This window comes from Agrobacterium sp. B1(2019), assembly GCF_008274755.1.
In the GTDB taxonomy this organism is placed as follows: domain Bacteria; phylum Pseudomonadota; class Alphaproteobacteria; order Rhizobiales; family Rhizobiaceae; genus Agrobacterium; species Agrobacterium salinitolerans.
In genome coordinates, this window is sequence record NZ_VTPB01000001.1 from 283172 (window position 1) to 338657 (window position 55486).

General features: G+C 59.2%; 56 protein-coding genes and 1 tRNA gene (2 of these 57 cut by a window edge). 33 read left to right on the forward strand and 24 right to left on the reverse strand.

Annotation, left to right across the window (positions count from 1 at the left end; all coding sequences use genetic code 11):
* The 4 genes from AGR1_RS01395 to uppO all read right to left on the reverse strand — a co-directional run.
* Nucleotides 1-429, reverse strand: the 5' portion of a protein-coding gene (locus AGR1_RS01395) for a helix-turn-helix transcriptional regulator (RefSeq protein ID WP_210248729.1). It extends 321 nt beyond the left edge of the window; 429 of the gene's 750 nt are visible here — the first part of the coding sequence; its start codon is at nt 427-429; the stop codon falls past the left edge of the window.
* 83 nt (nt 430-512) lie between these two features.
* Nucleotides 513-911 carry a DUF423 domain-containing protein gene (locus AGR1_RS01400; RefSeq protein ID WP_187772016.1) on the reverse strand — a complete coding sequence of 133 codons (399 nt, stop codon included), beginning with the start codon at nt 909-911 and terminating at the stop codon, nt 513-515.
* Nucleotides 908-1309, reverse strand: coding sequence for a group II truncated hemoglobin (locus tag AGR1_RS01405; RefSeq protein ID WP_035220023.1), 402 nt, complete (start codon nt 1307-1309; stop codon nt 908-910). The genes AGR1_RS01400 and AGR1_RS01405 overlap by 4 nt, the downstream gene beginning before the upstream one ends.
* A 132-nt stretch (nt 1310-1441) precedes the next feature.
* Entirely contained in the window at nt 1442-2857 is a 1416-nt protein-coding gene (gene uppO, locus AGR1_RS01410) for a polysaccharide biosynthesis phosphomannomutase UppO (protein ID WP_149145979.1), read from the reverse strand.
* Nucleotides 2858-3114: 257 nt separating this feature from the next.
* On the opposite strand from uppO, the gene uppM reads away from it, so the two are divergent.
* Entirely contained in the window at nt 3115-4737 is a 1623-nt protein-coding gene (gene uppM / locus AGR1_RS01420) for a polysaccharide biosynthesis protein UppM (protein WP_162927307.1), read from the forward strand.
* A gap of 22 nt (nt 4738-4759) precedes the next feature.
* On the opposite strand, the gene AGR1_RS29450 is transcribed toward uppM, so the two are convergent.
* A complete protein-coding gene (locus tag AGR1_RS29450; protein WP_003509414.1) occupies nt 4760-4969 on the reverse strand; it encodes a hypothetical protein in 210 nt (69 codons plus the stop codon).
* 245 nt (nt 4970-5214) lie between these two features.
* Here AGR1_RS29450 and uppL point away from each other — a divergent pair, with 245 nt between their 5' ends.
* Together uppL and AGR1_RS01435 are read left to right on the forward strand one after the other, a co-directional pair.
* Nucleotides 5215-6015 carry a polysaccharide biosynthesis UDP-hexose transferase UppL gene (gene uppL, locus AGR1_RS01430; protein ID WP_080789920.1) on the forward strand — a complete coding sequence of 267 codons (801 nt, stop codon included), beginning with the start codon at nt 5215-5217 and terminating at the stop codon, nt 6013-6015.
* 177 nt (nt 6016-6192) lie between these two features.
* The gene (locus tag AGR1_RS01435) at nt 6193-6441 is read left to right on the forward strand and encodes a hypothetical protein (RefSeq protein ID WP_187772017.1); all 249 of its coding nucleotides are present in this window, start codon (nt 6193-6195) and stop codon (nt 6439-6441) included.
* Between the two features lie 22 nt (nt 6442-6463).
* Here the strand turns inward: AGR1_RS01435 and uppJ are convergent, their stop codons facing one another.
* Together uppJ and uppH are read right to left on the reverse strand one after the other, a co-directional pair.
* A complete protein-coding gene (uppJ, locus tag AGR1_RS01440) occupies nt 6464-7408 on the reverse strand; it encodes a polysaccharide biosynthesis UDP-hexose transferase UppJ (protein ID WP_149145981.1) in 945 nt (314 codons plus the stop codon).
* Between the two features lie 8 nt (nt 7409-7416).
* Nucleotides 7417-8328, reverse strand: coding sequence for a polysaccharide biosynthesis endo-1,4-beta-xylanase UppH (gene uppH, locus AGR1_RS01445; protein ID WP_244555763.1), 912 nt, complete (start codon nt 8326-8328; stop codon nt 7417-7419).
* Between the two features lie 177 nt (nt 8329-8505).
* Between uppH and uppI the strand changes: the two genes are divergently transcribed.
* A complete protein-coding gene (gene uppI / locus AGR1_RS01450; RefSeq protein ID WP_149145982.1) occupies nt 8506-9576 on the forward strand; it encodes a polysaccharide biosynthesis UDP-hexose transferase UppI in 1071 nt (356 codons plus the stop codon).
* A gap of 2 nt (nt 9577-9578) precedes the next feature.
* Nucleotides 9579-10658, forward strand: a complete 1080-nt coding sequence (gene uppG / locus AGR1_RS01455) for a polysaccharide biosynthesis glycosyltransferase UppG (protein ID WP_187772156.1) — start codon at nt 9579-9581, stop codon at nt 10656-10658.
* 42 nt (nt 10659-10700) lie between these two features.
* Here the strand turns inward: uppG and AGR1_RS01460 are convergent, their stop codons facing one another.
* Nucleotides 10701-11768, reverse strand: a complete 1068-nt coding sequence (locus AGR1_RS01460) for a GNAT family N-acetyltransferase (protein WP_187772157.1) — start codon at nt 11766-11768, stop codon at nt 10701-10703.
* Nucleotides 11769-12509: 741 nt separating this feature from the next.
* Here AGR1_RS01460 and AGR1_RS01470 point away from each other — a divergent pair.
* The 7 genes from AGR1_RS01470 (at nt 12510) to AGR1_RS01500 (ending at nt 20142) form a co-directional block, all read left to right on the forward strand.
* The gene (locus AGR1_RS01470) at nt 12510-13289 is read left to right on the forward strand and encodes an ABC transporter ATP-binding protein (RefSeq protein ID WP_149145984.1); all 780 of its coding nucleotides are present in this window, start codon (nt 12510-12512) and stop codon (nt 13287-13289) included.
* Between the two features lie 40 nt (nt 13290-13329).
* Nucleotides 13330-14106 (forward strand): transporter substrate-binding domain-containing protein, encoded by a 777-nt coding sequence (locus tag AGR1_RS01475; RefSeq protein WP_080789927.1) that lies wholly within the window; start codon nt 13330-13332, stop codon nt 14104-14106.
* Nucleotides 14107-14118: 12 nt separating this feature from the next.
* A complete protein-coding gene (locus AGR1_RS01480; protein WP_149145985.1) occupies nt 14119-14841 on the forward strand; it encodes an ABC transporter permease subunit in 723 nt (240 codons plus the stop codon).
* 11 nt (nt 14842-14852) lie between these two features.
* Nucleotides 14853-15542, forward strand: a complete 690-nt coding sequence (locus AGR1_RS01485) for an ABC transporter permease (RefSeq protein WP_149145986.1) — start codon at nt 14853-14855, stop codon at nt 15540-15542.
* 19 nt (nt 15543-15561) lie between these two features.
* Entirely contained in the window at nt 15562-16473 is a 912-nt protein-coding gene (locus AGR1_RS01490; RefSeq protein WP_149145987.1) for a homocysteine S-methyltransferase family protein, read from the forward strand.
* 139 nt (nt 16474-16612) lie between these two features.
* Nucleotides 16613-17815 carry an MFS transporter gene (locus AGR1_RS01495; protein ID WP_149145988.1) on the forward strand — a complete coding sequence of 401 codons (1203 nt, stop codon included), beginning with the start codon at nt 16613-16615 and terminating at the stop codon, nt 17813-17815.
* 380 nt (nt 17816-18195) lie between these two features.
* Nucleotides 18196-20142, forward strand: coding sequence for a methyl-accepting chemotaxis protein (locus AGR1_RS01500; RefSeq protein ID WP_149145989.1), 1947 nt, complete (start codon nt 18196-18198; stop codon nt 20140-20142).
* 231 nt (nt 20143-20373) lie between these two features.
* On the opposite strand, the gene AGR1_RS29455 is transcribed toward AGR1_RS01500, so the two are convergent.
* From AGR1_RS29455 to AGR1_RS01510, 3 genes are all read right to left on the reverse strand, one after another.
* Nucleotides 20374-20514, reverse strand: a complete 141-nt coding sequence (locus AGR1_RS29455) for a hypothetical protein (RefSeq protein ID WP_020808870.1) — start codon at nt 20512-20514, stop codon at nt 20374-20376.
* Between the two features lie 331 nt (nt 20515-20845).
* Nucleotides 20846-21829 carry a polysaccharide biosynthesis acyltransferase UppZ gene (gene uppZ, locus AGR1_RS01505; RefSeq protein ID WP_149145990.1) on the reverse strand — a complete coding sequence of 328 codons (984 nt, stop codon included), beginning with the start codon at nt 21827-21829 and terminating at the stop codon, nt 20846-20848.
* Nucleotides 21830-21973: 144 nt separating this feature from the next.
* A complete protein-coding gene (locus tag AGR1_RS01510) occupies nt 21974-22294 on the reverse strand; it encodes a hypothetical protein (RefSeq protein WP_149145991.1) in 321 nt (106 codons plus the stop codon).
* 327 nt (nt 22295-22621) lie between these two features.
* Here AGR1_RS01510 and uppW point away from each other — a divergent pair, with 327 nt between their 5' ends.
* Nucleotides 22622-23944: a Wzy-type polysaccharide biosynthesis protein UppW gene (gene uppW, locus AGR1_RS01515; RefSeq protein WP_187772158.1), complete on the forward strand. Its 1323-nt coding sequence runs from the start codon at nt 22622-22624 to the stop codon at nt 23942-23944.
* 270 nt (nt 23945-24214) lie between these two features.
* On the opposite strand, the gene AGR1_RS01520 is transcribed toward uppW, so the two are convergent.
* Nucleotides 24215-24291, reverse strand: a tRNA-Arg gene (locus AGR1_RS01520).
* Nucleotides 24292-24810: 519 nt separating this feature from the next.
* On the opposite strand from AGR1_RS01520, the gene AGR1_RS01525 reads away from it, so the two are divergent.
* Together AGR1_RS01525 and AGR1_RS01530 are read left to right on the forward strand one after the other, a co-directional pair.
* Entirely contained in the window at nt 24811-25317 is a 507-nt protein-coding gene (locus tag AGR1_RS01525; protein WP_080789936.1) for a MarR family winged helix-turn-helix transcriptional regulator, read from the forward strand.
* A 261-nt stretch (nt 25318-25578) separates the two neighbouring features.
* On the forward strand, nt 25579-25842 hold the full coding sequence (locus AGR1_RS01530; RefSeq protein ID WP_149147256.1) for a hypothetical protein: 264 nt from the start codon (nt 25579-25581) through the stop codon (nt 25840-25842).
* Between the two features lie 47 nt (nt 25843-25889).
* On the opposite strand, the gene AGR1_RS01535 is transcribed toward AGR1_RS01530, so the two are convergent.
* Together AGR1_RS01535 and AGR1_RS01540 are read right to left on the reverse strand one after the other, a co-directional pair.
* On the reverse strand, nt 25890-26366 hold the full coding sequence (locus tag AGR1_RS01535) for a hypothetical protein (RefSeq protein ID WP_149145993.1): 477 nt from the start codon (nt 26364-26366) through the stop codon (nt 25890-25892).
* A gap of 75 nt (nt 26367-26441) precedes the next feature.
* Nucleotides 26442-27446, reverse strand: coding sequence for a LysR family transcriptional regulator (locus tag AGR1_RS01540; protein ID WP_121459675.1), 1005 nt, complete (start codon nt 27444-27446; stop codon nt 26442-26444).
* A 256-nt stretch (nt 27447-27702) separates the two neighbouring features.
* Between AGR1_RS01540 and chvE the strand changes: the two genes are divergently transcribed.
* The 4 genes from chvE to araD1 all read left to right on the forward strand — a co-directional run bounded on the left by chvE (nt 27703) and on the right by araD1 (nt 32704).
* Nucleotides 27703-28767, forward strand: a complete 1065-nt coding sequence (chvE, locus tag AGR1_RS01550) for a sugar ABC transporter substrate-binding protein ChvE (RefSeq protein WP_077981484.1) — start codon at nt 27703-27705, stop codon at nt 28765-28767.
* A 90-nt stretch (nt 28768-28857) separates the two neighbouring features.
* On the forward strand, nt 28858-30396 hold the full coding sequence (gguA, locus tag AGR1_RS01555) for a sugar ABC transporter ATP-binding protein GguA (RefSeq protein WP_077981485.1): 1539 nt from the start codon (nt 28858-28860) through the stop codon (nt 30394-30396).
* On the forward strand, nt 30393-31589 hold the full coding sequence (gene gguB, locus AGR1_RS01560; protein WP_080789945.1) for a sugar ABC transporter permease GguB: 1197 nt from the start codon (nt 30393-30395) through the stop codon (nt 31587-31589). The genes gguA and gguB overlap by 4 nt, the downstream gene beginning before the upstream one ends.
* Before the next feature lie 119 nt (nt 31590-31708).
* Nucleotides 31709-32704 (forward strand): 2-keto-3-deoxy-L-arabinonate dehydratase AraD1, encoded by a 996-nt coding sequence (gene araD1 / locus AGR1_RS01565; RefSeq protein ID WP_149145994.1) that lies wholly within the window; start codon nt 31709-31711, stop codon nt 32702-32704.
* 97 nt (nt 32705-32801) lie between these two features.
* Here the strand turns inward: araD1 and AGR1_RS01570 are convergent, their stop codons facing one another.
* The 7 genes from AGR1_RS01570 to AGR1_RS01600 all read right to left on the reverse strand — a co-directional run bounded on the left by AGR1_RS01570 (nt 32802) and on the right by AGR1_RS01600 (nt 38292).
* Nucleotides 32802-33437, reverse strand: a complete 636-nt coding sequence (locus AGR1_RS01570; protein WP_149145995.1) for a histidine phosphatase family protein — start codon at nt 33435-33437, stop codon at nt 32802-32804.
* 18 nt (nt 33438-33455) lie between these two features.
* Nucleotides 33456-33872 carry a VOC family protein gene (locus tag AGR1_RS01575; RefSeq protein WP_080789955.1) on the reverse strand — a complete coding sequence of 139 codons (417 nt, stop codon included), beginning with the start codon at nt 33870-33872 and terminating at the stop codon, nt 33456-33458.
* Nucleotides 33873-33917: 45 nt separating this feature from the next.
* Entirely contained in the window at nt 33918-34376 is a 459-nt protein-coding gene (locus tag AGR1_RS01580; protein WP_149145996.1) for a GNAT family N-acetyltransferase, read from the reverse strand.
* Nucleotides 34377-34493: 117 nt separating this feature from the next.
* Nucleotides 34494-35090, reverse strand: coding sequence for a class I SAM-dependent methyltransferase (locus tag AGR1_RS01585; protein WP_149145997.1), 597 nt, complete (start codon nt 35088-35090; stop codon nt 34494-34496).
* A gap of 4 nt (nt 35091-35094) precedes the next feature.
* Nucleotides 35095-35916 (reverse strand): transglutaminase family protein, encoded by an 822-nt coding sequence (locus tag AGR1_RS01590; protein ID WP_149145998.1) that lies wholly within the window; start codon nt 35914-35916, stop codon nt 35095-35097.
* A gap of 21 nt (nt 35917-35937) precedes the next feature.
* Complete coding sequence (locus AGR1_RS01595; protein WP_149145999.1) at nt 35938-36879, reverse strand: alpha-E domain-containing protein; 942 nt, start codon at nt 36877-36879, stop codon at nt 35938-35940.
* A 3-nt stretch (nt 36880-36882) separates the two neighbouring features.
* Nucleotides 36883-38292 carry a circularly permuted type 2 ATP-grasp protein gene (locus tag AGR1_RS01600; RefSeq protein WP_162520313.1) on the reverse strand — a complete coding sequence of 470 codons (1410 nt, stop codon included), beginning with the start codon at nt 38290-38292 and terminating at the stop codon, nt 36883-36885.
* 443 nt (nt 38293-38735) lie between these two features.
* Here AGR1_RS01600 and AGR1_RS01605 point away from each other — a divergent pair, with 443 nt between their 5' ends.
* The 4 genes from AGR1_RS01605 (at nt 38736) to AGR1_RS01620 (ending at nt 42027) form a co-directional block, all read left to right on the forward strand.
* Nucleotides 38736-39632, forward strand: a complete 897-nt coding sequence (locus tag AGR1_RS01605) for a DMT family transporter (RefSeq protein ID WP_149146000.1) — start codon at nt 38736-38738, stop codon at nt 39630-39632.
* A 77-nt stretch (nt 39633-39709) separates the two neighbouring features.
* Nucleotides 39710-40327, forward strand: coding sequence for a L,D-transpeptidase (locus tag AGR1_RS01610; protein WP_077981495.1), 618 nt, complete (start codon nt 39710-39712; stop codon nt 40325-40327).
* A gap of 241 nt (nt 40328-40568) precedes the next feature.
* Nucleotides 40569-40958 (forward strand): DoxX family protein, encoded by a 390-nt coding sequence (locus AGR1_RS01615; protein WP_162927311.1) that lies wholly within the window; start codon nt 40569-40571, stop codon nt 40956-40958.
* A 160-nt stretch (nt 40959-41118) separates the two neighbouring features.
* Complete coding sequence (locus tag AGR1_RS01620) at nt 41119-42027, forward strand: EamA family transporter (RefSeq protein WP_149146001.1); 909 nt, start codon at nt 41119-41121, stop codon at nt 42025-42027.
* Nucleotides 42028-42254: 227 nt separating this feature from the next.
* Here AGR1_RS01620 and AGR1_RS01625 read toward each other — a convergent pair whose 3' ends face one another.
* Complete coding sequence (locus tag AGR1_RS01625; RefSeq protein WP_149146002.1) at nt 42255-43727, reverse strand: DEAD/DEAH box helicase; 1473 nt, start codon at nt 43725-43727, stop codon at nt 42255-42257.
* A gap of 501 nt (nt 43728-44228) precedes the next feature.
* On the opposite strand from AGR1_RS01625, the gene AGR1_RS01630 reads away from it, so the two are divergent.
* The gene (locus AGR1_RS01630) at nt 44229-47903 is read left to right on the forward strand and encodes a response regulator (RefSeq protein ID WP_149146003.1); all 3675 of its coding nucleotides are present in this window, start codon (nt 44229-44231) and stop codon (nt 47901-47903) included.
* 30 nt (nt 47904-47933) lie between these two features.
* On the opposite strand, the gene mnmD is transcribed toward AGR1_RS01630, so the two are convergent.
* Nucleotides 47934-48701 carry a tRNA (5-methylaminomethyl-2-thiouridine)(34)-methyltransferase MnmD gene (gene mnmD / locus AGR1_RS01635; RefSeq protein ID WP_149146004.1) on the reverse strand — a complete coding sequence of 256 codons (768 nt, stop codon included), beginning with the start codon at nt 48699-48701 and terminating at the stop codon, nt 47934-47936.
* On the opposite strand from mnmD, the gene AGR1_RS01640 reads away from it, so the two are divergent.
* The 9 genes from AGR1_RS01640 (at nt 48700) to AGR1_RS01680 (ending at nt 54646) form a co-directional block, all read left to right on the forward strand.
* Nucleotides 48700-49908, forward strand: coding sequence for an FAD-binding oxidoreductase (locus AGR1_RS01640; protein ID WP_149146005.1), 1209 nt, complete (start codon nt 48700-48702; stop codon nt 49906-49908). The two genes, mnmD and AGR1_RS01640, sit on opposite strands and share 2 nt — an antisense overlap.
* Before the next feature lie 96 nt (nt 49909-50004).
* A complete protein-coding gene (locus AGR1_RS01645) occupies nt 50005-50712 on the forward strand; it encodes a DUF1045 domain-containing protein (RefSeq protein WP_077981502.1) in 708 nt (235 codons plus the stop codon).
* A 204-nt stretch (nt 50713-50916) separates the two neighbouring features.
* Nucleotides 50917-51840 (forward strand): allantoinase PuuE, encoded by a 924-nt coding sequence (puuE, locus tag AGR1_RS01650; protein ID WP_149146006.1) that lies wholly within the window; start codon nt 50917-50919, stop codon nt 51838-51840.
* Entirely contained in the window at nt 51840-52337 is a 498-nt protein-coding gene (uraD, locus tag AGR1_RS01655) for a 2-oxo-4-hydroxy-4-carboxy-5-ureidoimidazoline decarboxylase (protein ID WP_149146007.1), read from the forward strand. Before puuE ends, uraD begins: the two co-directional genes overlap by 1 nt.
* Nucleotides 52338-52390: 53 nt before the next feature.
* Nucleotides 52391-52681: a nucleotidyltransferase family protein gene (locus tag AGR1_RS01660; RefSeq protein ID WP_035220685.1), complete on the forward strand. Its 291-nt coding sequence runs from the start codon at nt 52391-52393 to the stop codon at nt 52679-52681.
* On the forward strand, nt 52678-53040 hold the full coding sequence (locus tag AGR1_RS01665) for a DUF86 domain-containing protein (RefSeq protein ID WP_080789986.1): 363 nt from the start codon (nt 52678-52680) through the stop codon (nt 53038-53040). Before AGR1_RS01660 ends, AGR1_RS01665 begins: the two co-directional genes overlap by 4 nt.
* Nucleotides 53041-53043: 3 nt before the next feature.
* Nucleotides 53044-53544 (forward strand): ureidoglycolate lyase, encoded by a 501-nt coding sequence (locus AGR1_RS01670; RefSeq protein WP_149146008.1) that lies wholly within the window; start codon nt 53044-53046, stop codon nt 53542-53544.
* Nucleotides 53541-53897: a hydroxyisourate hydrolase gene (gene uraH / locus AGR1_RS01675; RefSeq protein ID WP_149146009.1), complete on the forward strand. Its 357-nt coding sequence runs from the start codon at nt 53541-53543 to the stop codon at nt 53895-53897. Before AGR1_RS01670 ends, uraH begins: the two co-directional genes overlap by 4 nt.
* A gap of 5 nt (nt 53898-53902) precedes the next feature.
* Entirely contained in the window at nt 53903-54646 is a 744-nt protein-coding gene (locus AGR1_RS01680; RefSeq protein WP_149146010.1) for a metallophosphoesterase family protein, read from the forward strand.
* 3 nt (nt 54647-54649) lie between these two features.
* Here the strand turns inward: AGR1_RS01680 and AGR1_RS01685 are convergent, their stop codons facing one another.
* Nucleotides 54650-55486, reverse strand: partial view of a D-alanyl-D-alanine carboxypeptidase gene (locus AGR1_RS01685; RefSeq protein ID WP_187772159.1) — the 3' portion only. The gene runs 429 nt beyond the window's last position; the window shows 837 of its 1266 coding nt (coding positions 430-1266); its start codon lies off the right edge, out of view — the gene reads right to left on this strand; the stop codon is at nt 54650-54652.

Here is a 55486-nt window from a genome sequence, read left to right on the forward strand (position 1 = left end):
CGATAATATGGTCTGCTGGATGAAAAAATCCTGCCCTATAAGGCGTCTGTTACAGGCAAGAAGGGGCAGCTGACCCGTGTAGGAGGTCTTTATCTGACCGTATGACGGCATCTCTCTTTCACTTTGCCAAACGCCCGGAAAAAGCCGGACATTGACGAAATGAAACTCCCGCCCGAGATCGAGCTCTTCGGAACTGGTGGCAAGCATCGATACGCCTGCTATCTGCGGGTTGTGCTGGTCGAAGATCAGGTAGCAGCATGCATCCGGCAAGGCGTGAAATTTGAGATCGCTCTGGAGCGGGGCATCAGATTTTATGCTGATGTATCGATCGACAATGTTTCGAAGATGTGCAGGGGGTTCGGCCTCGACGCAGGAGGCCGTCCTATACGCTCTGGCTTTACCATGGCCCACTGGCCGATATTCGATCATTTGAAATAAAATTCATCCAGCAATGATCACGATCTTAGCGGTAACAGGGCAACAAACAACCGTCGGGACAATTATACAACGTCTTATGCCTGTCTCGGTCTGATAAACGCTCCCGCGCACAGCACCAGCCATCCCGCGATCATACCGAGGCCGCCCGCTGGCGCGGCGTAGGGAAACAGGCTGTGGCCGGAAAAATGCCTGGTAACGAGATCGCCGACAAAGATGGCCGTGCCTAGACCGAGGATCAGGCCTGCCGGGATGGCGGTTCTGATGCGATCCGCGCCGATATGGAGCGCCACCAGCACCGGCGCATGCGCCAGCGCCATGGCCGAAGCATTGCCGAGCATATAGGTTTCGCCCGTATGCGTGGCGGCGGCTGCGAGCATCACACCGGCCGCGCCCGTGAGGCCGCCCAACAACAGAAGGAAGGCCCGCAATCTTTCGCGCGGCAGGCTTGCGATGGTCGCGCTCTGCGTGGTCATTGGCTGTCCGCCTCCTGGTTCTGCATGTGAAAGGCCAGTCGTTCCACCGGCGTCCAGATGATCTCGCGCAGCTTCGGATTTTCGATGGTCTCGTCCATTGCGCGTCGGAAGCAGAGCAGCCATTCATCCCGCTCGGCGGGGCCGATGGGGGCGACGAAATGGCGTCGCCGCAACATCGGATGGCCGTGTTTCTCGACATAAACGGGCGGTCCGCCAAGATATCCCGTCAGATAATCGTAAAACTTCGCCTCGCTGCCGGAAAGATCGGCGGGATGGATGGCGCGGCAGCGCGCCGCTTCCGGCAGGGTATCCATCAATTCATAGAAGCGCCGGGTCAGCGCCCTGACAGTCGCATCGCCACCTATCGCTTCATAAAGGGTAATGGTCTCGCCGCTCATAATCCGCCTCTCGTGGCCCTCCGGTCCTTATCGCTCCATGGAGCCGGAAGAGCAACAGGGCGCGGGCGGGGTGCGACATTTGGGACAGGTCAAAGAGGAAAGATGCCGGGCAAGCCCGGCATCCTGCGAACATCACCCGAAATTACGGATGAGATCGAGCCCCTTGTTCAGCAGCGTTTCGGCCTCGTCCTGATTGGCGGCTTCGACGTAGCAGCGCATTTCGGGAGCATTGCCGGAAGGACGGAAATGGATGGTGCTGCCATCGGTAAGCGCCACGCGCAGGCCGTCGATGTCGCTCAGCGCCTTTACCGTGCCGACCGGGGCGAGGAAGGTTTCGAGATTGTCGCGGGAGGCGCGCAGATGTGTCATCAGGGCGGCGCTCTTTTCCTGGGCGAAATTTTCCAGGCGGTCGGCGGCGGCGACCGGCAAATTATAGGCGGCGGCGATCTGCGAGAGCGGCTTTTTCTGTTCCGCCGAGAGCAGCAGCACGGCGAGAACCGGCAGGAAGCTGTCACGCGTCGGCAGCGGCGAAAGCGCCCTGCCGTTAAGTGTGAAGGCGGAGGCCGTCAGCAGGCCGCCATTAGCCTCGAAGCCCATGACGCCGTTTTTGCCGGCGGTGAGCGCCTCAGACATGCCCGCGATCACGAAGGGGGAGCCGACCTTGGTGCGGATGACGTCGAACGAACCGTTGGCCTCGATACCCGAATTGGAGGTGACGGGGGTGACGACCACGCCGGCGCCGAGGAAATTTGCGGTGATCAGGCCGATGAGGTCGCCGCGCAGCGGCACGCCGTTTTCATCGGTCAGCAGCGGACGATCACCATCGCCGTCTGCGGAAACAATGGCGTCGAGACCGTGCTCCGGCGACCATTTTTTGAGAAGGGCCAGCGTTTCCGGGGAGACCGCTTCGGTATCGACGGGAATGAAGGTTTCAGAGCGGCCGAGCGGAACGACCTCCGCCCCATAATGGGCAAGCACGTCGACAAAGAGATCGCGCGCCACCGTACTGTGTTGATAAACGCCGATCTTGAGGCCGGAAAGTGCCTTTTCCGGCAGCAGCGCAATGTTGCGCTCATAGAAAAGTTCGGCTGCGGTGGCGGAATGGTCTTCGGCGGTCGTCGCCTCGGCGCTTATGCCCTCCGCCTCGATTTCGGCGGCAAGGGCTGCGATCGCCGTCTCGTCCTGCTTGTCGATTTCGCCGTCCGGGCGGTAGAACTTGATGCCGTTGCGGTCGGCCGGGATATGCGAGCCAGTGATCATCAGCGCGCCGGCCTTCAGCGACAGGCCGTAAAGCGCCAGCGCCGGTGTCGGCACGGCGCCGCAATCGAGCGGGGTGAGGCCGGCCTTTTTCAGCGCGGCGATGCAGGTGGCGGAAACTTCCGGGCTCGAATCGCGGAAATCGCGGCCGACGAGAATGGGGTCGCCCGCCTTTGCCTGGCCCGATATGAGAAGGTGCCTCGCAAATGCCGTGGCATAGACGGCCGAGGCTTTTCCTTTCAGATCGACAGAGAGGCCGCGAAGGCCGCTCGTTCCAAATTTCAGGCTCATGCCAAACTCCGTTTCGATAAAATCTTTGAGGGTCAAATGGATAATGCAAAAATATAACGGTTGAAAGAACCGTATCGATCCATCCAAGTCAATCATCCCTTTCAACGTGGCCGCGAATAGGCGATGATGGCGGGACCGATGCGGGTAACCTAAAATTCACCCGTTATATTTAAACTTGTCCGTCGATGGCGGCTCTGGCGACGGTGGGAACCCTCTGTTGCCGGCCTTTTTTTGGTTCGTTCGAGTTGGATTGGCTGATGTACAGGCTTCAAAAGGCGGGACATAAGCAGGCACGTCCGCTCGATGAAAAAACGGCGCCTGCCGCGAGAACCCATGGTTCCCTGTTGGATGATCTGGTTGATGAGGACGAGGTTTTCGAGCGCACGGTGCTGAAGGAGCATCTTGAGCCGAAACCGCCGAAGACCGCCGCCGAGCCGGCTGTTGCCGAGACGCCGGTAAAGGCTGCTTCGCCGAGCGGCAATCTGGCGGCTGCGCTGCCGGGCCTGAAACATATCGACAGGATCGGAGTGGATGACGTCATCCTCTGGCTCCGGAAAGGCATCGTCTGGATCGTGCTGGCGATCATTCTCTGCGTCGCCGGCGCACTCACCTACGCCTCTATGACGCCGCCGCGCTACAAGGCCTATACGGATATCGTCGTTAATCCCTCCAATCTGAACGTCGTCAATGACGGGGTGTTTTCGCCCAACCAGCAGCGTGACACACAGATACTCGAGGTGGAAAGCAAGCTGCGCACCATCACCTCGCGCAACGTGCTGGCGCGGGTGGTGGACGAGCTGAAGCTCGATCAGGACCCTGAATTCATCAGCCCGCCGCCGCTTGCGCGGCTGAAGGCAATGTTCTCATCGAAGCCGGAAGATGATGACAACCGCGTCGGCGCGCTTCGTTCACTGGGTGATCGGGTGGCGGCGGAACGCGACCCGCGCTCCTTCGTGGTCACGCTTTCGGTTTGGACCAATGATGCCGAAAAATCGGTGACTGTCTCCAAGGCCATCGTCAAGGCCTTTGAAAGCGAGCTGTTCCAGACGACCTCCGACAGCAGCCAGCGTGTCGTCGACGATCTCAGGAAGCGGCTCGAGGAAATGCGCGAAAATGTAACCATCGCTGAAAAGCGCGTGGCCGATTTTCGGCGTGAGAACGGGCTGCAGGAAAATAATGGCCAGCTCGTCAGCAATCTCGCCTCCGGCGAGCTGAATGCGCAGGTTCTTGCCACCCAGCAGCGGCTGATTCAGGAGGAATCCCGCCTGAAGCAGATGGAGGCGGCGATTGCCCAGAACCGCACGCAAAGCGACGCCATCTTTGACAGCCAGACGATGAACACCATCCGCGCGCAATATAGTACCCTGCAGCAGCAGATCGGCGCGATGACGTTGACCTATGGCGCCCGCCATCCGCGTCTGGCGACGGCGGGTGCGGAGCGGGCAATGCTGGAACGCGGCATGGCGGACGAGGCGCGGCGCATCCTGCAAGCGGCGAAGATCAACGTTGCCGAAGCCCGTTCCTCGCTTGATGCCCTGAGATTGAAGGCCGTGGCGGAACGCGCCAATGTCTTTACCGACAACGAGGCGCAGGTGCGGCTGCGCGATCTGGAGCGTGACGCCCGCTCGGCGGCGGCGATCTATGAGACTTACCTCACTCGCTCGCGCCAGCTTGCCGAACAACAGTCGATCGATTCCACCAATGTGCGGGTGATTTCGCAGCCGGTTGCGCCCAATTCCAGAAGCTGGCCGCCGGGCAAGCTGACCTTCCTGATCGCTGGCGGCATGGGCGGACTGTTCCTCGGTCTTGGCATTGCCGTAGCGCTCGGCCTCTGGGGTTATCTGCGTCGGGACGATCACGCGGATGTCGCGGCGCGGTAAGACGAGGCGGCTGCGTGTCGCCTTATTCTTCCGAAATCAGACCATCATAAACTTCGAGCAGGGCGGCGGCGATGGCCGCACCCAGCGCATTGCCGGCATCGCGAATACCGGCCTCGTCTCCATCGCGAACCGAAATGGCAAGGTCGGACGCCTCGTTGGCGACGATTTCTTTCGCCCGTTCTATCGCCCAGAGGCCGAAATCGCCGCGATTGTCGATCGAGATTGTTTCCATGGCCGGAGCCCTTCCGTGGTTTGATTTACGCGTCCCTTAACCCATCGGATGGAAATCCGGAATAGTCAGAAAACGTGGCGTACAACCTTCAGGCGTGTAAAATGCCCCCTGCATACGAGGATTTATAAAAATATTAATGATAGTTCTTCGTAGTGTTTGAAGCCTTACACCCTATGAATAAGCGTGACTATAACAATGAAACGATGCCTATCTTGGACACCGGACAGATCATGACAGGGAGAGAGATGCCGGATGCGGAGGGGACTGGCCAGGTCTGGCCGGTTATTCCGCTTGCGGCATTACCCATCACTGACGCGACCATCGATGAAACGGCGCGGGACTTCATCCTGCGTGCGACGTCGGCGCGCGTCGCCGGTGCACGGCCATTTTATTCGACATCGGCTAACGGCCAGGTCATCGCGCTCTGCCATCACGACCGGGAGTTTGACGCCATGCTGCGGCAGGCGGACCAGATTCATGCCGATGGCATGTCGCTGGTGATTTTCTCCCGCAAATTCTGCCCGAAGGCATTGAGGGAACGGGTTGCGACCACGGATCTCGTTCATGCGGTGGCGAAGCGCGCCGAAGAGACGGGCAGCCGGTTTTATTTCCTCGGCGGTTCCGAAGAGGTGAACCGCGCGGCGGTCGAAGAAATGCAGAGGCTTTATCCGCGTCTCGTCTTTTCCGGGCGGCATAATGGTTATTTCGGTCCTGGTCGCGGGGATGAAATCATTGCCGATATCGTCGCCTCGAAGACCGATATTCTGTGGGTCGGCTTCGGTATACCGCTGGAACAGCGTTTCGTTTCTCGCAATCTGGACAGGCTCTCCGGCGTCGCCGTGATCAAGACCTGCGGCGGCCTTTTCGATTTCCTCGCCGGCAAGAACAGCCGGGCGCCGCAATGGATGCAGGATATGGGGCTGGAATGGCTCTACCGCGCGATGCTTGAGCCGAAGCGTCTTGGAAAACGCTATCTGCTGACCAATCCGATCGCCATATATTCGCTGCTGAAGTATCGTTTTAGGGCTTCGGGTCAGGACCGATAAAGCTGCTGCGGGCCTTTCTTAGCGGCCTGCATATTGCATTGCATCATTACATCAGGCCTCCCTAACCAATTGAGCCCACGGGCTTTGCCGTTGAATTTCGTTGCAACTGCGAAGGACCGCGCTACACTGTCTCGATATTACAAATTTATTCGAATCAGAAATATATTGAGGCCACCAATGGTGATTACGTCCATTTCTCTTTTCATATATGGAATTGGCACCGTTACCTCTCTCGCCATGACCTATATCGAAGGCGCCCGCCGCGACAAGAATTGGGATTTTTATCGGGTAACCGGCATTGTCCTTTGTTTTTTCTGGCCGGTGCTCGTGCCGCTCCTCGTGCTGGCGACAGCCTTTTCGTCGTTCGGTTTGCAGAAGCGGCTCATCAATACAATCTCGCTCGGCAGGGAAAAGACCCTGAACTGATCATGGCTGGAGCGATTCTGCGTCAGGTCTTCTTCGCCGGCGCCTTGTAGGGCGTAAGCGTGATGCCGAGGCTTGCCATGACCCGGCCGATGGACATCAGCGGCGGATGGGTGGCGGGCAACAATGCGCCGGTCTTCAGTCCTGCGGAAACGGCGCGCAGCGGCGACAGGCAGAGGCTAGCGACATTTTTGGCGGCAAGCAGCAGACCGCCGTTCAATCCGGGACGACGGGCGCGGTCGATGCTGTAATTGATGATGCCGGTTCGGAGCGAGCGCTCCATGATCCAGCGCGGCGCCATGCGGTTTTCCGGCACATATTCGATGATGAGGGCCTGCGCATTCCAGGCGAATTTGAAACCTGCCTTGCGACAGCGGGTGAAGAAATCCATGTCGCCGCCGCCGAGGAAGTTGAACTGCACGTCGAATTCCGGTTTCGCAAGCGTCTCGAAAACCCGCCGTGAGATCAGGCAATTGCCCGATCCGTGGATTTGCTCGACGGGGCCGGTCGGCGCTTCGATGGAGCCGAACAGCGGATGCGAGAGAACCGCCTTCGAAGCCGGGGCGTTGAATTCCCGGTTGACCGGTCCGCCAACGATATCGACGCCGAAGGATTTCGCCGCTGAAACCATTTCGGCAAGCCATTGGGGGGAGGCGGCCTCGTCGTCATCGATCATCAGGAACCACTCGGCCGAAGTATAGCTCTGTCGGGCGATGCGGAAGGCCGTGTTGATGGCGTAACAATTGCCCTGTGTCGGTTCGACCAATGCCTCGCCGGCCATGCCGCTCTCGGCGAAAAAGGCGCGTGCGACGGCAAGGCCCTGCTGGCCTGCGCCATCATTATCGACCACGACGACGGCAAAGGGAAAATCGACCTTCTGGGCTGCGAGCGATGCGAGCGTCTTCTTCAAGCCTTCCGGCCGGCGGAAACTCGGGATGCAGACCACCGCTTCCGGCATGATCTCGGACATGGAAACTCCTAAATTCCGGCAAGCGCTGCGGCGGAAAAAACGACGGCCCTGAGGCTCTGGCGCGGGCGGTTGAGGAAGGTGTCGGCCAGTGCCGAAAAAGCCTCGCGGTAACGGCGGGCGCGGAAGGCCTGCGCCACGGTATAGGCGTTCATATGGTTCTCCGACCGGCGGCGAAGCCGTCGCAGTTCCGGCGGCGAAATGGCGGCGACGATGGCCGGGTCGGAAAACACGGCTTCGATGGCCGGTTCGCAATCGCGGAACGTCAAAAGCCGGTTCATCATCACGCTTGTCCTGTGCACGCGGTAATCCAGCACATGGCAGCCGGGCAGGTAAACGAAACGGCCGGCGGCGGCCAGCCTGCACCAGCCATACCAGTCTTCGGCATAACGCAACGTCTCGTCGAAACCGCCGAATTCCTGAAAGATGCGGGTCCTGACCAGCATGATGCCGCCATTGACGATGAAGTTGCCGCCGAGCAGCGGCTGGAGAATGAAACCATCGGGTTTTTCCCGGCGGCGGATGAGGTTGCGCCGACCGGTCTTGACGCCATCTTCATCGATGCGCTCATAATCGCCATAGACGGCGACGACATCGGGTCCGGAGATGCCGGCGCAAAGGGCTGCGATGGCGCCCGGTTTCAAACGGTCGTCGGCATCGAGAAACATCGTCCATTCGCCGCGGGCCTGCGACAGGCCGAAATTGCGCACGGCGGAAACGCCCTGCCTTCCCTGCGGCCGGGCGAGAAGTTTTACGCGCGGATCGGAAAAACCTTCCACCCTTTGCGCAGTGGCGTCGGTGGAGCCGTCATCGACCACCAGAACCTCGCGGATGGTCCCGCCCTGAAGCAACACGCTTTCGATCGCTTCCACGATGTAACGCTCGCCATTGCGAACGGGAATGACAATCGAAACGGAGACCAAGACTTCAAACTCCATGCGGCGTGGGCCAAGCATTCTCACAGTGAAGTTACTACCGCATTAAGCGGCGCTCACCAAATATGACGTGGTATAGCGTCGGTTAACCTTGCAAATCTTTAATATCCTTTTCCTATGATCGGAATGTTATGTTTTGGGAATAAAGGTCGTGGAGGCGGGTGAATGCGGATCGGGCGGCGGAATTTTCTGAGTGGTGCGGCAAGCGCTGGCCTGCTGCATGCTGTGGCCGGCCCGGCCTTTGCCGCGCAGAAGAAAGCCACGATCAAAACCGCCCCCTATGGCGCGGCCGTCTACCTGCCTGACCTTACCGCCGATAGTCGCATCGGCGAAGCGGTGGTGAAATATTGTTCGCGCATCACCCCGGTCACCGAAATGAAATGGGAGGTCCTGCGGCCTTCGGCGGAAGTGTTCGATTTCGCCGCCGCCGATGCACTCGCCAATTTCGCCCGTCAGCACAAGCTTTCCATGCACGGCCATCCGCTGATCTGGTACGCTTCCAACGCGCCCTGGCTTGCGAGCATTGGCGGTGGCATGAAGGTCGAGAAGCTGATGGAAACCCATATCGTCACCGTCATGGAGCGATACAAGGACGTGATCCACAGCTGGGACGTGGTCAACGAACCGATCCCCGACGTGCCCGGCAATGTGCGCGCGCGGCGCGATGCCTGGTATTATGGCGCGGGGCCTGACGCCATCAAGAAAGCTTTCGAGATCGCCCATGCGGTCGATCCGAAGGCGCAGCTCGTGCTCAACGAATATGATGTCGAATTTGCCGCCGAGAAATCGCCGGCCAAACGCGCCGCTTTCCGCAATCTCATCCTCGAACTGCTGGAAAAGGGCGCGCCGATCAACGCCGTCGGCCTGCAGGGGCATTTGCGCGGCGGCTGGCCGATCGCCAAGGACGAGCTTGCCGCCTTCACGACGGAAATGCGCAGCTACGGTCTTGCCGTTCTGGTGACGGAGCTTGACGTGATGGACCAGACGCTGCCCGCGCCGGAGGCCGAACGGGATATGCTGATCAACGGCCAGGTCCGCGAGTTTCTGGAGGCGGCTTCCGCGGGCGGCGCGCTTTCCTCCATCACCACATGGGGCATCTCGGATCAATATACCTGGATCCGCTGGGCCTATCCGCGCCGGGACGGCACCGCCAACCGGCCGCTGCCGCTGGACTGGAGTTTCAACGAAAAACCCATGATGGCCATCATCAATGAATTCCGCAACCGTGGTGCATGACTATGAATGCTGAAATGCCGCTTCCTCCCGTGCAAAAGGCGCTGCAAATCAACCTGCACCCCTTCGATGCCCCGCATGCGGCCCTGACGCTGCCGCATCAGCTCAGGGTCTGGGGCGGGCAGGTGGACCGCATTTTGCTCACGGTCGATACGGGCCAGGTGGGGGCGGGGCGGTACAAGGGCAATGGTTTCGATGCGGCGCGCCAGCGTCTCTTCGACATGCTGGAGGAAATGCAGACCAATTATCCGCATCTCTCTGTGGATATCGTCGATTACAGCGATGCGGCGCGTAGCGCCGTGACCGAAGCCTTTTTTGCCCGCTCGCCGATCCCCTATCCCGCCAAGGCTTTCGATGGCGGGCCTTTCCATGTCTATTTCTACGGTCTGAAACGCGCCAATGCCCGTTACGTGATGCACATGGACAGCGACATGATGTTCGGCGGCGGCAGCCAGAGCTGGTTCGGGGAGGCCATCGCGCTCCAGAAGGCCAATCCGGATGCGCTGTGCATCACGCCCTTTTCCGGGCCGCCGACGGTTCGCGGCGATCTGGATATTTCCCGCCATGTCGGCATGCCGGGCGTGAAGAACATCCCCGAGCCGCGCAAGCTGCCGTCGCGCATTCCCACCTGGCGTTTCGCCACCGTGTCCACCCGGCTTTTCATGATCGACATGGACCGTCTTGCGAAAAGGATCGGCTCGCTGGAACTGCTCAGGCCCGATGTCAAACGGCGCCTCCGCTCCTATGCCTATAACCAGCAGCCGGTCTCCATGCCTGCCGAGGAGGTGCTGAGCACCAACATGATGCGCACCGGCGTTCACCGGCTCGATTTTCTCGGCACGGGCAAGGGCATGTATTCGCTGCATCCGCCCTATCGTTCGCCGGAATTCTATGCGGCTCTACCCTCGATCGTCGAGCGCATTGAGAAGGGCGATATTCCCGAAGGCCAGCTCGGCGATTTCGATATCAACGGGTCGATGGTGGACTGGGGAAGCGCGCTTGCGGCCAAGACGCGATCCAAACGTTATGCGAAAGCGCTGCGCCATCTCATCTCGGCGAATGTCGGGCGGTTCAGCAAGGCTTGAGGGCGTCGCGCCCGTGTTCCGCTCCGGGGTCGGGCAGGGCCCTCAATAGTCCGTGATGAGTTTGCTCCAGCTTTCCGAGCACAACCCGCCAATATAGATATCGCCGGCCAGCGCCTTTTCCCTCAGCGCGTCATCGCGCGTCGCCATGCAGAAATAGCCGTCATGGCGGAAGCTCATGTGGTTCTGGCGGTAAAGCGCGTTGATGAGAAAGGGCTGCGCCATGCCGGTGACATGGGCATAGTTTTCATCATCGAAGTGGCGGAACAGGGTGTTGAGCACATCGTTTTCGCGACCGGCGTCGCAGACGAGGTTTAGCACATAGGCCGTCCGCCCCCGCTGACCGAAAAACAGTGCGGCGCCCATGACATGGCCTTCGGCATTCTCGATCACCACGCTTTTCAGTTCACCGAGGCTTTCATTGGTTTTGCTCATCTCTATCAGCCAGTGAAACTCCTCGTGAGACCATTCCGGACGAATGGAAAACCGCTCGATCTTTGCGAGGGCCTCGCGGCGGAAGGTTTCGTAATCCACGGCTCTCACCCTGGCGCCGGCGACCTCCGGCGGTCTTAAACCCTTCTTCCAGCGTCGCAGAATTCCATCCACGAACCCGAGCGCCGTCAGTGCAAGTGTGGTCTTGGCCAGTTTGGAACGGCGCGGCATACGCAGCGCGATGGTGCAGAAGGGTTTGAGCGCCTTGTGCCATTGCAGGCTTTCAATCGGCAGCATGTTGCCGCCGATTGCCACCCAGTGATCGGCGCTGACGGGCGAGGCCGTATCCGAGAACAACATGTCGTGTTTCGATGCCCGCATGCCGCGTGACAGCCGTGCAGCGCCGAGCGCACCGATTTTTCCATCCGATGCGAAGGCGCACAGCAGCCTTGCGGTGACGGGTTTTCCATGGACGATAAAACCCATGGGTACGGCGAGAATGACGCTGGTGACCCTGTCACCGGCGTCGTAGACAACGCTGCCGTTTTCCGGGCTGAAGGCGGGACTGCCGAAAAACAGTTTTTCTATATAGGAGCGGAAGTCAAAATTGCGCTCCTGCCCGGTCTTCCTGAAAGCGCTGTTGAGGACGGCTTCGACGGCGGGCATGTCATCCCTGCGCATGGGGCGAACGCCGGAGACACCTGGCTGAACCGGGCGTTGTGGCGACTGACCACTATCGCCGTCGTCCATTTTGGTGTGTATCGGAACGTCCACCGTCGGCCCCCAAGCTTTTGCGCATAGATGAAATCAACCATAGGCAGCGTATATTTTAATGTATTAATATAGATATAAAACCTGCGATCCGCTCGGGTGTGAAATATCGAATTGAAGATAAATAATATTTATATCAATAAGTTGGACTTATAATCCTGCGCTATTTGAGGTTAACAAAATATACTCACATAAGCAACCGGTGGATGAAATATGGATCATTTTTTGCGGATGCTTTTTTGGGTTTCGAAGTTTAACTTTTGGAAATGACTGTCTTGATTTTTTCGCCCGCTTTTGATTTCCCGAGGGCAAAGCGTGCGTTCACGATGCTATCTCCTCGTGCATCGCGGATAACCAAAAAATCGCATTGGCGGGCCGGCCATTGTGGAGAAAGACGGAGGAAACCGGACAGGGCAGAAGCGGGCGTCGCTCCGACACCCCCAGGCGCACAGGTTTCCGCTGTTGTTCGTCCAAGGTGATATTTTGAAATGATTTTTCGTTGCAAATATGTAAAAGAGCCGATTGTTGCGCGCGTCTGCGGCTATTTTCGCTAAACATGCGCGGCTCAAGTCTTTGTTATTGTGCACGTCGCACCGCGAAACCCCGGCTATTGGCGAGGCGGCACTAAAAACGGATCGGCAAGGTCAATCGATGACAGATACAGGCGCCTGCGCGCTCGAGGCGGATGATATCCACAAGAGCTTCGGCACGCATGAAGTTTTGAAGGGCGTTTCGCTGCAGGCCCACAAGGGCGATGTGATCTCCATTATCGGGTCCTCCGGTTCCGGCAAAAGCACCTTTCTGCGCTGTATCAACTTCCTCGAAACGCCGGATCGGGGCCGCGTCATCGTCAATGGCGAGGAAATCGCCACAAAAACCGGCCGTGACGGCAAGGCCGTGCCGAAAAACTGGCGACAGGTGGAGAAACTGCGCACCGGGCTTGGCATGGTGTTCCAGAATTTCAATCTCTGGGCCCATCGCACGGTTCTGGAAAACCTCATCGAGGCGCCGGTTCATGTTCTCGGCGTCAGGCGGCAGGAGGCGGTCGAAAAAGCCGAGGCCCTGCTGAACAAGGTCGGGCTCTATGACAAGAAAAACGCCTATCCGGCGTTCCTTTCCGGCGGGCAGCAGCAGCGCGCCGCCATTGCGCGCGCGCTGTGCATGGAACCGGCTGTGATGCTGTTCGACGAACCCACCTCGGCGCTTGACCCGGAACTGGTGGGCGAAGTGCTGAAGGTCATTCGCGATCTGGCCGAGGAAGGCCGCACCATGCTGCTTGTCACCCACGAAATGCGCTTTGCGCGGGATGTTTCCTCGGAAGTGCTGTTTCTGCATCAGGGTAGGGTGGAGGAAGCGGGACCGCCGGCGCAGGTGTTCGGCAACCCCACAAGCGCGCGCTGCCGGGAATTTACCGGCGCGCTGACCAAGTGATCTTTAGCAGACAATCCGTATTTAACAGGAGAGACTTTAAATGAAATTCTTCGCCACGCTGCTTGCCGGAACGGCATTTGCGTTTTCCGCCTTCACGGCCAGCGCCGATGTGCGTTTCGGCATCATGAACGAATCCTACCCACCTTTCTTCGCCAAGGATGCCAGCGGCAAGTGGCAGGGGTGGGAAATCGATCTCATGGACGCCGTCTGCGCCGAAATGAAGGAAAAATGCTCGATCGTGGAACTGTCCTGGGATGGCCTGATCCCGGCGCTGCAGACCAAGAAGTTCGACGTCATCTGGTCGTCCATGTCGAACACGGAAGAGCGCCAGAAGGTGATCGATTTCACTGACAAATATTACAACACGCCGAGCAAGCTGATTGGCGCCAAGGGCGAAAAGCCCGGTGCGGCGGCGGAAGACGTCAAGGGCAAAACCATCGGCATTCAGGTGGCGACCATCCAGTCCGAATATTACAAGAAATATTTCGCTGCTGTTGCTGACGAAAAGACCTACCAGACGCTGGACGAGGCGTTTCAGGATCTGGCCGCCGGCCGTATCGACTACGTCTTCGGTGACTCGCTGGTTCTCGATGCCTTCGTGAAGAGCGATGCCGGCAAGGATTGCTGCGCCGACATGGGCAATGTGGCCGATGACAAGCAAATCCTTGGTCTTGGCGTTTCCGGCGGCCTGCGCAAGGACGATACGGAACTGAAGACCAGGCTGAACGCCGCTCTCGCCGCCGTCCGCGCCAGCGGGAAATACGACGAGATCACCAAGAAGTACTTCAGCTTCGACATCTACGGCAGCAAGCCCTGATCGGTCACATCGATGGCAAGCCTTGAAACCACGCTGCAGCTACTGTCACCCTATCCTCCGGGATGGGGCGGCACCCTTTTGAAGGGGGCGGCGTCGACTCTTGCCATTTCCTCCGGTGCTTACCTCATCGGTATCGTCATCGGGCTTGCCGGCGCACTCGGCAAGCTCTCGGGCAACAGGCCGCTCGGCCTGCTGCTCAATCTCTACACCACGGCCATCCGCGCTGTTCCTGAACTCATTCTCATCGTCGGGCTTTATTATGCCGGGACGGATGGGCTCAACCGGCTGCTGTTGCTCGCCGGCCTGCCGCCGCTGGAAGTCAATGGTTTTGTTGCCGCCGTTGCGGTTCTCGGTTTCGTGCAGGGCGCCTATATGACCGAGGTGCTGCGCGGCGCGATCCTTGCCGTGCCGAACGGCCAGATCGAGGCGGCACGCGCCTTCGGCATGTCGCCGTTCCTGCGTTTTCGTCGTGTGGTCCTGCCGGCATTGCTGCCGAACGCGCTGCCGGGCCTTGCCAATCTCTGGCTTGCGGTGACGAAGGACAGCGCGCTGGTAGCTGTTGTCGGTTACCAGGAACTGGCGCTCGCGACGCGGTTGGCAGGGGCCAGCACCAAGCAATATTTCCTGTTCTTCCTTGCGGCGGCGTTTCTTTATCTCGCCATCACGCTTGTCTCCAATGTCGTCTTTTCGCTGCTGGAACGCCGGGTGCGGCGCGGCCAGCCGGCTTTGGCGTAAGGGGGAACGGCATGGATTTTTCATGGGTCGCCAAATATTGGCCGCTGCTTCTCTCCGGTGCCTGGCAGACGCTGGCGCTGCTCGTCATTTCCGTCAGCATCGGTTTCGTGCTGGCCATCGGACTTGCCTTTGCGCAGGTCAGCGGCGGGCGGGTGACGAAAATTCTGGCGCAGGGCTATTGCACCTTCTTTCGCGGAACGCCGCTGCTCATCCAGCTCTGGCTGCTTTATTACGGCGTCGGCTCGCTTCTGCCGATGGTCCCCGGCCTCCGGCAAAGTTTCATGTGGCCGGTGCTGCGCGAAGGATTCTTCTTTGCGGCCGTCAGCTTCACGCTGAATTATGCGGCCTATGAAGCGGAAGTTCTGCGCGGCGCGCTGCTGGCGGTGCCGAAAGGCGAGCTGGAGGCGGGCAGGGCTTTCGGCATGGGCCGTTTCACCCTCATTCGACGCATCTGGCTGCCGCGTGCGATCCGCATTGCGCTGCCGACCATCGCTGGCGAGGTGGTGATGCAGTTGAAAGCCACGCCGCTTGCTTTCACCGTGACGGTCATGGACCTTTACGCCGTCGCCTACAAGGTGCGGCAGGATACGCTTCTGGTCTATGAGCCGCTGATTGTCGTCACCGTCTTTTATCTCATTCTCACCGCCATCATCGCCCGCTGTTTCGGCCTTGTCGAACGGCAGGTGCCGGTCCGTCGGTAAACATTCAAGGAGTATCACCATGGGCACTATCCGTATCCTCGACGGCGGCATGAGCCGCGAATTGCAGCGGCTCGGCGCCGAGCTGAAACAGCCGGAATGGTCGGCGCTGGCGCTTATCGACGCGCCCGAGATCGTGCGGCAGGTGCATCAGGAATTCATTGAGGCCGGTGCCGATGTCGTCACCACCAATTCCTATGCGCTGGTGCCCTTCCACATCGGCGAAGAGCGTTTCCAGAAGGATGGCGCATCGCTGATCGCCCTTTCTGGCAAGCTGGCCCGCGAGGCGGCGGATGCTTCCGGTCGCAAGGTGCTGGTGGCGGGTTCGCTGCCGCCGATCTTCGGCTCCTATGAGCCGCAGAATTTCGATGCCACGCGGGTGCAGGACTATCTGAAGGTACTGGTCGACAATCTCGCGCCTCATATCGATGTCTGGCTCGGCGAGACGCTCAGCCTGATCGCCGAGGGCGAGGCGGTGCGCGAAGCCGTTGCCGCGACCGGCAAACCGTTCTGGATTTCCTTCACGCTGAACGACGACGCGGCTGCGGCCGGCGGGGAGCCTGCGCTTCGCTCCGGCGAAACGGTCAAGGCGGCCGCCGAATGGGCGGCGCAATCGGGCGCCGCCGCGCTGCTGTTCAATTGCAGCAAGCCCGAGGTCATGAAGGCCGCCGTCGAAACGGCCTCCGCCGTCTTTGCGGAAAGAGGCGTTTCGCTCGAAATCGGCGTTTATGCCAACGCTTTCGAAGGCGAACAGGGCGATTCCGCCGCCAATGAAGGCCTGCATGGCACCCGCGCCGACCTGACCGACGATGTTTACTCCCGTTTTGCCTGCTCCTGGGCGGATGCGGGCGCGACCATGATCGGCGGCTGCTGCGGCATTGGTGCGGCCCATATCCACAAGGTTGCGACAGCGCTGCGGCGCGCGGCCGCCTGACGCGGTCGGCGGCTTTTAACGCACTATCGGGAATGAATGCGGCGGGCTGAAAGGCCTGCCGCTTTTTTGTCCGCGGCTATTGACCTCAACCATAGTTGAGGAACTATCAGAGCATGGAACACTATAATAAGGACGTTCCATGATCGAGAATTCCAAGGCGTTGAAGCTCACGCTGCTATTCGTTGCCACACTCACCATCATGGCCGGAACCACGGTTGCGCCCTCGTTGCCCGCCATCGAACAGAGCTTTCTGTCGACGCCTGATGTTGAGATCATGAGCCGCATGGTGCTGACATTGCCATCGGCGTTTGTCGCGCTCTGCGCGCCCGTGGCCGGCGTGTTGGCGGATCGCTTCGGCCGCAAGCGACTGCTGCTCGGCGCGATCCTGCTTTACAGCCTTTCCGGCATGTCCGGCCTTTTTGCCGAAAGTCTTGTCGGCCTGCTCGTCGGGCGCGCTTTTCTGGGGCTGGCGATCGGCGCCATCATGACGATCGGCACGGCGCTGGTGGGCGATTATTTCGAAGGTTCGGCGCGGGAGCGCTATCTTGGCCTGCAACAGGCCTTTACCCAGATCGGCGGCGTGGTTTTTGTGGTGGCGGGCGGTTTGCTGGCGGATCTGCATTGGCGCGCGCCCTTCGCGGTCTATGCCGTCGCCCTGCTCATTCTGCCGGCAGCCCTGTTCTTTCTGACGGAGCCGGTGAGGAACGATGGCGCTATCAAAGCCGGAGGCGAACGGGATTTTGCGGTCAACTGGCTGCTGGTGGGCGTGCTGGCGCTGGCGGTGTTTCTCGTCAATGCCTTGTTCTACACCATTCCCTCGCAGCTGCCGTTTTTCCTGCGGGAGCTTGGGGTGTTTTCCGGCAGCATTGCGGGATACGCCATCGGCATCTTCAATTTGGCCGGGGCGCTGGCGGCGCTCAATTTCGGGCGATTGCGGGCAAGGGTCAGCGTCACCGCCATCATTGCCGTCGGGCTGGTGTCGATGGCGGCGGGTTTTGCGCTGCTTGCCATGGCCGAAGGGCTGGTTGCCTTGCTTTCATCGCTTGCGGTGGTGGGGTTTGGCCTCGGCCTGGTGATGCCGGGCATCATGTCCACCACCATATTGCTGGCACCGCTCAGACTGCGCGGGCGCATTGCCGGCATCGTTACCGCCTCGATGTTTCTCGGGCATTTCATCTCGCCGCTGGCAAGCCAGCCATGGATTGCCCGCTTCGGTTTTGCCGCCGCCTATCGCGACATCGCTTCGATATTCGCCGCCATGGCAGGACTTGCCGTCATGGCCGCCATTTTGCAACGATGGACGCCCATGCGAAGGGCGCGACCCTTCCCGCCGGGCGACTGACGACCGGTCTTCAACGGGCAAAAAACACGCGGGTTTTGCCCGCCACGGCATGAAGGAATTGTAAAGTTTTTGATTATAATCATTTTACTGGAAAATAAATCGATGGCGACGGCTGAAAACTCGCATGCTTTCGCTTTTTCCCGGAAATTCGGCCCGGCGTTTCCGCCTGCTGGCGGGTCGCCGTGCCAACGCGGGAAGCGGCCTCCCCGCATTTGAGGGGACGGGCTGCTTTCTGCGGCGCATGCATGATGCAGATGCGGCCAGAGCCTATGATGCGGCTAGCGAAGCCTCGATGATCGGGGCGCTTGACGTGCAATGTCAGTCTTGCCGAACACCTCCGGCACGGGGAAGGAGCGGTTTTTAATGACGTGAGGCTTTCCGTGTCTTTTCTTCAAAACGCCAGTATCCGCACCAAAATCCTGTCACTCATTCTCCCGCTCTGCATCGTCGGCCTTGGCGCCACGGCTTACATGTCCACCCATTACAAGCAAGCGGACACGGCTTATTCGTTTTTTATCGCCAATGACAATGCCGCGCTGGTGGAGCTTTCCCGCGCAAATCGCAATCTGGAGGCGATGGCCTATGGCGCCTATCAGGTCATGGCCTACGATGCGAAGACTCCCGACTTCAAGATCGTCATGCGGGAATATCAGAGAGACAAGGGAGATTTGATATCGCGCCTGAACAATGTCAAAGCCATTTTCCCGGAAGAGGCCGCGGCGGTGGACAGGCTGTTGAGTCAGATCCAGGGCATCATTGCGATGACCGACAAGGCGACGGAATTTGGCTCCGCCAACCGCAATCAGGAATCGACCGCGGAACTTCTAAAGGCGGATGTTGCAATTCGCTCGGTCGGAAGTGACATCGCCGCCCTCTTGGACAAGCTTGCCAAGGGTGTCGTCAAGGGAAGCGGCGAACTGACCGATAAGACCAATTCGACCATCATGACCTCGCTGGTGGTTGTCGGCATCGCTTTTGCGGTCGGTATCATTCTGGCGCTGTTCGTGGCGTCCCGTGGCATCACCACCCCGATCGCCCGCCTGCGCGAGCGCATGGTATCGCTTGCCGGCGGCGAGACGGCCACGGAGATCGAGGGCATGGCGCGTCGGGATGAAGTGGGCCAGATGGCGAAAGCCGTGCAGGTCTTCCGGGAAAACGCTATTGAGCGCATTCGTCTCGAACAGGAAACAGATGCCAATCGCACCCTCTCGGAGAAAGACCGTATCGAACGCGAACAGCAGAAGGCAAGGGAAGCCGCCGACGTCAAATTCGCCGTCGACAATCTTGCAGCTGGACTCTCGAAGCTTTCGGAAGGCGATGTTTCCTATCGCATCGGCCAGCCGTTCACCGCGACGCTTGACGCCGTTCGTAACGATTTCAACATGTCCGCCGAAAAGCTGCAGGCGGCGCTGACCAAGGTAGCTCAGAACGCCAGCGGCATCGGCGCTGGTGCGGACGAGATCAAGTCTGCCGCCGACGATCTGGCCAAGCGCACCGAGCAGCAGGCCGCGGCCGTGGAGGAAACCGCCGCCGCTCTGGAGGAAATCACCACGACGGTCAGGGATTCCACCAAGCGCGCGCAGGAGGCGGGCCTGATCGTCAGTCGCGCCAAGACGGGCGCCGAACAATCCGGTGAGGTGGTGCGCCGCGCCGTGGTCGCCATGGAGCAGATTGCGAAATCCGCCAATGAGATCAGCAATATCATCGGCGTTATCGATGAGATCGCCTTCCAGACCAACCTTCTGGCGCTGAATGCCGGCGTGGAAGCAGCCCGCGCGGGTGAGGCCGGCAAGGGTTTCGCCGTCGTCGCACAGGAAGTGCGCGAGCTTGCCCAGCGCTCCGCCAACGCGGCGAAAGAGATCAAGGCGCTGATCACCACCTCGAACGATCAGGTACAGCAGGGTGTTCAACTGGTGGGCGACACCGGCAAGGCGCTGGAAACCATCGTTTCGGAAGTGCAGGAAATCAACCGGCACGTCGTCTCCATTGTGGAGGCCGCGCAGGAACAGTCTTCCGGCCTGCAGCAGATCAATACGGCCGTCAACCAGATGGATCAGGACACGCAGAAAAATGCTGCCATGGTGGAAGAAACCAATGCCGCAAGCCACAGCCTCGCCAAGGAAGTGGCGTCGCTCAACCAGCTGCTCTCCCAGTTCCGGCTCGCCGACGGCGCCCAGCAACCAAAAAACCAGCCTGCGCCGGTTCGCAGCGCAGGCGATAACGACAGATATGTGGCATCCCCGGTCCGCGCGCTGGGTCGCAAGATCGCCTCGGCGTTTTCGGGCAATGCCGCCGTCGATACAAAAGGTGACTGGCAGGAGTTCTGAGCGGCGGTCCGTTTCCAGCATGCGTTTCGGCGGGGAGACATCCCCGCCGGCGTTCAACGACGATGCGGTGCAAGGGAAAGCCGTTCTGGCGAAATCGATGTCCACCGTGTGGAACGCAACATTTTCGCGACGGCCAGATCATCCGCATCCGCAACTATCGCCATGGGGGGCCGCGCCGGCTCACGCGGGAAAACATTCAATTGGTGAAGTCCGAACCCGACCGGCGGACACTCACGGTCCGCTGGGGCCTTTTTCCTTCTTCGCCTGATCGTGATGCCACTTGATGGCGAAGAACATGCCCGTGCCCAACACGATAATCTTGAACGGAAAGAAGACTAAGGGAAACAAATCTACCCAATCCCAATCCATCATTTGCGTATTCCAGTCTGTTACTTGACACAATCTATCAAGGATAGGGCTACCTTAAAACGGCGGCTTCAACAACGCCAATTCAGGCACTCGGGCAGGGGCCTTTTGACGCAGCCCCAGCCGGATTGTTTCATCCGGAGCTCTCCAATCTTACCCGCGAAACCGCAGGGTCTCGACAAACAGGCTGAAGGCGGCGGATGGATGCCCTCGGCAGGGATAATAGAGGTCAAATGATTTGTCATGCACTCTTGATGGATTGCGGCATAGTGGCTGAGGGAGCCTCGCAAAACATCATATTTGCGAGGCTCCAAAAGTCCGGAGGCCAATCCTCGCGTCAGCGCACCGGTACGGCTTGGTCTTGCCGGCGCGGTCCGCCGCCATACCTGCGTCTGAAAAGCTTGATCAGCGGCCGTTCGAACAGGAAATGCGCAAAGACCGACACCGTCAGCGCAACGACGATGATGACGACCCCAGCGAGAAGTCCGGGCGCCAGTATCTTATGGACGATTGAAATCACCAGACCATGCAGAAGATAAAGGGCGTAGGACGAATCCCCGACAATCTCGATGGGTTTAAACAGGCGTTTTGGCCACAATCCGGCATTCTCAAGCCACACGCATCCGGCCACAAGGAAAAAGGCAGGCACGCCCCACGTCATCAGGCGCAGCATTCCGGATTGCTCGCTTATCAGGGCTGCGGCAACAAAACCCGTCAATGATACGACAAGCGCAGCGATACCCGCTTGTATTCCCTGGAACATGAAGCGCGACAGCAGGAGGCCGCCAAGAAATTCCAGCAAAAGCGGCGATGTCCAGGTCTGCATGAAGGGGGATTGCCAGTTGAAAACCTGTCCTGCCAAAGCCATGATGGACAGGATGCCGACCGTCACAGCCAGCGGCGCGCGCAAAGCAAGTCCAAGCGCAAAGACAATATAGAAGAACATTTCCAGATTGAGGGTCCACCCCACGACCAACAGGGGAACCACCTCGCCGTTGTCGCCTGCATATGGAACAAAAAACAGCGATTTCCATAGATGTTCGAGCGTGAAGGTGAAGGTTGAGAAAACGCCCGCCATCGCACCGACGCACATTACCAGGGTCACGGCCCAGTATAGGGGCACAATACGGACCAGCCTGTGATATAAAAACGCTCCCGGCCCCGCTGTCGCCGCGAAAGATCCCATGATGAGGCCGGAGATGACAAAAAAGACATCCACACCTGCCGCTCCAATCGTAAACGGTTCGCCGATTATATGAAACAGCAAGACCGAAAACGCCGCGAGCGCCCTCAGAGACTGGATGGAATAAACCTTTTGCATTGCCACTCCTGAAGTACTCAACCGTTCACGTCCTTCGCCTCAAATGCAGACAGAGGCAACGCGGCGCATCATGTCGAAAAAGTCACCGGATTATCGTAGTTACGATGCTCACAAGAATTTATGATGTATACGTTCAAAAAATACCTAAAAAGCGCAGGCATCGTTCGCAACGACGACATCATCAATATAAACTGTTGTATTGGTTACCGGCGAAACCGGCTCGGCGGTAATGCCAATGAGCGTCTCATTGGTGATCATGACGGGAATCGAAATCCTTGTCCAAGTCGCCCCCACAACGGTCAGTCCGGCGTTGACCGAATCGTAGAGGACAGCGTCGGTCACCTGATCAACGAGCTTTGTATAAATACGAGCGCCACCCGTTTGGGTGCGCACCCAATAATTCACATAAGCGATGCCGAGTGGGCATTCGGTGGCAAGCAGCCAGGCTAATAATGAGCCCTTCACGATACCCCCGAATAAAAACATCCTCTAGTTGAAACCCAATAAGCCCGAACTGATATCTTCCAGTCAAGTGATGAGTTGGGAGTTCAAAGGCGCCACTTTTTATTTAGAGGCCAAAAAGGGCTAACTCGACTCCTGATCTGCGCACTGTTTGATTGCAAAAAAGCGCCTGCTTCTCCGCTTACGCTCCTTTTTTTCATGAAGGAATTGCTATTTATAAGTGAATTCGGAATAACTAAAAAATAGGATTTTGGCGGGATATTCATGTTACCGGAATGAAGCATCGGGTGCGATGTGGCACGCATGAAAAAAAACAGAGAAGCCCCCCTTATGGTTGCAGCGCACGAAGAACAGGCGCGTGGATATTGGCGGAATACACTGTTTTATGTGACGTTCCTTTATTTCACGGTCGGCTTCTCGCCCTATATCTCGCTTTCCTCGACCTATCAGGGCTCCGCCATGGCCGCTGGGTCCAACCTGCTGAACCAGCTCACCGCGATCATTCTGCTTTTCAGTTTCATGGTATTCATGGCGAGGGAACGTTCGCTTTCCCTCGTCTTCACACCGCGTCTGCTGATGGCGGCGATTTTCTGCTGGTTTGTCTTCACCTCGCTGGTGGGCGAGGCGCCGGCGTTTTCGCTGCGGCGGCTTGCCATGTGCGCCATCATCTGTGTGCTTGCCGGCGGCTTTCTGCAATTGCCACGCACGGAGCGGCATTTCACCACGCTGCTTGCGGGGTGCGTGATGATTATCCTGTTTCTGTGTTACTTCGGCGTCATCGTCCTGCCATCGCGATCTATCCATCAGGCAAGCGACGCGCTGGAGCCGCTTCTGGCAGGTAACTGGCGCGGAGTCTTCCAGCACAAGAACGAGGCTGCCTCGGTCATGGCGGTGCTGATCATCGCGGCGATTTATCTCTGCCGGCGCTGGTCCTTCGTCGGCGGCCTGCTGGTGCTGCTGTTGTCGCTGTTCTTCCTGATCAAGTCAGGCGGCAAGACGGTGCTCGGCCTGATGCCGATCGTCGCCGCGGCAGGCTGGTTCATCGTGCACTGGCCCCAGTGGCGTTATGTTGTCTTGGCCCTGCTTCTGTTGGTCTTCACCGTCGTGACCGTCGGCACCACGGTCGACCCGGTGTTTTCGCAGATGCTGACGAGGATGGGTGTCGATGCCAGCTTTACGGGCAGAACCGATATCTGGGTCGTCGCCATCGAGTACATCCGCAAAAGTCCGATCCTCGGATATGGCTATCAGGCCTTTTGGCGCAGCGACGCCCTGATGTCGAGCTTCACCGAAAACAATACCTGGGCGACGACCGCGCCGGCTTCCCACAGTGGCTATTTCGACCTGCTGCTTGCAGGCGGCATCCCAGGCCTTGGGCTGGTGCTGATGTGGATTTGCCTGCTGCCGCTTCACTATCTCGGCAAAATGGATGACACCACGCGCAACAGCCCGCTGACGCGGCTTTATGTCGGCGTCTGGCTTTATGTCCTGCTCTACGGCTTTCTGGAAACGCTGTTCTTGCTCAGTTCGGGCTTCGTCTGGTTTTTTCTCCTCGTGGCGGTCATGGGACTGCATCTGCAGGCGAACGCCAGCCTTGCCGAAGACGAGGTGGAGGCAAAACCTGTCCTGACCGGCAGCGACGCGATTATGTAATTAAAAACCTGATCCCCACAAAAGCGAAGAATGTTCTCAATGTCGCCTGGAGCACGCGGCGGGCTTCGGGCAGATGCGACCCATCGGCTGTTTCGAGCGCGAGCGCGTACAGTAAATGTGCGATCAGCGATGTTGCCTGAAGCCATATGACGATGTCTGAAATTGCTTGTGCCATGGTCTCAGAAGCGTTGGCTTCCAAGCGTATTGACGAGCAAGCTGCTCAAGGCTTCGCGCTTGGTTACTCGAAAATCAATAAATAGTTGATTTTAATGGCGCACCCGACAGGATTCGAACCTGTGACCTTTGGAATCGGAATCCAACACTCTATCCAGCTGAGCTACGGGTGCAGCGGTCACGCTTGAATCGCGTGCAGCGGTTGGTTCATACCCCAGCTTTGTTTGCGCATCAATGTCTAAAAATCAGAGTTTCGCGAAACGTTGTCTGTTTTTGGGCGGAACCCGTTGTGGGGCGTGTTTCGCGGCGGCCGCCGGCCTTTGCGCGGTGGCGGGCGATGCGTCGTTTGACGTATTGTTTTTTTGTTGGAACGGGAGTTCTCTTATAAGTAGTATGTTATTGCCGGGTCGAAACGCTGTTTTGCCGCCTTCATGAAGAGGTGCTCGGATGAGGGCAACGCCTTTCAAAAGCGGCTCGGGAAGCGATTTTATCCCCTCAAAATTGGCGGGTAAATAGTCATACTTATTTTTCTCGCCGGGGAGCGATCCGGCGTCAGGGTTTGCGTTGTCGGCGATTAACTGTCAAATTATTATACAATATTAGTATCATCTACATTTATTTGGGATACAGTTTCGTGACGTTGTCGGTTATGATTTCGGCAAGGTAAAGGAACGAATCAGGCGGGGGATCGGATGGCTTTGCGATTGGCACACAGCAACGGGCCGCGGACGGAAAAGGCCGAAAGCGGAAGCGCGGAAGCGGCGCATATCACGGCTATCGACTATGGGTTGCTGACGACTGCGATCAGCTATCATTTGCGGCACTCGCAACTTGCCGTGGCAAACGGTTTTGCAGATGTGCTGGCGGAGCAGGGATTGCGGCCGGCCGATTTTTCCGTTCTCGTCATCGTCGGCGGCAATCCGGGTCTCAAGCAGAGCGATGTGGCCGAAGCGCTCGGCATACAGCGCGCCAATTTCGTCGCCATCGTCGACAGCATGGAAGAGAAGGGGCTGCTCGTCCGCCGCAAATCGGAAGAGGACAGGCGCGTTCATTTCCTCGACATGACGGAGGAGGGCAGCAACCTTCTCGACCGGCTTTCCAACACCTGGCGGGATCGTGAGGACAAGCTGATCGACAGGATCGGCGGCAAGAAGGCCCGCGATCAGCTTCTGGCGCTGCTCGGACGCCTGCGCGACTGACCTTCGAGGAGAGCGCTGGGCAACAATGGCGCAGGCAGCCGCAAGGTACGGCCTGGTTTGCAGATATTCCTGTCTTCCCATTGCCTGCGGCGCCGGTGACGATCTTGCTGCGCTGGTCTTTCACACGAGCCTGATCGGCAGCGGGGCTGAATTGCGTTGCAATTTTCCTATGAAACCGCCAAGACGCGTCAGCATCTTCACGTCGCTGGGCGTGGAACCGCAATCATGCGATCGACTGGAAAGGCCCGGGACGGGAACGCCATGCTGAATATCGATACGAGTCATCCGCTTTATCGTCCCCTGTGGGTCCGGTTGCTCATTGTCGGCTTTTGCGCCGCATGGGCCGTCATCGAATTCGTCAATCGCGAGTTTTTCTGGGGAACCATCGTTGCCGGCATCGGGGCTTATGCAGCTTATGAATTGCTGCTGAAGTTCAAACCCGCAAGCGCCGCCGCCAAAAGCGGGAGCACCCCGGATGAGCCTGCCGTCGAAAGCGCACCCGCCGACAAGAACGATGCGCGCTGACGCGCCCCCTCTCTTCGGTTTTGCCTGAATAGGCCGGCGCGGCACTTTTACCGGAAATGCTCCCGCGCCCGCAGCATCCGTATCGCCTGGTCAATCAGGAGATTGGCAGCCGTCATGCGCAGCGTCGCATTGTGCCGGAACTGCGGTTTCACCCGGTCGGGATGATTGAGGCGGGCAAAGGCGCGACGCTTCTCCGCAAGCGTTGCGGCCGTGTCCGCGTCGTGGATCGCCAGTTCCACCGAAACATCGGCAAGCGACGTCTTTTCGAGATGAGCCGGCATCGGTTCCGGTTCGGGTTCCTGCTCCTGTTCCGGCGGTGGCGCGGGGTCGGCGAGGAAGGCGAGATAGGCATCGAGATTGCCGTTCGCGGGCGGCGGCGCTTCTATATGGGTATCGACAACGAAACCCGAGCTGAAACCGGCAATACGGTGGCCGGCGGGTGGTGAAGGCTCCGCGCCTTCTTCTTCTTCCTCCTGTTTCAGTCTTTCGATGACCGATTGGAAGACGGATTGTCCGAAGAGCATGCGGCTGTTCCCTGCGCCGGCCTCAATGATCCGGCCTTCATAGAGGATGAAGGTGGAGTCGGGCTTGCCATCCCGTCATGTGGTGGTCAGTTTGCGGCTTTCATCCAGAACCAGATCGTAAAGCAGGCGGGCGCTGGGCGGCAAAACACGGCCCTTGGTGGTGATGATGCTGTAGGGCTTTACAACGAGCTCGAAATCCGTCGGCAATATCCGGGTTCGGCCGATATCCGCCTGCTGGCCGGTAACGAATTCGGCCATGTCCTGGGCGATCGGGGCGATGGCGTCCGTGTTGCAGACAAGCGCAAGGGTGAGCACCACGGATGGCGTGTTGATGACGTTGCGCGGCATGGCGACGCCGTGGGTGAGGAATACATCTTCCATGGTTCTGCGCAAAAGCGCGCCGGGCGGCTGGAAGACCCAGTCGTAGCCGGAAAGGTCTTGCAAGGTCACGGGCGCGCCCTGAAGCAGCGGGTGACCTTCACGCACCACCAGACAGGCGCGTTCTATGCCGATTTCATGGATGGAAAAGAGGCCGGGATCGAAATCATCGGGAATGCGGCCGATGATGAAATCGTGGCGGGCCGCCAGCAGTTCGCGGGCCAGCACGTTGCTGCTTTCCACCTGCACGTTGATTTCGATGCCGGGATAGGTGTCCATGGCGCGTTTTATGGCAGGAACCACGAGGCTGATGGCTGGCGCGGTGACGGCGCCGATATAGACCGAACCGCCGCTGCCGGATTTCATCTGGTTCAGTTCGCGGCTCGCCTCGCGCAGCTCCAGCAATATGGTGCGCGCCCGGCGCGCCAGCGCCTCGCCGAATTTCGTCAACACCACGCCGCGCGAGGCCCGCTGACAAAGGGGTGATTTGACGATCGCCTCCATTTCCGAAAGCATGCGCGAGGCTGCGGGCTGCGTCATGTTCATGGCCGCGGCGGCCGCGCTCACCTGTCCGTGTTCCTCGATCATGACCAGCATGCGCAGGTGGCTCATCTTCAATCCGGCCCGCAGCAATGGGTTGTCTTCAAAGACGAAAAGGGCCTCTGTTGTTTGCGCCTGCTCATACACTTTTAGGTTGTTCATTCGTCGTTTTATACCCCTCATCGGTTTTTTGTATCGATTTAATATATCATAATTGATATATGGAAACTGATTTATTCTATTTGACAGTTATATGGATTCAGAACAATTTGCGGAATGCCGGGGAGGAGCGGCAGCTGTTCCATTTCGCAATTGCGAAATCGGAGTGAGCGCTATGCGGCTTCTTCCTCTGACGGCATGAATTTCATGGTGCACCGCAGCATGCGGGCTCCAGAGAAGGGCTCAAGGGAGAGAGTTTATGAAGTCCATTATTTCGCTGATGGCGGCTTGTGCCATCGGTGCTGCTTCTTTCGCAGCGCCGGCTTTCGCGCAGGACAAGGGTTCCGTTGGTATCGCCATGCCGACCAAGTCGTCCGCACGCTGGATCGACGACGGCAACAACATCGTAAAGCAGCTGCAGGAAGCCGGTTACACGACCGATCTGCAATATGCCGATGACGATATTCCGAACCAGCTTTCCCAGATCGAAAACATGGTTACCAAGGGCGTCAAGGTCCTCGTGATCGCATCGATCGACGGCACGACGCTGTCGGACGTCCTCAAGCAGGCCGGCGAGCAGGGTATCAAGGTCATCGCTTATGACCGCCTTATCCGCAACAGCGGCGACGTCAGCTACTACGCGACCTTCGACAACTTCCAGGTCGGCGTTCTGCAGGCGACTTCGATCGTCGACAAGCTCGGTCTGAAGGACGGCAAGGGTCCGTTCAACATCGAACTCTTCGGCGGCTCTCCGGACGACAACAACGCCTTCTTCTTCTATGACGGCGCGATGTCGGTTCTCCAGCCGTATATCGACAGCGGCAAGCTTGTCGTGAAGTCCGGCCAGATGGGCATGGACAAGGTCGGTACGTTGCGTTGGGACCCGGCGACGGCCCAGGCCCGCATGGACAACCTGCTTTCCGCTTATTACACCGACGCCAAGGTTGACGCCGTCCTGTCGCCTTACGACGGTCTTTCCATCGGCATCATCTCCTCGCTGAAGGGCGTTGGTTATGGCACGAAGGACCAGCCGCTGCCGGTCGTTTCCGGTCAGGACGCTGAAGTTCCTTCCGTCAAGTCGATCATCGCCGGCGAACAGTATTCCACTATCTTCAAGGACACCCGCGAACTCGCCAAGGTGACCGTGAACATGGTCAACGCTGTCATGGAAGGCAAGGAACCTGAGGTAAACGACACCAAGACCTATGAAAATGGCGTCAAGGTTGTTCCGTCCTACCTGCTGAAGCCGGTTGCCGTGACCAAGGAGAACTACAAGCAGGTTCTCGTCGATGGTGGTTATTACACCGAAGATCAGCTGAAATAAGCTCGACACACATGCGGGGATGGCTTGGCGTCATCCCCGTTTTTCCATAAAAATAAAAACGCCTGAATTAATCGGGCGCTGGATTGCGATATGGCCAATACCATTCTCGAAATGCGGAACATCACCAAGACGTTTCCGGGCGTGAAAGCGCTTGAGAACGTCAACCTCAAGGTTAAAGAGGGTGAGATCCACGCACTCGTCGGTGAGAACGGCGCAGGGAAGTCGACCTTGATGAAGGTCCTTTCCGGTGTTTACCCCGCCGGTACCTATGAGGGCGAAATTCACTATGAAGGCGCAGTGCGAAACTTTCGCGCCATCAACGACAGCGAAGATATTGGTATCATCATCATTCACCAGGAGCTGGCGCTCGTACCGCTCCTGTCGATTGCAGAAAACATCTTCCTCGGCAACGAAGTCGCCACGAATGGCGTCATCAGCTGGCAGCAGACCTTCAACCGCACCCGCGAACTTTTAAAGAAGGTGGGCCTGAAGGAATCGCCGGAGACGCTGATCACCGATATCGGCGTCGGCAAGCAACAGCTGGTCGAAATCGCCAAGGCGCTGTCGAAGAGCGTGAAGCTGCTTATCTTAGACGAGCCGACGGCGTCGCTTAACGAAAGCGATTCCGAGGCGCTGCTGAACCTGCTGATGGAATTCCGCAAGCAGGGCATGACCTCGATCATCATCACCCACAAGCTCAACGAAGTGCGCAAGGTGGCCGACCAGATCACCGTGCTGCGCGACGGCATGACGGTGAAGACGCTTGACTGCCATCAGGAAGAAATCAGCGAGGATGTCATCATCCGCAACATGGTGGGGCGCGATCTCGAAGATCGTTATCCGCCGCGCGACGTGCCGATCGGCGAGACCATTTTCGAAGTGAAGAACTGGAACGCCTATCACCAGCAGCACCGCGACCGTCAGGTTCTGCATGATATCAACGTGACCGTGCGCAAGGGCGAAGTCGTCGGCATAGCCGGTCTGATGGGTGCCGGGCGCACCGAATTCGCCATGAGCGTGTTCGGCAAGTCCTATGGTCACAAGATCAGCGGCGAGGTGCTGATCGACGGCAAGCCCGTTGACGTCAGCACCGTGCGCAAGGCGATCGATGCCGGTCTTGCCTATGTGACGGAAGACCGCAAGCATCTCGGTCTCGTGCTCAACGACAACATCCTGCACAATACCACGCTTGCCAATCTGGCCGGTGTGTCGAATGCCAGCATCATCGACGACATCAAGGAAATGAAGGTGGCGAGCGATTTTCGCACGCGTCTTCGCATCCGGTCTTCAGGCATTTTCCAGGAAACGGTCAACCTTTCGGGCGGCAACCAGCAGAAGGTCGTGCTCTCCAAGTGGCTGTTCTCCGATCCCGATGTCCTGATCCTCGATGAACCGACCCGCGGTATCGATGTCGGCGCGAAATACGAAATTTACACCATCATCAACCAGCTCGCTGCCGACGGCAAAGGCGTTCTGATGATCTCATCGGAAATGCCCGAACTGCTCGGCAATTGCGACCGCATCTACGTCATGAACGAAGGCCGCATCGTCGCTGAATTGCCGAAGGGAGAGGCGAGCCAGGAAAGCATCATGCGCGCTATCATGCGCTCAGGGGAGAAGAACTCATGAGTTCGGCAAACACAACAAACGAAGAAAGTAACGTCATCTCGGTCACGTCCTATATTCGCTCCAATATCCGCGAATACGGCATGCTGATCGCGCTCGTCGCCATCATGGTTTTCTTCCAGTTCTACACCGGCGGCATCCTGTTCCGCCCTGTGAACCTGACCAACCTCATCCTGCAGAATTCGTTCATCGTCATCATGGCGCTGGGCATGCTGCTCGTCATCGTGGCGGGGCATATCGACCTTTCGGTCGGCTCCATCGTCGCCTTTGTCGGCGCGATAGCCGCCATATTGACCGTGCAATGGGGCATGAACCCGTTTCTGGCGGCGCTGATTTGTCTTGTCATCGGCGGCATCATCGGTGCTGCCCAAGGTTACTGGATCGCCTATCACCGTATTCCGTCGTTCATCGTGACGCTGGCGGGCATGCTGGTGTTTCGCGGCCTGACACTGTTCGTGCTTGGCGGCAAGAATATCGGCCCGTTCCCTGCCGATTTCCAGATCATCAGCACCGGCTTCCTGCCTGACATCGGCGGCATTGAAGGTCTCAACACCACCTCGATGATCCTGACGATACTGATTACGGTCGTCATGTTCTATCTCGCATGGCGTCGCCGCGTTGTGAACGTGAAGCACGGCATCAATGTCGAGCCTTTCGGTTTCTTCATCGCCGAAAACCTTTTGATTGCGGCCGCCATCCTGTTCCTCGGCTACCAGCTTTCCACCTATCGCGGCCTGCCCAACGTGCTGATCGTGATGCTGGTTCTGATCGCGCTTTATAGCTTCGTAACACGTCGCACCACCATCGGTCGCCGCGTCTACGCCATGGGCGGCAATGAGAAGGCGACCAAGCTTTCGGGTATCAACACCGAACGCCTGAGCTTCCTCACCTTCGTCAACATGGGCGTGCTGGCCGGTCTTGCCGGCATGATCATCGCGACCCGCCTCAATTCGGCGACGCCGAAGGCCGGCGTGGGCTTCGAGCTTGACGTCATCGCGGCCTGCTTCATCGGCGGTGCTTCGGCATCCGGCGGCGTTGGCAAGATTACCGGTGCGGTCATCGGCGCCTTCATCATGGGTGTGATGAACAACGGCATGTCGATCGTCGGCCTCGGCATCGACTTCCAGCAGATGGTCAAGGGCCTCGTGCTGCTCGCCGCCGTGTTCTTCGACGTCTACAACAAGAACAAGGGCTGATCGGCTCACCCCTATCGCAGTCCGAAAAGTGGCCGGTTTCCGGCCACTTTCATAAGATGCAGGCGCAAGGCGCCGCTTAGAAGAGATAAAGGCGCCTAGCGCCGGAGGAAGGAAATCCCGTGCTCATTTCACAGATCAAAGATGCCAGCGGCAACATCACCGTAGCGGTTCGCGAAGAAGGTGGGCAGGCGCACGCCGTCAAGGGTGCGGCGTCGGTTTACGCGCTTGCCATGGAAGCCGCCAATGGCGGCAAGAGCCTTGCCGACGTCATTTCCGCCCATGGTCTCGGCGATGCCGTCGATCTCGAAAAGGCTTATGCCGAAGGTCGTTTCCTGCCGCCGATCACCCATCCCGATCCGGCGCATCTGCATCTGACCGGCACCGGCCTCACCCATCTGGGGTCGGCCGCGACCCGCGACAGCATGCACAAGAAAACCACGGAAGCGGCAGAAGAAAGCCTGACGGACTCCATGAAGATGTTCCGCATGGGTCTGGAAAACGGCAAGCCGAAGGCCGGCGAAAAAGGCGTTCAGCCCGAATGGTTCTACAAGGGCAACGGCCATGTGGCGGCGGCACCCGGTGCTGCGCTCACCTCTCCATCCTTCGCGCTCGATGGTGGCGAAGAGCCGGAAATGGCCGGCATCTACGTGATTTCCGACAAGGGTGAAGCGGTTCGTATCGGCTTTGCCGTGTCGAACGAGTTTTCCGATCACGTTACCGAGCGGATCAACTATCTCTATCTCGCTCATTCCAAGCTGCGTCCCGCAAGCTTCGGCCCGGAAATCCGCGTCGGCGCCCCGCCGTCGGACATTCGCGGCACTTCGCGCATCCGTCGCGGCGACAAGGTCATCTTCGAAAAGCCCTTCGTTTCGGGTGAGGACAACATGTCCCACACCTTCGCGAACCTCGAATATCACCACTTCAAATACGGCCTGTTCCGTGCTCCCGGTGACGTTCATGTGCATATGTTCGGCACCGCGACGCTCTCCTTCGCAGACGGCATCAAACCGGAAGCGGGCGACGTGTTCGAAATCGAGGCCGCCGGTTTCGGCCTGCCGCTGAAGAACCCGCTGGCCGTTGACGTGGAAGAAGAGATCAGCGTTCGGCAGATATGATCTGCAGGCCATCTTTGCGAATGATGGAGGGAGCTATTGCTCCCTCCATTCGTCCACACAAGGCCGGAATGACGCAAGTCATATTGTCTGCGTCAGGTTACCGTGAGGCAAAATCCTCCAGATGCGAAACATCCGCCAATGAGACAACGGCGCGGTTCTGCCAGTAATCGTCTTCCTTCAAATGCGTGATGCTTCCGGGGCGCGCCGGAAAGCTGACATAGCCGGCGCTTTCGATCGGCATCTTGATCCATGCCGCGATGACGAATGTTAGAGCGAAGCCATGGGTCACGATGATCAGCGTGGCGCATGGCCGCGTGATGATCATGTTTACGGCCCGATATACCCTTTCGGCGAATTCGCGCCGGGTCTCGCCATCGGCTATGCCGCCGCGGTGATCCAGACGATTATGGTGCGGTGCCGGGATTTGGCGGTCGTCCAGCCATTGCTGCGGCATGCCCTCGGCTTCGCCGTAGCTCATTTCCCGCAAGTCCCGCGTGAGCTCGATCGGCTGGCCAAAGCCTTCAGCGATGATCTCGGCCGTCTGTGAAGCCCGAAGCAGGTCGGAGCTGAAAATCTCCACAGGCTCGTCGCCAACGAGAGCCCCGAGCCTGCTGGCCACAGCACTCGCATCATCCCTGCCCACCGGTGTCAGACCGGTGTCATACCAGCCGCCAACCTTGTTTTCGATGTGGTGAAAGGATTGCGCGTGCGTCACCACAAAAATGTTCTTCACGATTGTCTCCTGTTGTCGTCAGGCCTGTTCAATTCCCCATAGCTTGCCTTCGCCAACTTCTACGGAGTTGCCCGCAGGGTCGCGGATATAAACGGAATAGCTGTCATTCGGCCAGCGATGGTAATGTTCGATGGGGATTCCGAATGCTTCAAAACGCGTCTTCCAGCTATCCACGCCCTGTTTGTCTTTCGCATAAAAGCAGAAGTGGCCTTCGCCTGCCGCGCCATGGCGAGGAATGGGATTTTCTGGATCAGCCTTGCGCGACTTCTCGGGATCGAAAACCAGCAACATCTGCTGCCCACATCTGAAAAACACGAATTGCCCGGGCAGTTTGCGGATGATCTCCAGCTCGAAGACATCCCGGTAAAAGGCCTCGGCGGCATCGAGATCATCCACATAGATTGCGGTTTCCATGATGGCTGCTGGCGGTCGCATGGTCCCTCCGATGGTTCAGACGTGATGGCTAAATGGCAAGCGGCGTCACGTTTTGTAGGTCAGTACCGTCAGATCGTGTTTGCCGACGCCACGTTCCAGAACGGTCCAGCCGCAGTTGACATAATAGGTTTCAAGAGCCCGCCGGCAGCAGAGATAGCTGGTCTCGTGGCCAAGTTCGGCCGCCCTTTGCGTCGCGGCCTGCATCAAGGCTCGCGCCACGCCCGAGCGCCGGCGGTTTTCTTCCACCCACAAGGCTGCGACCCAGGGCAAATATTGCGGGCGCTCCTCAAGATCGGAATGAATGAGGAAGGCGGAGCCGACATAATTTCCGCCGTCATGGGCGACAAAGCCGGTGGGCAGCGCATGGGGGTTGGTCATGTCCTTCAGGTGCTCGGCGACGTCGCCCACCTGAAGGCCGCTATCCTGCCACCAGGCCGTCCAGACCCTTTCTGCTATGATGGGTCCATGCGACTGGCAATCGCGATAATCGGAAATACTGTACAAGGCCGTCTCCCGGCCGACTTTCCTCCCGCAGGCGGAAGCCGGATCATGCTTTCAAATCAATGCGGGGATTAAACCGGGTGGGACGGCGTTTCGCAACCGCCAACTTGTCGCGTCGGATCAGGGTTTTGTTGCCGTCACATGCAGCCATGCGGTCGGGAGCTGGTCGTAACCGCTGCCCTGCCTTGCCTCGATCTCCACTGTCGCCCAGCCAAACTGGCCGTAAACGTCTTCAAGCCAGGGCTTCGAAGGGTAATTGTAATAACGGCCGAACATGTCGCGGCCTTCCGCTTCTCCCGCCTTGAAGCTGGCATAAAAAACGCCGCCCTTCCTCAGCGCGATGTGGATGCGGCCGATAATGCCCGGCAGGGCAGGGCGAGGCACATGCAGCAGGCAGGCATTGGCCCAGACGCCGTCATATCGCTCACGCTCGTGGATGTCCTCGAACAGCAATGTCCGGACAGGAATGCCGAGCCGGGCCTGCGCCGCTTTGGCGATTTCAGGCGTTCCATCGGTGGGGTGGACATCGTAACCGGCGGCCAGCATGAATTCGCTGTCCTGCCCGCCGCCGCATCCCAGTTCGAGAATGCTTGCACCCTCGTGAAGCCGCGCCAGGAATTTCTCCAGATGCGGGCGGTCCACCGCCTGTCCGCGCGAGGTGTAGGCGGTGGCGTTGTCGGTATAGAAACCGATCGTATTGTCGTCCTTGGCAACCATGGTCTCAGCTTTGCGACTGGCTCTGGCCCTGCGATTGCTGGACGGTGACCGACACATTCAGGGTCTCACCGGCAGGGCCGATGCGCATACCGGATATAGGCGCGCAATCGCGGTAGCAGAGGCCGGATGCGATGCGGACGTAACGGTCATCGGGGCAGATATTGTTGGCGGCGTCGAAGCCCACCCAGCCCAGCCCCTGAAGATGAACCTCGGCCCAGGCGTGGGTGGCGGTCTGTTCTTCCACCTCTTCCATCATCAGATAACCGGAAATATAACGCGCGGGCAGGCCCATCAGCCGGGCGGCGGAAATCAGGATATGGGCATGATCCTGGCACACACCCTTGCCCGCTTCCAGCGCCGTTTCCGCAGTGGTTTCGATGTCGGTCGAGCCGGGAACATAGTCCACCTTGCCGTGAATATTCTCCATGAGGTTATGCAGGCGGGCAAGCTCGGTTTCGCCCACGCTCACCTTCACCAGTTCGCGTACCAGCTTTCCCGGTTTGGTGCGCGGTGTTTCCCGCAGGAACAGCCAGAGCGGTGCGTTGCCGATGTGGTGTCCGAACACGCCCGCCTTGTCCTGCGTGCTGACAGTGCCGTTCGCCACCACCTTCACCCGCTTTTGCGGGCCTTCGGTTTCCACCAGCGCAACGCGGTTGCCGAAATGGTCGTCATAGGTCACTTCGACGGTGGCGCCATCGACCGAGACATCCCAGTTTTCCACCGTCTGGCCCGGGCCGGTCTGCGGTGTCAGGCGCAGCCGCTGCAACGCATAGGGCATCGGCTCGTCATAGACATATTCCGTCGTATGGGTGATTTTCAGACGCATAAGCTGTCCCCGTCCACGCGCTTATTGATAGAAGCGGTAGCCTTCCGTGATTTCCTGTCCCAGTTGCCCGTTGCGATGGACGAATCTTTCCAGAAACTCGTGCAGGCCCTCGTCCATGACCCGGGCGATGGTGGTCGCGCGCAGGCTGTCGCGAATGCTTTCCGCCGTGTCATGCGCCTTGTGCCTCTCGCTGTAATCCTCGGCTATGTGGTTGAGGTTGCTGGCGATCTTTTCATAACAATAGGCCAGCGAGCGCGGCATGCGGCCATTGAGAATGAGGAAGTCGGCAATATTGGCCGGCTTGTATTCCGCATCGTAAACCCAGCCATAGGAACGGTGCGCCGAGACCGAACGCAGGATGGATTCCCACTGCGCATTGTCCAGCGACGACCCCACATGGGCGACCGCCGGCAGCAGCACGTAATATTTGACATCGAGAATGCGGGCCGTGTTGTCGGCGCGCTCGATGAAGGTACCAATGCGGGAGAAATTGTACAGATCGTTGCGCAGCATCGAGCCGTGAAAGGCGCCACGCACCAGACCGGCGCGATGTTTGATGACATCGATTGTCTGCGGCAGTTCGGCATGGTTGAGCTTGCGGCCGAGGATATTCTTCAGCTCGATCCAGAATTCGTTGGTGGCTTCCCATGTCTCGCGCGTGAGTGCCGTGCGCACCATGCGGGCGTTGTTGCGGCCCGCCTCTATGCAGGACATGACGCTGGAAGGGTTCGATTTTTCCCGAAGCAGATAATCGATCGCATCCGCCGTCGTCACCTTCTCTTGCTTTTCGAGAAAGGCTTCGCGCACGCCCGCACTTTGCAGCACGCCATCCCAGTCCTCATCGCCGCTGCCGCTGCGCGTCAATGAAACGCGCAGGCCCGCATCGATCAGCCGGGCGATGTTTTCAGCGCGCTCGATGTACCGGAACATCCAGTAGAGCCCGTTTGCCGTTCTGCCCAGCATGGCTTAATCCTCCAGTACCCAGGTATCCTTGGTGCCGCCGCCCTGGCTGGAATTGACCACCAGCGAGCCCTTTTTCAGCGCCACGCGGGTCAGGCCGCCGGGAATGATCTGCACCTTGTCCGAGACGAGTACGTAGGGGCGCAGATCGACATGGCGCGGCGCGATGCCGTTCTTTACCATGATCGGCACGGTGGAGAGCGACAGCGTCGGCTGCGCGATGTAATTCGAGGGGCGCGCCCGCAGCTTATCGGCAAACAGCGCGCGTTCGCGTTTCGTCGCCGTGGGGCCGACCAGCATGCCGTAACCGCCCGAACCGTGGACTTCCTTGACAACCAGTTCGGCGAGGTTGTCGAGCACATATTTCAGGCTGTCGGGCTCGGAACAGCGCCAGGTCGGCACGTTTTCCAGGAGCGGCTTGCGGCCGGTATAGAACTCGACGATCTCGGGCATGTAGGAATAGATTGCCTTGTCGTCGGAAATACCGGTGCCGGGAGCATTGGCGATGGTGATGTTGCCGGCGCGGTAGACATCCATAATGCCGGGCACGCCGAGCGCCGAGTCCGGCCGGAAGGTCAGCGGATCGAGGAAGTCGTCGTCGACGCGGCGGTAGAGAACGTCGATTGCCTCATAACCACGCGTCGTGCGCATCTTGACCTTGCCGTCCATGACACGCAGGTCGGATCCTTCCACCAGTTCCACGCCCATCATGTCGGCGAGGAAGGAATGTTCGTAATAGGCGGAATTGTAGATGCCGGGGGTCAGCACCGCGACGCGCGGCTTGCCGGTGCAGCCGGGCGGGGCGAGCGAGGCGAGCGACTGGCGCAGCAGATAGGGGTAATCCTCCACCCGGCGCACGCGGTTTTCATGGAAGAGTTCCGGGAACATCTGCATCATCGTCTCGCGGTTTTCCAGCATGTAGCTGACACCGGAAGGCGTGCGGGCATTGTCTTCCAGAACGTAGAACTGGTCTTCGCCGGTGCGGACGATATCAGTGCCGACAATATGGGTGTAGACACCGCCGGGCGGGGTAAAGCCGATCATTTCCGGCAGGAAGGCTTCGTTCTTCTCGATGATTTCGCGGGGAATGCGCCCGGCGCGGATGATTTCCTGCTTGTGATAGATATCGTCGAGGAAAGCATTGAGGGCGAGAACGCGCTGTTCGATGCCCTGGGCCAGTTTGCGCCACTCGCGGCCGGAGATGATGCGCGGGATTATATCGAAGGGGATCAGTTTTTCTGAACTGTCGGCATGGCCATAGACTGCGAAAGTAATACCGGTTTTTCGAAAGATGTTTTCCGCGTCTTTTGATTTCTGGATCAGGTGCGCCCTGTCCTGTCGGCTGTACCACTCGTTATAGTTTTCATATGGGCTTCGCGGCGTGTCGTCCGCATTTATCATTTCGTCAAATGCCAACTTCGATGTCCCCTTTTTTGCCATTTGAATACAACGAGAAATGCAATGCAAGAACTATGCAGGCCTCCACAAGAAGATTTTTTGTCGCCTTAGGGTTTTAAAAAAGAAGCGTTTTTTGGGTTTCAGCCTATAAATGCGGCATTGGCAAATTGGTTGCGTGGGGATGAGGCGCGTATCGGTGTGACGGTGCTGTGTGCGTCGTGGGCGAATGCATAAATTTTAGTCAGTCGCTTTCGATTGATGAATATCGGGCGTCGCATCAGAAAATCTGAAAGATGCGATCACGAAAACGCCTTTGACCTTTCGTCGGGATGCGGATACCGCCTTGCTGAATATCCGGTTCGATCCTTCGCCGGTTAGCGTGAAGCCGCAGAAATATCAATTCGCCGCCTTTCCCGCACCGTGTCCGGTTACGGGCATCGTGCGGCACAGGGGATGTTCCCATGTCGCTCGACCGTCTGGCTCCGGCCATCTTCGTCTTTCTCTGGTCGACCGGCTGGGTCACCGCCAAATATGCGGTCTATTATACCGGGCCGCTCACCTTTCTCTGCCTGCGCTATCTTCTGGCGGGAGCGCTGCTGTGGGCGATCTGCCGCGTTTCCTCCATTCAGTGGCCTCAGCGACGCGTCGATCTCTTCCGGGCGATCATGTCCGGCGTCTTCCTCCACGGTCTTTATCTCGGCATGATCTGGTGGGCGATAGGGCAGGGCGTGCCGGCCGCGATCGGCGGCATCATCGCCGGTCTGCAGCCGCTGATGACGGCGGTCGCCGCCCGTTTCATGATTGGCGAGAGAATTTCGCCGCTGCAGCGCGCCGGTCTCCTGCTCGGCTTTGCGGGCATCGCCATTGCCGTGCTGCCGAAGGTCATGGCCACCGGTGCTGTCGGCCTGTCGGTGCCGCTCTACGCCGTGGCGGTGAATGTGCTGGGCATGACTTCGGTCACCTACGGCACGCTCTACCAGAAGAAATATGTCCATGGCGGAAACATCATGGCGGTGGCCACGCTGCAATATGTCGGTGCGTTGCTGGTGACTGTTCCTTTCGCGCTTCTGCTGGAGGACGGGCATGTGGACTGGAGCCTCGGCCTTGCCGCCACGCTCGCCTGGTCCGTGGGTGCGATCTCCATCGGGGCCGTGGCGTTGCTTCTTTATCTGATCCGGCGCGGGCAGGTCTCGCGGGCCGCCTCGCTGATCTATCTCGTGCCGCCGCTTGCCGCCGTGGAAGCCGCGCTGCTTTTCGGCGAAACGCTGACACCCGCCATGATTGCCGGCACCGTTCTGGCGGTAACGGGGGTTTATCTCGCCAATCGCAAGCCTGCCGCAGCGGTTGCGACGCGTTAATTGCTGCAACCTCATATTAGGGGTTTGTTAACCATAAAATTATACCTCTCGTTAATCCAAAGATTGGCGGGGGTTACATGTCTATTTCACGTCGTGGTGTTCTGTTCGGATTGCCGTTGTTTCTGGCTGGCTGCGCGAATACCGGTATTGGCCAGCAGAGGCTGAATTATGCGGCAAAGCCGGAGGAGAAATTCCCGCTTCCCGCCATGCATCTCGACAAGGTCAAGCCGGAGCTTCGCCGGCAGGAAGTCAGCTACGACACCAGACACCCGGCCGGAACGGTTGTGGTGGATACGCCGGCGCGGCGGCTTTATTACGTTATGGGCGATGGCCGCGCCATGCGTTATGGCGTCGGTGTCGGCCGGCAGGGTCTTGCGCTGAAGGGCGATGCCTATATCGGCCGCAAGGCGGAATGGCCGTCCTGGACGCCGACAGCGAACATGATGCGCCGCGATCCGCGCAATCTGAAATTCGCCGGCGGTATGGCGGGCGGCCCGAATAATCCGCTCGGCGCACGCGCGCTCTATCTCTATCGCGGCGGCAACGACACCATGTTCCGTCTGCACGGCACCAACCAGCCGCAATCCATCGGCCACGCCATGTCGAGCGGCTGCATCCGCATGCTGAACCACGACATCATCGATCTTTACAGCCGCGTGCCGGTGGGTTCGAAGGTCGTCGTCTTGCAGGCGTGAGGAAGAGGCGGATTTTTCCGTCTTTGCCACACCGGAAAATACCTGTATCCTTGGGTTGATTTTTTCGGCAGAAGGTCAATTTTGCGCTTGAAAATCAACCATGTGTAGCATGCCTCCCTTTCTGTATTTAAGGGAGTTCTGCTATATCGGAAACGTGATTTCCGGTGTTAGAGACGTGTATCCATTAAGGATTAAATGCACTGTATCGAGCGCGGCACCACTTCAACGGGGACACATGACCATGGCAACTTTCGACACACTCTCCCGCTATCGCCCGCAGGCGCTCGGGGCGCTGCGCATCATGACGGCGCTGCTTTTCATTTCGCATGGAACGCAGAAGCTGTTCGGTTTTCCGGCATCGCAGATGGAAGGCTCCCTGCCGACAATGCTGCTCGTGGCGGCGCTTCTGGAATTCGTCGGCGGCGTTCTCGTGCTGATCGGCCTGTTCACGCGTCCGGTCGCCTTTATCCTGTCCGGTCAGATGGCCGTTGCCTATTTCATCGCGCATGGACCGAAGAGCTTCTTCCCGGCCCTGAACGGTGGCGACGCCGCCATTCTGTTCTGCTTCATCTTCCTCTATCTGTTCGTTGCCGGTCCAGGCGCTTTCTCTGTGGACGAGCGCCGCGCCTGATTGGCCGAGATGGTCACTGATCTTTATCGAGGCCCCGCATGGCTGGAACCATGCAGGGCCTTGTGTCTTGAAGTGGCGGAAACTTCGGCCATCGCCGAAGCATTGGCGCGTGTTTTCGGTTAGCAACGGTTCATCCTGAATGACGTTGGAAGATCGATCCGTGACCCCTCAGAACACCATAGCCCGTGAATTGCTGTTTCTCGCCTTGCTGTCCACGCTGTGGGCCGCATCCTATACTTTCATCAAGATCGGGGTGGAGACGATACCGCCGATCACCTTCATCGCGTCGCGTACGATGATAGCCGGTCTGCTGCTTTTTGCGGTGATCCGCGTGCGCGGGCTACGTCTGCCCACGGATTTGGCGACGTGGCGGCTGTTTTTCATTCAGGCCTGCATTAACAGCGTTCTGCCCTTCACGTTGATCGCCTGGGCGGAACAGAGCATCGATGCCGGACTTGCCGTCATTCTCAATGCAACGACGCCGATCTTCACCTTTCTTCTCACCGCGCTGGTCATCCGGCACGAGGCGGTCAGCGGGCGCAAGCTGTTCGGCACCATTGCCGGCATGACGGGCGTTTGCCTCATCATCGGTATGGAAGCACTTGATGGAGCGGGCGAGGCGATATGGAGTCAGCTCGCCGTGCTGACGGCGGCGTTTTCCTATGCCTGCGCGGCCATTTTCAGTAAAAATTTCAAAGGGCTCGATCCGATCATGCCGGCCGCCGGCTCGCTCATCTGCGGTGCTGTCCTGCTGTTGCCCGTGAGCCTGATCGTTGACCGGCCCTGGACATTGTCACCTTCGGCGGCTTCACTGATGGCACTTGTGAGCCTCAGCGTCTTTTCCACCGCGCTTGCCTTCATGATCTATTTCCGGCTGATGCAGACGCTGGGCTCCGTCGGCACCACGTCTCAGGCCTATCTCCGGGTGCCTGTTGGCGTCGCCATCGGCATGGCATTTCTGGGGGAGGTGCCGACATCGGCCATGTTGGTGGGGCTTGTCTGCGTGATCGTCGGCGTGCTGGCGATGACCTTGCCGTCCCGGCGTCGATCCGCGGTTGAGGGCGGGTGACAGCAAAGAAAAGCCCCGCTGGCCGGCTGTGGCTGCGGGGCTTGATTATTGGCGAGCGCGTGCCGCTTGTTTCTTCTCCACGAGGGGGAGAAGTCCGCGGCAGCGGGATGAGGGGGCGCCCTTGCCGGATTTCGGAGAGTTTGCCCCCTCATCCGGCCCTTCGGGCCACCTTCTCCCCGGCGGGGAGAAGAAAAAGGCCGCGGTGCCCTCAATCCATTTAGATGGTCTTAACGGTTGCGGCCGCGATTGCCGTTGCCGGAAGCGCGCTTTTCCTGGCCGTTGCCGCCAGCAGGGGCGTGGCGGTTGGCGCCGCTGCCGCCGGGCTTGCGGGCCGGGCGGCGGTGCTTGCGCGGGCCGGCCGGGCGGCCTGCATCGCCTTCTGCCTGCTTCACGCGCTTGAAGTCGGAGGTGACTTCCAGATCGTTGTCGGCATCGCGCGGCGCATGGTGGCGTGACGGGCGGGATTCGCCGTTGTGACGTCCGCCTTCACGCGGGCCGCGCTGCTGGCCGCCATTGTTGTTGCGGCCGCCACGGTTGTTGTTGGGGCGCGTCGGGCTGGCAAGCACGGATGGGCGTTCACCCGAGGCAACCGGAATATCGATCTTCATCAGCTTTTCGATGTCGTGCAGCAGGCGGGTTTCGTCCGGTGCGCAGAAAGCGATGGCGATGCCGTCACGGCCGGCGCGGGCGGTACGGCCGATGCGGTGAACATAGGCGTCAGGCACTTCCGGCAGGTCGTAGTTGAAGACGTGCGTCACAGCCGGAATGTCGATGCCGCGGGCGGCAACGTCGGTTGCAACCAGAACCTTGATATCACCGTCCTTGAAGCCCTTCAGTGCCCGCTCACGCTGGCCCTGGCTCTTGTTGCCATGGATGGAAGCGACCTTGAAGCCGATATGTTCGAGATGCTTGTAGAGCTTTTCCGCGCCATGCTTGGTGCGCAGGAAAACGATGGCGCGGCCATCCGGGTTTTCGTTCAGCGACTTTTTCAGGAGATCGGTCTTGTCGTTCTTGCCGGCAACGAAATGCACATATTGCTCGACCTTGTCGGCAGCCTTGCCCGGAGGCGTGACTTCGACCTTGACCGGATCGGTCAGGTAGCTGTGCGACAGATCGGCAATCGCCTTCGGCATGGTGGCCGAAAACAAAAGCGTCTGGCGCTTGGCCGGAACCATTCTGGAAATCTTGCGCAGATCGTGGATGAAGCCGAGATCGAGCATCTGGTCCGCTTCATCGAGCACAAGATAGGTGACCTTGGAGAGCGAGATGGCGTTGCGGGCGATGAGGTCCAGCAGACGGCCGGGGGTGGCCACCAGAATGTCCGTGCCCTTTTCGAGCTGGAGCTGCTGCTTGTTGATCGATGCGCCACCGACAACCTGGTTGATGCGCAACGGCGTCTTCTTCACGAAGGAGCGCAGGTTTTCGCCGATCTGGTTCACCAGTTCGCGCGTCGGGGCGAGGATGAGGGTGCGGCAGGTGCGGTTTGCCGGGCGGTCGGCCTGCTTCATCAGCGTTTCGATGATCGGCAGGCCGAAAGCGGCGGTCTTGCCGGTGCCGGTCTGTGCGAGGCCGATCAGGTCACGGCCTTCAAGCAGCAGCGGAATGGCCTTTGCCTGAATAGGGGTGGGAGCGGTATAGCCAAGCTGGGTAACGCTGGCCACGATCTTTTCGGAGAGGCCGAGTTCGCTAAAACTGGTCAATATAATGCCTTTCGGGGCGCCAAAAACCAGTCGTCCGGAACAGTGCAGCTGTCCGGCGGTTTCGGCGTCAAGAACCCCGCGTGAATTGGGAACTTGTGGGTTGGAATAACTTTCTGCGCATCAGTGCGGCACATGCCGTCTTCTGTATTCTCTGCGCTTTTCCTTCATGCGTGCCGGATACCTTAAGGGTGTTTTCCGGTCATACGCTGCAGCTCACGCGGCTGCCGAAGGTGAAAGCTTGACGGGGATGTGGGCGTTTTGCGCATCAAAGTCAAGCGATAGTTTTGTAACATGGCCGCAGGCGGGCGCATGGCAGCCATGCGCATCGGTGGCCGGCGATTGCCGCAACGACGCAGGTGATGCCGAAGAATTATGGTTAAAAAGGGGTAACGGCACCCTCGAATACATAGCAAAGATCGATTTTCTCACATAACGTTTTCTGAGACGGCGTCCGGAAATATTTGATTCGACAGGAATGGACTGCAAGATGTGGAGTATCGATTGACCGAAGGCTGCGGGTTGCTGGAAAAGGCTTGCAGGGCTGTTGCCGCCCTCGACCTGCCCGCGTGCATCAAGGACAGCGAGCTGCGCTATGTCGTGGTCAATGCCGCCTATGCCCGGGTCATGGGGCGAGAGCCTTCAGCATTTGAAGGTCATACCACTCTTTCCCTCTCCGCCGACATTCGCGATGCAGAGCGGGAGGATCGTGAGCGCCGTTCGCTGGTCTTTGCGACCGACGAGACGATAGCCTGTCATGCCCCGACCGGCGTGGAATCGTCCCTGCTTCGCTGCGAACGCTTCGTCGGCGAAGACGGCAATCTTTTCCTGTTCGAAATGTTCGAGGAGACGCCGTCGGCTGTTTCGCGCAAGTCCGCGGCCGTGGGCGGTGCGTCGGATATTTTGTTCAGCAGCGGCGTCATGGATTTCATCGATGCTGGCATCGTCGTTTATGACCGGGATAATCGGCTGGTCTATTGTAACGCGCGATTCGCAGAGTTTTACGGTGATCTCGACATCGAGCTGAAACCCGGCATCCGGCTCGAAGCATTGATGAAAACGCTCTATTTTTCGAGCGGATATCGTTTTCTGGAAAGTGACGCGCCGTCTTTCGATGACTGGATGCAGAAGCAGCTGCGCGATTTTTCCCTCCCCTATCTCGAAAGGGTCGAGCAGTTTGCCGACGGCCGCTGGGTGCGTATGATCAACAAGCGGCTGGAAAACGGCATGCTTGTCGGGCTCAGGGTAGATGTGACCGAGTTCAAGGCGCATGAGACTCTTCTGAGCACACAAATCCGCGAGACATGGCTGCTGCGTGCTGCGCTTGAACAATTGCCGGTCGGCGTGTTCCTGAGGGATCAGGACAGGCGGCTGACCTACGCCAATGCCGCCTACGATACATTCCTCGGCGGTAATCTCGCCGACTATATGGGCAAGACCGAATCCGAAATGTTCCCGCAGAACGGCTCCCAGTTCCAGCAGGAAAACGAACGGATTTTGCAGACCGGAGAGGCGCTCGAACGCACGGGAAACATGCCTCAGCGCAACGGACAGGCCATTCCCGTCATCACCCGGCTCGGCCGGGTTGCGACGCCGGATGACGAATATTATCTGGTGGGTTCCGTTACCGATGTCAGCCTTTTGCAGGAGCGGGAAAAGGCGCTGATCGCCGCCCAGGCCGAAGCCGAGAAGCTGCACCGCCAGCTTGAAGCGGTTCTTCATGCCCTGCCGGTGGGCGTGCTGCTGCTCGACGCCGATCTCGTCATCGAATATGTCAATCCGTTCTTTTATGAGGTCTGGGGAGAGATCGGCGGCGAAAAGTCGCTTGTCGGCAAAAGTTATCGCGAATTCATGGAGATGAATTTCGACAGCGGCCTTTATGACTATGGCGACAGGCCTTTCGATGAGGTCTATGGCGAGCGGGTGCAGCGGCTTTTAAAGGAGGAGGTCTTTGCGCCCCGTGAGGTGCGAAGCAAAAGCGGCAAGGTCACGGTCATTTCGAAAACCCGGCTCGAAGGCGGGAAAATTCTCAGCACCTATGCCGATGTCACCGATGTGCGTATGCGCGATGTAGAGATCAGCAAGGCGAAGGCGGAACTGGAACGCGTCGGCGAATATATGCAGGGAGCCACGCGGGCCATGGCGCAGGGGCTGGTGCTGGTCGAACAGGGCACGATCATCATGTCCAACGAGGCGATGGCGCGCATGTTCGACGTGCCGCCGCATCTCCTGGAAAAGGGCTGCAACTGGTCGGGTTTCTTCGCCCATTGCGCCGGCCGTGGCGATTTCGGCACGGCCGAGGAGGCTGCCGAGACGCTGCGCGCCTGGAGGGAGAATATCGCCGCCAACCGGCCGTTTTCCTGGCTCATCAATGTCGCCGGAAAGAGCTGGCTCAATCTGGAAGCCACCAACAGTTCCGGCAATTACTGGCTCATCATCGTCACCGATGTGACCGAGATGAAGCTGCGTGAAGAGGAATTGCAGCGGCTTCTGTCACGCGCGGAAGCGGCGGATCGGGCCAAATCGGAATTCCTGGCCAATATGAGCCATGAAATCCGCACGCCCATGAATGGCGTTCTCGGCATGGCGGAGCTTCTGGCCAAATCCAATCTCGATACGCGGCAGAAAACCTTTACCGATATCATTGTCAAATCCGGCAATGCGCTTCTGACGATCATCAACGACATTCTCGATTTCTCGAAGATCGAGGCCGGGCAGATGAGGCTGCGCAGCGTGCCCTTCGATCCGGCGGAGGCGGTCGAGGATGTGGTGTCGCTGCTGTCCTCGGCGGCGCTTGAAAAGGACATCGAGCTGATCGTCCGGATCGATGCTTCTGTCTTCGGCAAGGTTATCGGCGATGCCGGCCGCTTTCGGCAGATCGTCACCAATATCGTTGGAAACGCGGTCAAGTTCACCGAAATAGGGCATGTGCTGGTCGAGCTTTCGGCGCGTTCGGCGGAAGCTTCCGAGGCCATCCTGTCGCTGCGCGTCGAAGACAGCGGGATCGGCATTCCGGCCGACAAGCTTGAAACCATCTTCGACAAGTTCAGCCAGGTTGACGGCTCCGCCACGCGCCGGCACGAGGGAACCGGGCTGGGGCTGGCGATCACGGTCGGGCTCGTCGGTTTGTTCGATGGCGCGATCAATGTCGTCAGCGACGTTGGAAAGGGATCGACTTTCGAGGTCAATATTCCGTTTCAGGTGACCGAGAGACAGCGCGACCTCCCGCTTCTTTCCGTGGCGATCGACGATATTCGCGTGCTCGTCATTGACGATAACGACGTCAATCGCCGTATTTTGACGGAGCAGTTGAGAAGCTGGGGCATAGACGGCCACGCGGTGAGTGACGGACCTACTGGCATTGCGGTGCTGGAGGAGGCGGTGGCACTTGGATTTGCCATTGACGCCGTCATTCTCGATTATCACATGCCCGTCATGAACGGGCTGGATGTGGTGGAGCGGATCCGTGCGGATGCGCGTTTTGACGATATCGCCATTGTTTTCCTGACCTCCATGGATGTCGTCGGTGACGAGACGCTGTTCACCGATCTCAACGTGCAGGCGCATCTGATGAAGCCGGCGCGGGCGCGGCTGCTCCGTTCCACCCTGTTCGATGTGGTGCGGGATGTGCGGCTGAAACGCGCTCGCCAAGCTCCGGCGCTGCTTGAGGCAGGCCGCGATGAGCGCGCCGTCCGGCCGGAAAACGGCCCCGTGGTGAGGAAACAGCGGGCTGACACAGCCACGGCAGTGCCTTTATGGCATCGGTCCAATCTGGTCGATGTGCTGGTGGCGGAAGACAATGACGTCAACCAGATAGTCTTCACCCAGATATTGCAGCAGGCGGGTCTGCGCTTTCTGATTGTCGGCAATGGCAAGAAAGCCGTGCAGGCGTGGCAGGAGAATAATCCCGCTCTCATCCTGATGGATGTCTCGATGCCGGTCATGAACGGGCATCAGGCGACGCAGGCCATACGCGCCGCGGAACGGACCGCCGCCGACGGCCGACATGTGCCGATCATCGGCGTAACCGCCCATACGCAGGAGGCGGACCGTGAACTATGCCTGGAGGCGGGCATGGATGACTATCTGTCGAAGCCCATTAGCCCCGAAACGCTGGAAGACAAGATCGCGCAATGGCTGGGCGAAAACATGTCGCGCCGCGATGCGCCGCGCGTCTGACTTTTCGACCAGACCAGTGCTGTGCTGGCGTCAGCCAAATGGTTTGATGCCGCAGAGCATCTCCCGCTTTCCGGCAAATCCTTTCCGACGCTCCAGCTCAAAACCGGCGGCGATGAGGTTGCGGCGCACGAAGCCGGCGGCGGCATAGGTGGCGAATGTGCCGTCCGGCGCCGTCTTTGCGAAAAGCGCCTGCATGATCTCCAGCGACCACATGTCCGGATTGCGCGCGGGTGCGAAGCCATCGAGAAACCAGGCGTCGAAACTTTCCTCGCTTGCGGAAATGCCGGCGAGCGCCTCGCCGCAAACCACTGTCAGGCGCGTTTCGTCATCGAGCTGGATTTCGACCCGCCCTTTCGGCTCGGCGGGCCAGAGGGCGGTGAGCGCCTTGCGTTCGGCATCCACTTCCGGCCAACGGGAAAGCGCCCGGTCGATTTCCTCCGCCTTCATCGGGTAGAGTTCGAAGGAGATGAAATGCAGGCTGGAGCGGCCGTTGCGCATCTCTTTCCGCATCTCTTTCCATTGGCGCCATGTCTCGCAGAGGTTAAGCCCGGTGCCGAAGCCCAGTTCGCCAATGCGGAAGACGCCCTCGCGTTCGAGCCAGCGCTCCGGCAGTCCGTTTCCGGAGAGGAAGACATGGCCGCATTCCAGCCGGCCATCCGTCTGGCAATAAAAATGGTCGTCAAAGGCCAGTGAATAGGGCATATCCCCTCCACGCCAGTCGAGCGCGGTTGGGGCTTCCCCGACCGATGAACCGGCCGCTGCGCCGGTCTCGGTGATATTTTTGTTGGAATGTTTCATGGCTAAAGCCGATAATCCCGCTTTCGAACAGGGTCAATCTCCAAGATTGCCGGCTTCCGTGCCGCTCCTCATCGTCGGCGGCGGCATCATGGGGCTGTGGGCCGCCGTTAAGGCGGAACGGCTCGGCATCGAGACATTGCTGGTGGAGGCGGATCGCACCGGCGGCGGCGCCAGCGGCGGGCTGCTGGGCGCGTTGATGCCGCACATGCCGGACCGCTGGTCGGACAAGAAGCAGTTCCAATTCGACGCCCTTGTTGCGCTTGAACAAGAGATTGCCGGGCTGGAGGCGGAAACCGGGCTTTCCGCCGGCTACCGCCGCTCCGGCCGGATCATTCCGCTGCCGAAGCCGCATCTGCGCGCCATTGCCGAACGGCACGAACGGGATGCGCTGGAGAACTGGGTTTCGGGTGAGCGCCGGTTCCATTGGCATGTCGGCGACAGCCCTTCGGTCGCGGGCTGGGTGGATGATGCGGCGGGTGAGGCGGGTTTCGTGTTCGATACGCTGGCGGCGCGGGTTTCGCCGCGTGCGCTGATCGCCCTTCTTTCGGCTTTTCTCGGTAAGGCGCGGCATGTGCGGCTGGCGGAAGGTCGCCGCGTTCTTTTGCTCGATGCGGATGCCGGGCGGGCGGTGCTGTCGTCGGGCGAGGAGGTTTCTTTCGGTCAAGTGATTGTTGCCAGCGGCCATGATTCCTTTCCTCTGATCCGCGATGCTCTCGGTCTGGAGGCTGGCGTGACGCTCGGGCAGGCGGTGAAGGGGCAGGCGGCGCTTCTCGATGCGGCGGCCGACGCGGCGATGCCGGTCGTGTTCCTGAACGGACTTTATATCGTGCCGCATGAAGACGGCACAGTCGCAATCGGCAGTACCAGCGAAGATTGTTTTTCCGATCCCTTAAATACCGATGAAAAGCTCGAAAAACTGCTTGCGGATGCGTCAGCCGTTGTTCCCTCGCTTGTCCGCGCGCCGGTGCTGGAACGCTGGGCGGGGCTGCGCCCGAAAGCGGTGGGGAGGGACCCGATGGTGGGCGCGATCCCCGGCCATCCGAGGCTCGTTGCGCTGACCGGCGGCTTCAAGGTCAGCTTCGGGCTGGCGCATTTTCTTGCCGATGCGGCGTTGCAAACCGTGTGCGGTCACACGCCTGTCATCCCCTCGGGCTTTCACCTTCAACAACATGTGAGTATTGCCGTCGCGGCTTTTAGAAAGTTCTGACCAGGCCGCCCACGTCGTTAATCTGTCACGCAAATCACTTATTTGCTGGCCTGCAAAGAGGCCGGTTTGTCCGCATTTGCGGCGAGGTGACAGCGCATGCGATACGCCATTCATTTCACGCCTTCCCCCAATGACCCCCTGACGCAGGCGGCGGCCGCGTGGTTGGGGCGCGATGTCTATTCAGGTCAGGCCGTGGAACCTCCCGGCACGATCGACCTCGGCATGCAGGAGATTTCCTACCATACGGCCCTGCCGCGCCGGTATGGTTTCCATGGCACGATCAAGGCTCCCTTCCGCCTTGCCGAAGGCCATTCCGAGGCCGCGCTTTTGCGCGACCTGATGTATTTCTCCGGCAAGCATGAGCCCTTCATGCTGCCGCAACTTGTGGTGGCGAGACAGGAGAATGTCTTCAGTCTCGTTCCCGAGCGTCCCTGTGAAGTGCTGCATTTTTTCGCCGCCCGCGTGGTGCAGGAATTCGACCGTTATCGTGCGCCGCTCTCCGACGCGGAAATCGAGCGCGCGGATCCGGACCGGCTTTCGGCCTCGCAGCTCACCAATCTGCATCGCTGGGGCAGTCCGCATGTGATGGACGAGTTCCGGTTTCAGATGTCGCTGACGGGCGGTGTGGAGGCTTCCAGCAGCCAGAGGATAGAGCGGGCCGTACGTAAGGTCTTCGAGCCGCTACTGACCCGGTCGCTGCAATTCTCCAGCCTTGCGCTATTCATTGAGGACGAACCGGGCGCGCCTTTCCGGGTGCACTCGCTTCATCCCATGGGCCGTGTTTCCGCCCGGAAAATTGCCTGAAGACCACGTTGTCGCAATCGTATACAAAAAAGCATCGGAATGTCGGCAAAATTGATCTCGACATTCCGGAAGCGGATGCTACCGTTCGGATATCGCATATCTGAAGCGTATGTTGTGCCCGTTGGGGGTCATCGCGCTTCGGAGATCTGTTTTATGTCTCCCAAAATCGGTTTCCGCCTTGGGAGAGATGGTCTGGGTGGCTGAATGATTTCCGAGAATTACTCCCGCAATCTGGTGGGCTATGGCCGCAATGTTCCGGATCCGAAATGGCCGGGCGGCGCACGCATCGCCGTGCAATTCGTCATCAACTACGAGGAGGGCGGCGAAAGCTGCATTCTCGACAATGACAAGGCGTCGGAATCGCTGCTGTCGGAAATCGTCGGCGCGCAGCCGTGGCCGGGCCAGCGCAACCTCAACATGGAATCGATCTACGAATATGGCTCGCGTGCCGGTTTCTGGCGGCTGTGGCGCATGTTCACCGGGCTTGGCGTCACCACCACCGTTTACGGTGTGACCGCCGCCATGGCCCGTAACCCCGAGGCCGTAGCGGCGATGAAGGAAGCGGGATGGGAAATCGCCAGCCATGGTTATCGCTGGCTGGAATATAAGGATTTTTCCGAAGAGGAAGAGCGCAAACATATAGTCGAAGCCGTGCGTCTGCACACGGAAGTGACGGGCGAGCGTCCTTACGGCATGTATCAGGGTAAGCCTTCCGACAATACGCTGCGCCTTGTCATGGAAGAGGGCGGTTTCCTTTATTCGTCGGATTCCTATGCCGACGATCTACCCTATTGGGTGAAAGGTCCGAAGGACGAGCCTTTTCTGATCATTCCCTATACGCTCGAAACCAACGATATGCGGTTCGCCACGCCGCAGGGCTTCAATTCCGGCGACCAGTTCTTCACCTATCTGAAGGACGCGTTCGACGTGCTTTATCAGGAGGGCGTCGAAGGCGCGCCAAAGATGATGAGCGTCGGCCTGCATTGCCGTCTTGTCGGCCGTCCCGGGCGTGCGGCGGCACTTCGCCGTTTCATCGAATACGTGCTTAGCCACGAGAAAGTGTGGATCCCGCAGCGCATCGAGATCGCCCGTCACTGGCATGAACATCACAGGCCGGAGGTGCTTTGATGGTGACGCGTGAAGAATTTGTCAGCCGTTTCGGGGGCGTGTTCGAACATTCGCCCTTCATAGCCGAACGGGCCTATGACGCCGGCGGAGCGGGTTTGGAACTGACGGCGAAGGCTGTTCACGCCGTGCTTAGCGCGCAGTTTCGCGCCGCTTCCGAGGCGGAAAGGCTCGGCGTATTGCGGGCGCATCCCGATCTTGCCGGCAAGCTGGCGATTGCGGGCGAGTTGACGGCCGACAGCCGCAACGAGCAGGCCGGTGCGGGGCTGGACCGGCTTACCCCCGAAGAGCACGCCCGTTTTACCGCGTTAAACGGTGCCTATACCGAAAAATTCGGCTTTCCCTTCATCATCGCGGTCAAGGGGCTGAACCGGCACGATATTCTTTCCGCCTTCGAGACGCGCATCGGCAACGGTGCAGCCGAAGAATTTGAGACGGCGACGGCGCAGGTGGAAAAGATCGCCTGGCTGCGCCTTTCCTCGATGCTGCCGGAAGGCTGAATTGGCGAGCGGTAGCCGTTCTGCTAGAATCGCGCCGTCTGGAGATGAAGATCATGAGACCTTCCGAGGTGCTGGAAAAGAACAGGGAAGCGATCCGCGAAGCGACGAAACGCTTCAACGCGGCGAACCCGCGCGTGTTCGGCTCCGTCGCCCGTGGTGAGGACCGGCCGGACAGCGATCTCGATATTCTGGTGGATGCGCTGCCGGGCACGACGCTGTTTGATCTCGGGGGGTTGCTGGAGGAATTGAAGGCGCTGCTTGGTGTGGAGGTCGACGTCGTCACCTCAGGCGGCCTGCATTCGGACATACGGGCGCGGGTTCTGAAGGAAGCCAAAGCGGTATGAGTACGGATCGGCTTCTGCTCTATCTGAAGGAGATGGATGTTGCCGCCTCCAGAATAGGTGATTTCGTTCACGATATGGATGAGGCCGCTTTTTCTTCCGACACGCGGACGCAGATGGCGGTCATGATGGGTCTTGCCCTGATTGGCGAGGCGGTCGCCAAGCTGGATAAGCAATACCCCGCGTTTTTACAGCAGCATCCGGAGATCCCCTGGATCAAAATGAAGGGTATGCGCAATCTAATCGTGCATGATTATTTCCGGGCGGAACTCTCGGTCATCTGGAAAACGGTAACGCAGAGCATTCCGGATTTGCAGGCGCGTCTCTCCCTTCTCCGAAACTGGCATGCCCAAGGTGAATGACATTTGACTGATTTTCTCGACATAAAACCTCTCACCAAAGAGGCTTTCGCATCCTTCGGTGATGTGATCGAAACGACACCCTCTTCCATGCGGCATATCAATGGTGGCCAGACCGAGCGGCACCATGCGCTCGCAGCGCCGGAGGCGGCGGGTGAGGGCGCTCGTGTCATCCTCAATATTTTCCGCGGGCAGCCGCGCGCCTTTCCGCATCAAATAGAGATGATGGAACGGCATCCACTCGGCAGCCAGAGTTTTTCGCCGCTCTCCGGCCGGCCTTTCCTCGTGGTTGTCGCCGATGACGATGGCGGCCGGCCCGGCCGGCCGCAGGTGTTTCTGGCGCGGGGCGATCAGGGCGTGAACTATCGCCGCAATGTCTGGCACTATCCGCTGATGCCGTTGCAGGCGGTTTCGGATTTTCTGGTTGCCGACCGCGATGGGCCGGGTAACAATCTGGAAGAGTATTTTTTCGATGAGTCCTTCATGATCGCGGAGCCCAGCCTATGACCGGTTTGACAACCCATGTCCTCGACGCTGCCCACGGCACACCCGCAGAGGGGCTGACGATCGAGCTTTACCGGCTCTCCGATGATCGCCGCGAAAAGGTGAAGACGGTGCAGACCAATAGCGACGGCCGTGTCGATGGGGGGCCGCTGCTTGTCGGCGACAGTTTCAAGGCCGGCGAATACGAGCTGGTTTTCCATGCCGGCGATTATCTGCGCGGCAAGGGCGTGGTGCTGCCGGAGCCGGCCTTTCTCGACATTATCCCGATCCGTTTCGGCATTGCCGACGAGAGCGGCCACTACCACGTGCCGCTTCTGCTTTCGCCCTATAGTTATTCCACCTATCGAGGAAGCTGATTGCCATGATCTTTGCCGCCATTGCCGATATTCACGGAAACTGCGCAGCACTCGAAGCCGTGCTGGAGGATATCGCCCGTCTTGGCATCAAGGACATCGTCAATCTCGGCGATTGTTTCAGCGGCCCGCTGGAAGCGGGCTTTACCGGTGATGTGCTTGTTAGCAACTGGATTCCCGGCATTCGCGGCAATCATGACCGGGAACTGATCGAGCGCGCGCCGGAGGAGATGGGAAGCTGGGAAAGACCGGCGCATGCGCAGCTGAGCGCCGCCCATCTGGATTGGCTGCAAACCTTACCCTTCAGCATGGTGTTCAAGGATGTCGCCTATTGCTGCCATGGCTCGCCACTTGGTGATCTCGACTACTGGCTGGAAACGCTGTCGCCGGAAGGCGTGCTGAAACTGCGGCCGCTTGCCGAAATAGAGGAGCGGGCGGAAGGTATCACCCAGCCGCTGATGCTGTGCGGCCACACGCATATTCCCCGTGCGGTGCAGCTTTCCAACGGCCGGTTGATCGTCAATCCCGGTAGCGTCGGCTGCCCCGGCTGGAAGGACGACACGCCTTTCGATCATCGCGTGGAAGCGGGCCATGCGCTCGCCACCTATGCCGTGCTGGAAGAGACCGGGCGCGGCTGGCAGGTCTATTTCCGAAATATCCGTTACGACAATCTGGCCATGTCGGAAATGGCGAGGGTCAACGGCATTCCCTATCTGGCTGATGCATTGGAGAACGGTTGGCTGAAGCGGTAGGGATCACCCCTCACTGGTCATCACCACGCATGCATAGGACTGCGCCTTGAGCGCCTTGCAGGCGGCAACCGCCGAAGACTGGTCTTCGAAGCCGGTGAACCGGGCGCGGTAAAGCGTTGCCGATCCGCTTTGCACCGCTTCGGTATAGGGAGCGATCCCGGCATGGTTTCTGGCGATGTTGGAGCGGGCATTGGCGAGCAGCGAGCGGGCGGCGGCTTCGCTGTCGGTGGCGGCGATCTGCACTTCCCAGCGGCTGCGCTGGCCGGCGGAGGCCGCAGCGGGTGCCGGCCGCGGAATGGCTGAAACCTGCATCATGTCGGCCACCTGATCGTTTGCTGTGGCGATCTGCATGGCGACCGGATCTGCGCGGCGGCGTTCGGCAAACATGGGCAGCGGCACGGCCGCGGGCGGCAGATCGAAGGTACGGCTGACACTCGCGCTGGCGACGAGCTGTTCGGTATTGCGGCTTCTCGATGCCTGCGGCACGGCCTTGTCGAGAAGGGCGGCCATCTGGGCATCGCGGCTGCGGGCGGTCTTGCCGCCCAACACGACGCCAACGACACGGCGGCCATTATGGTTGACGGCGCTGACGAGGTTGAAACCGGAAGCGTTGGTGTAACCGGTCTTGATGCCGTCCATGCCCTTGTAGCGATACATCAGATTGTTGTGGCCACGGATGCGTTTTCCCCGAAAGCGGAAGGTTTCCATGGCGAAGAGGCGGTATTCCTTGGGAAAGTCACGCTGCAGCGCCAGGCCGAGTTTCGCCATGTCGCGCGCGGTCGTCACCTGCGATTTGCTGGGCAGGCCGGAGGCGTTGCGGAACACCGTTTTCGTCATGCC

Excerpts from the sequence above, each read along its gene's own strand:
- uppW (WP_187772158.1), top strand. The coding sequence starts at position 22,622 with ATGGTTGCAGCGCACGAAGAACAGGCGCGTGGATATTGGCGGAATACA.
- AGR1_RS29455 (WP_020808870.1), bottom strand. The coding sequence starts at position 20,514 with ATGATGGATTGGGATTGGGTAGATTTGTTTCCCTTAGTCTTCTTTCCG.
- AGR1_RS01470 (WP_149145984.1), top strand. The coding sequence starts at position 12,510 with ATGACAGATACAGGCGCCTGCGCGCTCGAGGCGGATGATATCCACAAG.
- AGR1_RS01590 (WP_149145998.1), bottom strand. The coding sequence starts at position 35,916 with ATGCGTCTGAAAATCACCCATACGACGGAATATGTCTATGACGAGCCG.
- AGR1_RS01480 (WP_149145985.1), top strand. The coding sequence starts at position 14,119 with ATGGCAAGCCTTGAAACCACGCTGCAGCTACTGTCACCCTATCCTCCG.
- AGR1_RS01525 (WP_080789936.1), top strand. The coding sequence starts at position 24,811 with ATGGCTTTGCGATTGGCACACAGCAACGGGCCGCGGACGGAAAAGGCC.
- AGR1_RS01640 (WP_149146005.1), top strand. The coding sequence starts at position 48,700 with ATGGCTAAAGCCGATAATCCCGCTTTCGAACAGGGTCAATCTCCAAGA.
- uraD (WP_149146007.1), top strand. The coding sequence starts at position 51,840 with ATGGTGACGCGTGAAGAATTTGTCAGCCGTTTCGGGGGCGTGTTCGAA.
- AGR1_RS01605 (WP_149146000.1), top strand. The coding sequence starts at position 38,736 with ATGTCGCTCGACCGTCTGGCTCCGGCCATCTTCGTCTTTCTCTGGTCG.
- AGR1_RS29450 (WP_003509414.1), bottom strand. The coding sequence starts at position 4,969 with ATGGAAACAATCTCGATCGACAATCGCGGCGATTTCGGCCTCTGGGCG.
- gguA (WP_077981485.1), top strand. The coding sequence starts at position 28,858 with ATGGCCAATACCATTCTCGAAATGCGGAACATCACCAAGACGTTTCCG.
- AGR1_RS01405 (WP_035220023.1), bottom strand. The coding sequence starts at position 1,309 with ATGAGCGGCGAGACCATTACCCTTTATGAAGCGATAGGTGGCGATGCG.
- AGR1_RS01435 (WP_187772017.1), top strand. The coding sequence starts at position 6,193 with ATGGTGATTACGTCCATTTCTCTTTTCATATATGGAATTGGCACCGTT.
- AGR1_RS01460 (WP_187772157.1), bottom strand. The coding sequence starts at position 11,768 with ATGCGCAGGGATGACATGCCCGCCGTCGAAGCCGTCCTCAACAGCGCT.
- AGR1_RS01495 (WP_149145988.1), top strand. The coding sequence starts at position 16,613 with ATGATCGAGAATTCCAAGGCGTTGAAGCTCACGCTGCTATTCGTTGCC.
- AGR1_RS01665 (WP_080789986.1), top strand. The coding sequence starts at position 52,678 with ATGAGTACGGATCGGCTTCTGCTCTATCTGAAGGAGATGGATGTTGCC.
- AGR1_RS01475 (WP_080789927.1), top strand. The coding sequence starts at position 13,330 with ATGAAATTCTTCGCCACGCTGCTTGCCGGAACGGCATTTGCGTTTTCC.
- uppM (WP_162927307.1), top strand. The coding sequence starts at position 3,115 with ATGTACAGGCTTCAAAAGGCGGGACATAAGCAGGCACGTCCGCTCGAT.
- AGR1_RS01660 (WP_035220685.1), top strand. The coding sequence starts at position 52,391 with ATGAGACCTTCCGAGGTGCTGGAAAAGAACAGGGAAGCGATCCGCGAA.
- uppL (WP_080789920.1), top strand. The coding sequence starts at position 5,215 with ATGCCGGATGCGGAGGGGACTGGCCAGGTCTGGCCGGTTATTCCGCTT.
- AGR1_RS01645 (WP_077981502.1), top strand. The coding sequence starts at position 50,005 with ATGCGATACGCCATTCATTTCACGCCTTCCCCCAATGACCCCCTGACG.
- puuE (WP_149146006.1), top strand. The coding sequence starts at position 50,917 with ATGATTTCCGAGAATTACTCCCGCAATCTGGTGGGCTATGGCCGCAAT.
- AGR1_RS01530 (WP_149147256.1), top strand. The coding sequence starts at position 25,579 with ATGCTGAATATCGATACGAGTCATCCGCTTTATCGTCCCCTGTGGGTC.
- uppJ (WP_149145981.1), bottom strand. The coding sequence starts at position 7,408 with ATGTCCGAGATCATGCCGGAAGCGGTGGTCTGCATCCCGAGTTTCCGC.
- AGR1_RS01615 (WP_162927311.1), top strand. The coding sequence starts at position 40,569 with ATGGCAACTTTCGACACACTCTCCCGCTATCGCCCGCAGGCGCTCGGG.
- uppG (WP_187772156.1), top strand. The coding sequence starts at position 9,579 with ATGAATGCTGAAATGCCGCTTCCTCCCGTGCAAAAGGCGCTGCAAATC.
- AGR1_RS01680 (WP_149146010.1), top strand. The coding sequence starts at position 53,903 with ATGATCTTTGCCGCCATTGCCGATATTCACGGAAACTGCGCAGCACTC.
- AGR1_RS01535 (WP_149145993.1), bottom strand. The coding sequence starts at position 26,366 with ATGCTCTTCGGACAATCCGTCTTCCAATCGGTCATCGAAAGACTGAAA.
- AGR1_RS01400 (WP_187772016.1), bottom strand. The coding sequence starts at position 911 with ATGACCACGCAGAGCGCGACCATCGCAAGCCTGCCGCGCGAAAGATTG.
- chvE (WP_077981484.1), top strand. The coding sequence starts at position 27,703 with ATGAAGTCCATTATTTCGCTGATGGCGGCTTGTGCCATCGGTGCTGCT.
- AGR1_RS01490 (WP_149145987.1), top strand. The coding sequence starts at position 15,562 with ATGGGCACTATCCGTATCCTCGACGGCGGCATGAGCCGCGAATTGCAG.
- mnmD (WP_149146004.1), bottom strand. The coding sequence starts at position 48,701 with ATGAAACATTCCAACAAAAATATCACCGAGACCGGCGCAGCGGCCGGT.
- AGR1_RS01585 (WP_149145997.1), bottom strand. The coding sequence starts at position 35,090 with ATGGTTGCCAAGGACGACAATACGATCGGTTTCTATACCGACAACGCC.
- AGR1_RS01575 (WP_080789955.1), bottom strand. The coding sequence starts at position 33,872 with ATGCGACCGCCAGCAGCCATCATGGAAACCGCAATCTATGTGGATGAT.
- AGR1_RS01595 (WP_149145999.1), bottom strand. The coding sequence starts at position 36,879 with ATGCTGGGCAGAACGGCAAACGGGCTCTACTGGATGTTCCGGTACATC.
- uppO (WP_149145979.1), bottom strand. The coding sequence starts at position 2,857 with ATGAGCCTGAAATTTGGAACGAGCGGCCTTCGCGGCCTCTCTGTCGAT.
- uraH (WP_149146009.1), top strand. The coding sequence starts at position 53,541 with ATGACCGGTTTGACAACCCATGTCCTCGACGCTGCCCACGGCACACCC.
- uppZ (WP_149145990.1), bottom strand. The coding sequence starts at position 21,829 with ATGCAAAAGGTTTATTCCATCCAGTCTCTGAGGGCGCTCGCGGCGTTT.
- AGR1_RS01610 (WP_077981495.1), top strand. The coding sequence starts at position 39,710 with ATGTCTATTTCACGTCGTGGTGTTCTGTTCGGATTGCCGTTGTTTCTG.
- uppI (WP_149145982.1), top strand. The coding sequence starts at position 8,506 with ATGCGGATCGGGCGGCGGAATTTTCTGAGTGGTGCGGCAAGCGCTGGC.
- AGR1_RS01540 (WP_121459675.1), bottom strand. The coding sequence starts at position 27,446 with ATGAACAACCTAAAAGTGTATGAGCAGGCGCAAACAACAGAGGCCCTT.
- AGR1_RS01485 (WP_149145986.1), top strand. The coding sequence starts at position 14,853 with ATGGATTTTTCATGGGTCGCCAAATATTGGCCGCTGCTTCTCTCCGGT.
- gguB (WP_080789945.1), top strand. The coding sequence starts at position 30,393 with ATGAGTTCGGCAAACACAACAAACGAAGAAAGTAACGTCATCTCGGTC.